Below are 55,394 nucleotides of genomic sequence, written 5' to 3'. Positions count from 1 at the left end.
GGCCGCTGTTAAGAGACTTTTTAGCCGTTAAATTCGCTGCGGACTGGTGCCCTCACTCCGCCCCTCTCCCACGGGAAGAGGGAGACATCGTTTCGCAATTCCTGCTCTTTCGCCTCTCGTTTCTTGATAGTTATCCTGATAACTATTATTGTGACACGCGTGTGACGAGAGGTTTCCCTATGAGCGAAGAAGAGCTGTTTAGCCGCAGGCCGATGGGCATGCGGATGGCGATGATCGTGCGCCAGTGGCGTGCGGTGATCGACGACGCCATTCTCGATACCGGGTTAACCCAGTCGAGCTGGACGGTGATGATGCAGCTTCATCAGCTCGGGGATAACGTCTCGATGAGTGAGCTGGCGGAGGTGCAGGGCATTGAACTGCCGCCGCTGATGCGCACCCTGACACAGCTGGAAAAGCAGGGATACCTGCTGCGCGCCGTATCGCCTTATGACAAGCGCATCCGGCTTCTGACGCTGACGCCTGAGGGAAAAGCCATATTAAAACGGCTCACTCAGGTGATTGAGACCTATCAGGCGCGCGTATCGCAAAACATCGCGCCGGAACATATCGACATTTTCAGCGCCACCCTGAATCAATTCGCCTGCAATTTGCGGACAATCCGCGAAGAAGATAACAAGACCGAAAAATAATGACCCCTGAACAAAAGTTTGCCAGCTGGGTAAGGGTGAGTATTGCCTCTTTCCTGCTGATGTTTGTCTATTTTATCGTCGCGGATATCTGGATCCCGCTGACGCCGGACTCCACCGTGATGCGCGTGGTGACGCCGGTTTCTCCGCGCGTCTCCGGCTACGTGGCGGCGGTACATGTCCACAACAACAGCCAGGTGAAGAAAGGCGATCTGCTGTTTGAGCTCGACGACACGCCGTTTCGCAATAAGGTGGAAGCGGCGCAAATCGCGCTCGAGCAGGCACGCTTGTCCAATGAACAGCTGGACGCGCAGATCGCCGCCGCGCAGGCCAGCCTGAAAACCGCCGTGCTGACCGCGCGTAACGACAAAGTGACCTTTGACCGCTACCAGAAACTGAGCACGCTGCAGAACGTCTCGCAGGCCGATCTGGATAAGGTGCGCACGACCTGGCAGAGCAGTGAACAGTCCGTCAGCTCAATTCAGGCCAACATCCAGAACCTGCACATCCAGCGCGGCGAGCGGGACGAGCACCGCAACGTGACGCTGCAAAAATACCGCAACGCGCTGGATGAGGCAGAGCTTAACCTTGGCTGGACGAAGGTTTACGCCCAGGCGGACGGCACGGTCAGCAACCTGCAGTTGAGCCCCGGCTTCTACGCTTCTTCCGGTTCCGCCGCGCTGGCGCTGGTGAACAACCAGACCGATATCGTGGCCGATTTTCGAGAAAAAAGCCTGCGCCATACCCATCAGGGCACCGATGCGGCCGTGGTGTTTGACGCCTTCCCGGGGCACGTTTTCCGCGCCCACGTGACCAGCAGCGACGCGGGGATACTGGCGGGTCAGGAGGCCGTGAACGGCCAGCTGTCCGAGCCGGAAACCTCCAACCGCTGGGTACGTGACGCCCAGCGCATGCGCATTCACGTGACGCTGGATGAGCCGCTGCCGAAGCATCTGCCGACCGGCGCGCGCGCTACCGTGCAGCTCTACAACAGCGAAGGGCCGTTTGCGCGCTTCTTCTCGGGGATGCAGATCCACCTGGTGAGCCTGCTTCACTATGTCTATTAGCACCCTGGCGCGGGTGTTTACCCCGCACGGCAACATCGTCTATACGGCAAACGACTTTCGCCAGACCCTGCGCATCGTCTTTGCCGGGATGATTGCGCTGAGCATCTCCAGCTTCTACAACACCAGCTACGGCGTGTTTTTTGTGGTCTATCCGATCATGCTGCTGTCGCTGGTACCGGTGTTTAACCGCCACGTGGCGAAGCAGTTTATCTTCAGCGCCGCGCTAAACTGCGTCGAAATGATTTTCATCATCGGCTATCTGTCGCAATGGCCGGTCATCATGACGCTGGTGGTGTTTGCCCTGTACGTGATGCGCTTTCGCTTTATGAGCAAAGGGCCGCTGTTCCTGTTTGGCTCAATGGGCGTGGTGTGCCAGAGCGTGATGCTCAATTTTATGAGCTACCCCACGACCAACTGGCACACGCTGCTGTTTTCCAACATCGAAGCGAGCGTGATGGCGGTGTGCCTGAGCGCGCTGATGAACTATCTCCTGCCGGACGTGGAGCCCCGCAGGCCGCCGCCGCTGATTGAGAAAGACGATGCGCGGGTGCGCCACGAGTCGCTGCTCTCCGGCACCGTCGCGACGCTGATATTCGTGGTGTTTCAGATTAGCGACCTAAGCGATTCGCTTTCGGCGCTGATGGCGGGGATTTTGATTCTGTTCCCCATGCACTACCGCGGTTCGGTGATGAGCTCGATCTGGCGCGTGGTCGGCGTGGTGCTGGGCTGTCTCTACATTCTGGTGGTGCAGCTGATCCTCTACGATCACAGCAGCCATATGCTGCTGATGATGCCGCTGATCGGCCTCGGGCTGGCGTTTGGCGCGCGCCTGCACGTGATGGAAAAGGTGGGCGCGGGCGTGGGGTTCTCCAGCATCACCACCATCGGCATTATGTTCGGGCAGAACATGCACCCGGACACTGACCTGGTGTTCAGCGATCTCTATCGCATCACCTCCGTCACCTTTTCGCTGGTGGCGACGCTGACGATGGTCTTTCTGGTGCACCTGATCCTCAACCGCTTCGAGGCGACGCGCTACGTCATCGCGCCGCCCAGGGCGGATTAATGCCCCAGCACGGCAGGCAGCTGCGAGAGTAAAAACAGAATCAGGCCAATCGTTCCGCCCACCAGCGTGCCGTTGACGCGGATGAACTGCAGATCTTTACCGATATTGAGCTCAATCTGGCGGGACATGTCTTTGGCATCCCAGCTTTTGACCGTGTCGCTGATGTGGCGGGTCAGGAACGCGGCGAAATCCGGCGCGAGGCGGTGCGCGGCCTGCTCCAGATGCTCGTTCAGCGAGGCCCGCAGGCTGGCGTCGTTAGACAGCGTTTCGCCAAACCACAGCCCGGCGTTGGCGATGCGCTGCTTCACGCGCGAATCTTCACTCTGCATATCCGCCTTCAGCCACTGGCGCAGGTCGGCCCACATCTCGCCCAGATAGCGGTTAAACGCCTCATCGTTTTTCAGGTAGTGCTTGATGTTGTCGGCTTTCGCCGCCATCTCCGGATCGTTTTTCAGGTTGTCGATAAGCTTCAGCGTGGCGCGGTCAAACGCCTGGCGGATCTGGTGCGTGCGGTCGTGGCTGATATCGTCCAGCAGCGTGTTCACCGCGTTCGATACCATCTCCGCGCTTTGATCGCCCAGCCACTCGGTGGGCAGCACCATCGCCTTGCGCGGATGCTCGGTCTTGAGCCAGTGGACGATCTGGTCGGCGATAAAGTCCCGCGTGCTTTCCCGCTGAATCAGGGTAATCAGGCGGTTGATGATCGCATCCAGCAGCACCTGGTGGCGGTTGTTTTTGGTCATGCTCTCCAGCATCACGGCGCTGGTTTCGGTGAAGTCGACCTTGTCGATGGCCTTATGCACTGCCCGTTTGAGCAGGCGCTGAATGCGTCCGTCGTCGGTGAGTTCGAGAAAACCGCTCATTACCTGCATCAAGTGCAGCCCGACGCGCTGGGCGTTGTCCGGTTTGCTGAACCAGGCGCCGATCATCTGCGCAGGTTCATAGCGGCGAATCAATGCAACCAGCGACTGGGTATCCAGAAACTTCTCCTGCACAAACTGGCCGAGATTGTCGCCAATTCTGTCTTTATTGCGCGGGATAATCGCCGTATGGCGCGAGATAAACGGAATGGGCACCCGGCGGAAAAGCGCAACCACGGCAAACCAGTCTGCCAGCGCGCCGACCATCGCCGCCTCGGCAATGGCCTTTACGCCGCGCACCCAGAAGGTCTGCGGCAGGAACAGGGTGGTGATAAAGGCCGCGGCGGCAACCAGCAGCAGCGACAGCGCCAGCATCTTGGCGCGTTTGAGTTCAGCTATTTTTTCCATGGGTTAAGGATAGAGGCAAGCGGGGGGAAAGTGCAAAAACCGACACAGCACCCACCCGCCAAACCCCATCAGCACCACTCCCGCAGTGCGCTCAATCAGCCACAGCGAACGGCTGAGCTTCTGTTGAACCACGGGCAGCCCCAACAGCGACACCAGCGCTAAATCCCACGCCAGCACCACCATCACCATCCAGATGCCGCAGGTCGCCTGCTCAAGCAGCGTGACGTCCGGCCCCAGTAGCGCAGTCATCAGCGCCAGATAGAACAGCGCGTTCTTCGGGTTTAGCAGCGCCGAACCGAGCCCCAGCAGGATCTGCTTGCGCAGCGAAGGGCAGCGCTGATGGGTTTCATTTAGCGCCAGCGCCTGCTGGCGGCTGCGAATCAGATGCGATCCGATCCACAGTAGGTACAGCGCCCCGCAAATCTCGATCAGCGTAAACAGCCACGTAAACTGGCGCAGCGCGCTCCAGCCGATAATCACCAGTAAGATATACAGCCCGTTGCCCGCGGCGATGCCGACGCACAATCCGGCGCTGCCGCGCAGTCGGTAGCGCGCGGCGTAGCCCACCAGCTGGAAGAAATCCGGGCCCGGGCTTAACAGGGCGACAAAATGCGCCAGCGCCAGCGCGAGAAAAGCGGAAGGGAATAACAGTTCCATAGCGACCTCGGTTAATAATCCGAGGTCAGGCTACAGCGCTGCAGAACCTATTTATTGTCAGATATTGATCGGCCGGTGGCGTACTGGCGCGGCGTGGCGGCGGTATAGCTGACGAAGGTCTTATGAAAATGGCTCTGGTCGGCAAAACCGCTCTGGTAGCCAACGTCGGCAATATCATCCCCGGCGCGCAACCGCGCTTTGGCGAACTCCACGCGGGAGATGTTGAGAAAGCTGCCCGGCGTCAGGCCGGTGTCCTGCCGGAAGGTGCGAATCAGCGTCTCCTTGCGCAGCGAGAAGCGTTGAGCAAGCTCGTCGAGGGAAGGCGGGCAGGTGAGATCGGAAAGAAACGCCTGCTGAATCTGCTGGCTGGTTGCGCGAAGCGCGTCAGCGTTATCCGCGGCGCGGGGAAGGGCAGAAAGCAGCATCTCCAGTGACGCCGGAGACAGGCTCTCAACAACGTCCAGGTAATGGGCAAACAGGGTTGGGCTACGAATAACCTGTAGCGCCAGCGGAAGCCTGGTGTCGATGTAGAGCATATGGTAGCTGCGCGGTTGCCCGGCGACGGGGTTACAGCTGTGCGGCGCGCAGGCCGGGATCACGATGAGGTCCCCGGGGCTAAGGATGTACTCTCTGTCATGACACACGCAGCAGGTCTGGCCCTCCACAATCGCGCCGATGGAAAGCTGAGGGTGACTGTGGCGTTTGTACGCCTGCGTACTCTGCCAGGTACTGCGCAGCTCAAGGCCTGAGGCGCGGTGAAATGTCTGACGGACGTGTCGGGTATCGGTCATGGGCGCTCCTTCTGAAGGTTTTTTATACCACGTCAGCGAACCGTCCGGCAGCGCTTCATTAAGAACCTTCCGGATATACCCAACTTTACGCCCACGGCCAGTCATGTTGACTACCCTTAATACCCTAAGCGGTAAAACAAGGAGATTCGACATGGCTTATCAGACAGTAAATCCTGCCACTAACCAGCTCATCAAAGAATACCCCTCACATACCGACGCGGATATCGAAGCGGCGCTCAGGGCGGCCGATGCGCTTTACCATTCGGAGTGGGCGAAAGGCGACATCAGCCAGCGCCTGCCGGTGCTCCATAAGCTTGCCGATCTGATCGACGAGCGCACCGAGGATCTGGCTAAAATCGCCAGCCGGGAGATGGGGAAACTCATCGAACAGAGCCGCGGCGAGGTGAAGCTGTGCGCACAAATAGCACGCTACTACGCCGATCATGCGAAGCAGTTTCTGGCCCCGGTGAAGTACGACTCTGAGCTCGGGGAAGCGTGGGTTGAGCATCACCCCATCGGCGTGCTGATGGCCGTCGAGCCGTGGAACTTCCCGTATTACCAGCTGATGCGCGTTCTGGCGCCAAACCTGGCGGCGGGTAACCCTGTCATCGCCAAACATGCCAGCATCGTGCCGCACTGCGCCGAAACCTTCGCGCATCTGGTGCGCGAGGCGGGCGCGCCGGAAGGGGCGTGGACCAACCTGTTTATCTCGTCCGAGCAGGTGGCGAACATCATTGCCGACGATCGCGTGCAGGGCGCCGCATTAACCGGCTCCGAAAAGGCGGGCAGCGTGGTGGCCGCGCAGGCGGCGAAGCACATCAAGAAATCTACGCTGGAGCTGGGCGGTAACGACGTCTTCGTGGTGCTGGATGACGCAGACCTTGAGAAGGCCGTGAAAATTGGCGTTAACGCGCGGCTCAACAACGCCGGGCAGGTCTGCACCGCGGCGAAGCGCTTTATCCTGCATGAAAAGATTGCGGATGCCTTCCTGAGCAAATTCACCGAGGCATTTAAGCAGGTGAAGATTGGCGATCCGCTGGAGGAAAGCACCACGCTGGGGCCTTTGTCGTCTAAAGATGCTCTGGAAACGCTAACCAAACAGGTTAACGAGGCGGTGAAAAACGGTGCCACGCTGCACTATGGCGGCAAACCGGTTCAGCGCGACGGGAGCTTCTTCGAACCAACGATCCTGACGAATATCTCGCGCGATAACCCGGCGTACTTCGAGGAGTTTTTCGGCCCTGTGGCGCAGATGTACGTGGTGAAAAGCGACGACGAGGCGGTCGCGCTGGCGAACGACTCCCACTACGGCCTGGGCGGCGCGGTATTTAGTCAGAATATCGAGCGCGCGAAGAAAATGGCGTCACGGATTGAAACCGGGATGGTGTATATCAACTGGCTTACCGATACCGCGCCAGAGCTGCCGTTCGGCGGCGTTAAGCGATCGGGCTACGGACGCGAGCTGTCGGACCTGGGGATCAAAGAGTTTGTGAACCAGAAGCTGGTGGTGGTACACAAGTAATACCCGAGACAAAAAAACCTGCCATCTGGCAGGTTTTTTTGTTTGTTCGTCGGCTTAGAAGCTCACGCCGCCGCCCACGTATGCGCCGTCGATCAGCGTGTGGTTTGGACGACCGTCTTTGCCGTCAACGCTCACGTGGCGGTAACCCACTTTCAGCGTAACCGGTTTGATTGGGGTCCAGCTTACGCCGCCATTAGCTTCCACGTAGTTTTTCACGCTGTTGTTCAGGCCGTCTGGCGCAACGTAACCTTCACCGAAGACGTTGATGCTGTCGGTCAGTGCCACGTTCACGCCGCCGCCGATTGGGAACGCCACGCCGTTATCGCCTTTTTTCGGGCCGATGTAGATCGCTTTCGCACCTGCATTCAGCATGACCGGGCCCACTTCCAGGTTGTAGCCTGCGCCCACGCCGCCGGTCTGGGTGCCGTCATCTGTGTTTTTAAGCCAGTTACCTTCGGTGTAAAGACCGGAGGTCGATTTACCCATTTCCACATTCAGGTTGGTAAAGTTTTTACCCTGCTCAATGCTGCCACCCATCGCCAGTGCGGAGCCAGAGACAGCGGTCAGAGCGGAAAGGATGAGAACGTTAAGCTTTTTCATGAGTTTTTCCTCGTCATTAAATTAATCTGAGGGCACCTTAACAAGTGATGTTTATGACTGCAAATGTGATGCATGTCGTGGTTTTATGCTGATTTTGTTAGTTATTTAGTTTTTATCTGTTACTGAATTGTTTGTTTGGCGAACCGTCAATAGCAATTAAATTCGCGTTTAGTAAAAGTTTAAAGAGTTTGCTAAACGAGGTTTGAACGAGGGGAAAAAAGCCCTTTGAGATGAATTAATTAAGTTTCTAATAATTTCCAAAAATGTTTCAGTTGTCATAGATAAAGACGTAAGTTTACATTTCTGAAGAGGGATATACGTGCCGCTGCGTTGGTCAGAGTCCCTTCCATGTCATTTTTCTGACACGTTTATTCTTTACGTTGTTGGCTTCACTAACTGGATGCTAACAATATGAAAAGAAAAATTATTCCTGTGCTAATCGGCTGTGCGCTCTCTTTCTCTGGCCTGGCGGCGCAGCCTACTGCTGAGCGCTATGTCGTCAGCTTCCCTGAAGGTTCCCACGTGAGCTATAGCGGCGCGTTTGCCAGCGCGTTTCTGAATGGACTCCCCGTGGGCATTGGCTCCGGCCTGCTGTTTACCGGCAAGCAGGGCGACGCCCTGACCTTTGCGACCGTGACCGATCGCGGTCCAAACGCCGATGCGCCAAAAATGGGTAAAAACGAAGCTAAAATATTTGTCACGCCAGATTTCGCGCCGCTGCTGATGACCATCCGCGTTCAGAACGGCAAAGCGGAGGCTGTTGATGCCCGCCCGCTGCATGATGATAAAGGCGAGATTAACGGTCTGCCGCTGCAAAGCGGCGTGATTGGTTCCACCAATGAAGTGGCGTTCAGCGACACCCTCAAGATCCTGAAGGGTGACAACCGTGGCCTGGACACAGAAGGCATCACCCCGGACGGCAAAGGCGGCTACTGGCTGTGCGACGAGTATGGCCCGTTCCTGATTAACGTCGACAGCAAAGGGAAGATCCTGGCGATCCACGGGCCGCAGGCCGCGGAAGGGGAGAAATCCATCGCGGGCGGTCTGCCAAACATTATCAAATGGCGCCAGGCGAATCGGGGCTTTGAAGGCCTGACCCGCATGCCGGACGGGCGGATTATCGCCGCCGTGCAAAGCACGCTGGATATCGACGGTAAGAGCAAAAAGCAGGCGCTGTTTACCCGTCTGGTGAGCTTCGACCCGGCGACCGGGAAAACGGCGATGTACGGTTACCCTATCGACAGCGCGGCCTACAGCAAAAACAGCGACGCCAAAATTGGCGACATCGTGGCGCTCGATGACCAGCACATCCTGCTGATTGAGCAGGGAAGCGATAAAAACGACGGCATGCGTAACCTGATTTACAAGGTGGACCTCAGCAAGGCGAGCGACCTGACCGCCTTCGACAAGCCGGGCGAGTACCCGGAGTTTGATGATGAGAAAACCCTGGCTCAGCGGGGCATAACGCTTGCTGCAAAAACGCAGGTTGTCGACCTGCGCGCGCTGGGCTGGCAGCAGGAGAAGGCCGAAGGGCTGGCGCTGATCGACAGCAAAACGCTTGCGGTGGCGAACGATAATGACTTTGGCGTGAAGGTGGCGATGCAAAACCCGGTCGAGGGCAAGAAGCTCAAGGATTATCGGGTGAACGCGGAAGGCAAGCTGACGCTGGATGATAAACCGGTTGAAACCACGCTCAGCGTGAAGCCGCTGAAGAAGCCGGAGTCGGACAGCGAGCTGTGGATTGTGACGCTGCCGGAAGCGGTGAAATAAGTATCCCCACAAAATAATGCCTGCACAGACGCCCCCTCTCCCTTGAGGGAGAGGGCTGGGGTGAGGGGGAACATACGGCTCTGGTGGTCATTTCGTTCACTTCATGTTCCTTGCTACTCTGTAACGGCATGACCGGTGAACGTGCCAGGGTGGCTCAATCGCCACCACCCTGGCGACCCGGGCTCCCGGCGGTAAATCGCCGCTTCGCGGTGCCCTCAGCTTATTCCTTCAGGCTATCGGGTCGGGCATGAGCCTGCATCCCTGCAGGCCAGGCCCTCTCGGCGCATCCCTGCGCCTCGCCCCGGCCTTACGGAAACGCTTCGGCGATTTACAGCCGGACCAGGGTGTCGCTGTAAGTCATTAATTTAACTGAATAAACGTTCATCGCTTCAGGTTAATAAATTACTGGGCAGAGGGTATGCATAGAGGTTATTTCTTCAGCCCTGCAAACGCCGCCCGTATTTCTTCTTCCGGCAGCTGGATACCAATAAACACCATCACGCTGCGCGGCGCTTCATCGCCCCAGGGTCTGTCCCAGTCGGCGCTGTACAGGCGCTGCACGCCCTGGAACAGCAGGCGGTTAGGCTCGCCGTCGATCCACAGCATTCCTTTGTAGCGCAGCAGCTTGTCGGCAAACGACAGCAGCAGGTTTTCCATCACCCGCGAAACCTCGCCGATGTCCACCGGGTAGTCCAGCTCGACCACAATCGACGCCACGTCGTTTTGCTTGTCTCCCATAAAGTGGAAGCGCGGTTTCGCGGTGACGTTCTCTTCCAGCATAAAGCCATTGGTGTTGAACAGCTGAGACAGATCGATGTCGCCATGCGTCACCGTGTAAACCGGCGCGCGGGAGTTGATGCGCGTCAGGCGCTCGCGCAGTTTTTCGCTGTCACCCGCCACGTCGGTTTTGGTCAGCAGAATGCGGTCGGCGTAGCCCACCTGAGACTGGGCGATGGTGAACTGGTTCATCTGTTCGTCGGCGTGGACCGCATCCACCAGGGCAATCACGCCGTCCAGCAGGTAGCGCTGGCAGAGGATCTCGTGAGAGAAAAAGGTCTGAATAATCGGGCCGGGGTCGGCCATGCCGGTGCACTCGATCACCAGACGGTCGAAGTCGATCTCGCCACGGTCGCGGCTGTCGAGCAGGTCCAGCAGGGCATCTTCCAGCTCGTTAGAGCGGGTGCAGCAGATGCAGCCGTTGGTCAGGGTTTTGATCTGGGTGGCGCGATCGCCGATCAGCTGATCGTCTACGGAGACTTCGCCAAATTCGTTTTCGATGACGGCGATTTTGAAGCCGTGCTGTTCGTTCAGGATGTGGCGCAGCAGGGTGGTTTTACCGGCGCCGAGGAAACCGGTCAGCAGGGTAACGGCAATCGGGGTCATGGTCTCTCCTTTAGCAGCAGCGGACGCCGCCTTCTCCACTTCCGCCGTAGCGCGCTTCCTGCCGCTCGCGGAAGAATTCGGTGTAAGTCATGTACGGCTTATCCGGATGGTTGGTCTTCATATGCTCAACGTAGTTGTCATAGTCCGGAATGCCAATCAGCATTTTCGCCGCCTGACCGAGGTATTTTTTTGCTTCGCCTAAGTTACCAAACATTGTGGGTTCCAGACAGAAAAAGCCCGGCGATGTGAGTCCGCTGGGCTTGTGTTCCCCTCACCCCAGCCCTCTCCCAAAGGGAGAGGGGGAGGATTGCGGATTAATGGTGTGAAGAGGTCTTCACGCCGCCTTCCGGCACCGGCACGTACGGAGTTTCTTTATCCGTACGGCCGTCGGCGTTGCGCACGTTCAGCCAGGTTTTGATGCCGTAGAAGATGATGCTGTACACCACCACCAGGAACAGAATGCTCAGACCCGCGTTGGTGTAGTTGTTCACCACGATATGGTTCATGTTGGCAATCTGCTGCGCGGTAAGATCCGCGCCGCCTGCGGCAATCTTCTCTTTGTACTGGTTAGCCATGAAGAAGAAGCCTTCCAGCTGCGGGTTGGCGCTGAACAGCTTCAGGCCAAGCGCCCAGGTAGTGCAGAGCAGCAGCCACAGCGCAGGAACAACGGTTACCCAGATGTATTTGGTGCGCTTCATCTTCACGAGGACCACGGTACCGAGCACCAGAGCAACGGCTGCGAGCATCTGGTTAGAGATACCGAACAGCGGCCACAGGCTCTTCACGCCGCCGAGCGGGTCGACAACGCCCTGATACAGCAGGTAGCCCCACAGGCCTACGCAGCCCGCCGTACCCAGAATGCCCGCTACCAGAGAGTCGGTTTTCTTCAGGAACGGCACGAAGTTACCGAGCAGGTCCTGCAGCATAAAGCGGCCCGCACGGGTACCGGCGTCCAGCGCGGTCAGGATGAACAGCGCTTCGAACAGAATACCGAAGTGGTACCAGAAGCCCATGTCCGCCCACGGCAGCACCTTGTGGAATACGTGTGCGATACCCACGGCCAGCGTCGGCGCGCCACCGGCGCGGTTCAGCACGGACGGTTCGCCGATGTCCTTCGCCGTCTGCATAATCTGCTCTGGCGAAATCACAAAGCCCCAGGAGCTGACGGTCGCCGCCGCGTGTGCGCTGGCGTCCTTCAGCTGCGCCATAATCAGCGCCGCGTTGTCGCCGCCCATCTCGTGCAGGTTTGGCATGGTAATGCCGAGGCCCGCAGGCGGGGTGTTCATCGCGAAGTAGAGACCCGGTTCGATAATGGAGGCTGCAACCAGCGCCATGATCGCCACGAAGGACTCCATCAGCATCGCGCCGTAGCCGATCAGACGCGCGTCTTTCTCGTTCGCCAGCAGCTTAGGCGTGGTACCGGAGGCAATCAGGGCGTGGAAGCCGGAGACCGCACCGCAGGCGATGGTGATGAACAGGAACGGGAACAGGGCGCCTTTCCACAGCGGGCCGGTACCGTCGATGTACTGGGTTACCGCAGGCATTTTCAGGTCCGGGTTAATCACCAGGATACCGATCGCCAGACCGACGATAACGCCGATTTTCAGGAAGGTCGCGAGGTAGTCACGCGGGGCCAGAATCAGCCAGACCGGCAGCAGCGCGGAGATAAACGCATAGCCAATCAGCGCGAAGGTAATGGTGGTGTCCTTGAAGGTCAGCGCCGGGCCCCAGTACGGGTCGTGCGCAATCACGCCGCCGAAGTAGATGGAGGCCACCAGCAGCACGATACCAATCACCGACACTTCACCTACGCGTCCCGGTCTCAGGAAGCGCATGTAGATACCCATGAACAGCGCAATCGGCACGGTTGAGCAGACGGTGAAGACACCCCACGGGCTTTCCGCCAGCGCTTTCACCACGATCAGCGCCAGCACCGCGAGGATGATGATCATGATCAGGAAGCAGCCGAACAGGGCGATAGTCCCCGGCACGCGGCCCATCTCTTCTTTGACCATCTCGCCCAGAGAGGCGCCGTTACGGCGAGAAGAGATAAACAGCACCATAAAGTCCTGCACCGCACCCGCCAGCACCACGCCGGCGAGCAGCCAGAGCGTACCCGGCAGGTAGCCCATCTGCGCGGCCAGTACCGGGCCGACCAGCGGGCCCGCACCGGCGATCGCGGCAAAGTGGTGACCAAACAGCACGTAGCGGTTGGTTGGCACGTAGTTCAGGCCGTCATTGTTAATGACCGCCGGAGTGGCGCGCGTCGGGTCGAGCTTCATGACCTTCTGCGCGATGTACAAGCTGTAGTAGCGATAAGCCACAAGATAGACGGAAACGGACGCAACCACGATCCACAGGGCGCTTACGTGTTCGCCCCGGCGTAATGCGACAACCGCCAGACAAAAAGCGCCGAGGATCCCGAGTAAGGCCCAGGGCACGTGCTTCAGTAGTTTTTTAGTATCCATAGTAAGACCTGGTTTTTTATGTAAAGAAAAAAGGGTCAGGGTTCGTTGTGAGGAGGTATTGATTAATGCTGGAGCGATCGTGCCAGATCCTCGCGCGTGTAAAGGATGGTAAATGAATGAGTGGTTGAAAGTGCCGGGTGAGCGGTCAAAGGGGACGACGAGCGGTTCCGGCTCGCCGCCAGGGGACGAAATTATGTGATTGAGATCACTTGATTATTCGGGTTGCGCTCCACGGCCAGATAGCTCTCCAGCGTTCCGATCAGTTTTTCCTTTAGCCATTTCGGTTCCAGAACCTGAATATGGGGAAGCCAGTAGAACAGCAGCGGCAGGATCTGGTTCTCGTGCGCCGCCTGGCAGCGCAGCGTGACGCCGCCCAACTGCTCCTCCAGCAGCTCCTGTTCCGGCAGAAGATCGCGGCGCAGGAAGTAATGTGAAATATTATCTTTAATGAATATTTTCACCGCGAAAGTATCTTCGGACACCCAGGGATCAAGGCTTTTCTCCAGCAGCTTACGAACATTTTCTTCGGGCGTGAAGGTCGTTTTCTGAATATCAAACCAGCTAATCTGGCTCAATGAGAAGGATTTCAGGCGACTATTTTCGGTGGCTTGTAAATACCATATATTTTTTTTGTTAATGAGTTTATAGGGGTTAATCAGACGGGTTTTACCCTTATAAACGATCTGACAAACATTATGGTTTTTAATCGATTTCTCGATTTTCGTTAAATGGCGGCGAATATCGCGTTCTAGCGTATGTTCGGCCTCATTGCCAAGAATAAGAATATGGTTTTCGTCAACGCGCGTTTCAAGCTTCTGCCAGAATTCCGTATTTCTTTCAGGGAAAAAGCTGTCAGCATTCAGGAAGTTAGCAAGGGTGTGATGTAAGCCTTGTCCGCCGGGCGACTGTGCGGAGTGGATCAGCCGATATAGCCCGTTACCGGTATGTTCAACAATGGGGGAGAGGGCATTTAAATCCCGGTAGACGGTACGCTCGGTAATTTTAAATTTTTCCATTAGCGCACTGCGGTTTACCACACCGTTTAAATGTAGCTCAAGGAGAATATCGACCAGACGTTCAGCCGAGCGGCTCCGCGTCGTTTTTGCCATAAGGTCATCCTGTATATTTAGGTATGCGCTGAATGATGCGGATGCACTGACAAAGGGTGCCAGTATTCAGTCACAGAAAATTTCTCTTATGGTTATATAACGGCGTGATTTAGCGGAAACCTTAGGAGTTTTTGTAGAAAGCGGCGCTGGCCGGAAAAAAGGCCAGCGCGAGGGGGATCACACGGCGGCTTCTGCCTCCAGCATGACCGGGTGGAAACGGCGCCTGAAGTAGATCAGGCCGTGGCCCGCATCACTCAGGATGATGTTCTTAACTTCAACAAGGTAGACAAGATGCGTGCCGATGGTTTGCACCTGGCTAATCTCACCTTCCAGGCTGGCGAGCGCGCCCTTGAGCACAGGCTGCGCCAGCGGGCCTTTCTGCCAGCAGGAGAGGGCAAAGCGTTCTTCCATCGTCATACCGGTCATCCCGGCGAAATGGCGAGCCATGATCTCCTGCTCGTGGTTCAGCACGTTAACGCACAGCCTGCCGTTGCTCTGAAAGACCGGGTTCATGGCGCTGTTGGCGTTGATGCACACCATGACCGACGGCGGCGTGTCCGTCACCGAACAGACGGCGGTGGCGGTGATACCGCAGCGGCCCGCCTCGCCCTCGGTGGTGACCACATTAACCGCAGCCGACAGGCTGCTCATCGCGTCGCGAAAACGCAGGCGTTGTTCATCTGAATACATTGCAACCTCCCGCTGCGCTATTTCAGCAGCTTGTCGAGCATGTTGATATCGCTGTTGTTGTGCAGGTGCGGTACGGTCCAGCCGTGCTGGTCGTATTCGGACATGCAGCGGTCGACCATCGCCATCATTTTGTCCATGTTGCCGGAGCTCTGCGCCTGGCGCAGACACTGCAGGCGGATCTCATCCTGGCTGCCGGAGTAGTTGATTTCGTATAGCTCGTGACGACCGCCAAACTCGCTGCCGATGGCATCCCACATCAGCTTCAAAATCTTGATGCGTTCGACGTGATCCATCCCGTTGGAGCCGCGCACGTATTTCGCCAGATACTGGTCGATCTGCGGGTTGTTCAGATCCCGGGCGCTGGACGGCAGGTAGATCAGACCGGACGTCACGTTACGCTCGATGATGTTCTTGATCTTGGCGTAGGCCATCGGCGCCATCACGCGGTAGGTTTGCAGCGCGGCGTGATCCGGCAGATACGCGCCGTTGACCCACGGGGTGGCTTCGGAACACATGGAGTCGCTCAGCGCCCAGAACATGTTACGCCAGGCCACCACTTCGCCGAGATCCGCCTGTACGCCGCGGAACTCCAGGGTGCCGGTGCACTCCAGGGATTTCTTCAGCAGGGCGGTGATGAAGTCGAGCTTCACCGCCAGACGCACGCAGGCCTGCAGCGGGTACATCCGCGCGAAACCGCCTTCCATCGTCCAGCGACGGCAGCGGTCGAAATCGCGGTAGATCAGCACATTTTCCCACGGGATCAGCACGTGATCCATCACCAGGATCGCGTCGTTCTCATCAAAGCGGCTGGAGAGCGGGTAGTCGTACGGGGATCCGGTTGCGCCTGCCACCATTTCGTAAGAGGCGCGGGAGATCAGCTTCACGCCTTCGGCATCCATCGGCGCGACGAACATCAGCGCGAAGTCCGGGTTTTCGCCCATCACCTGCGCGGAGCCGAAGCCGATCATGTTGTAGTGGGTCAGGGCGGAGTTGGTGGCTACCACTTTCGCGCCGCTGACGATAATCCCGGCGTCGGTCTCTTTCTCCAGCTTGATGTAGACGTCTTTCACCTCGTCCGCCGGCTTGTGACGGTCGATCGGCGGGTTAACGATGGCGTGGTTAAAGTACAGGCCGGTTTCCTGAATGCGCGTGTACCAGTTACGGGCGTTCTGTTCGAACTGGCCGTAGAAGGCCGGGTTGGCGCCGAGCGCGCAGCCGAACGCGGCTTTGTAGTCCGGCGTGCGGCCCATCCAGCCGTAGCTCAGGCGCGACCACTCGGCGATGGCGTCGCGCTGCTGGCGCAGGTCGTCGGCACTTTTCGCCACGCGGAAAAACTTGTGGGTATAGCCGCCGCTGCCGGTGTCGGTGCCCCAGCAGAGCGCGTCCTGCATGTCAGGCTTGTGCAGCGCGTCGTACATCTGCGCGATGGAGGCCGCCGCGTTGCGAAATGCCGGATGGGTGGTGACGTCTTTGACGCGCTCGCCGTAGATATAAATCTCACGACCGTCCTGCAGGCTTTTTAAATACTCTTCGCCGGTTAACGGGCGTTTGGCATCAGCGCGGAACTCTTCAGGCTTCATAGGGACCTCGTATCGGAATAGGGTTGTTAAATTTATGTTTTGTTTTTGTTGTTTAATTGAAGCCTGAGAGGGGCGTAACGTGAAGGGACGATTGGGACAACGACGGGTACTTTTCGCGAGAGATCGCAGAGTGTGATTTCCCTCACCCTAACCCTCTCCCAAAGGGAGAGGGGACGGTTACTCCCTCTCCCTTTGGGAGAGGGCCGGGGTGTGGGGAACAGGCGATACCGGTACTTTCTGCGCCCGATACGCGCTCGGCGAACACCCCACTAAGCGGTTAAAAAACCGGGCAAAGTAGGCCGGATCCTTAAACCCCAGCTGCCAGGCAATGTCGCTGACCGCGCTGTCGGAGAAGAGCAGCAAGCGTCTGGCCTCCCGCAGCTGGCGGTCGAAGATCAGGCGTTTTGGTGGGCGGTTGGCAAAGCGGCGGCAGATATCTGTCAGGCGGGATTCGGTCAGGTGCAGCTCGCTGGCATATTCCGGCACCGTCCAGTGCTGGTGGTAGTGGGCATCTATCAGCTGGGTAAAGCGCTGGAACAGCTTCAGCTCGCCGCGCATGCCGCCTGAAGCGTGGTCGTCGAGCTTCGCGTTGCGCAGCAGCAGGGTAAACACCGCCTGCGCCAGCAGGACCAGAGTGTGCTCGCGCCCGGGCAGCTGTTCCGTGGATTCCCGGGCAATCAGCTGCCAGTAGTGCTTCAGCGCCGCCAGCTCGTCCGGCCTGTCGGAAAGCGAAAGGCAGATCCCCGGCAGGCCAAACGCTTCCCGCGTGCCGGGGTAGAGCACCTCCAGCAGCGGCCAGATCAGGTCCTCGCGTACCGTCAGCACGTGACCATCGCTGTCGGATTCGGTGATAAACGCGTGCGGTACCGACGGCGGCGTGAGGACGAACAGCGGCGCCTGCACCGAGTAGCGGTGATCGTCGAGCTGGAGCTCAATCTGCCCGGTATCGAGAAAGTGCATCTGAAAATACTGGTCGTGACGGTGCGCCTGCATGTCGCGGCCAAAAAAGGCCGCCATGCGCGCGAACGACTGGTAGTGCACATCGTCGGTGCCCAGACTTTCGTCGTACTCCTTGCTGATATCAATGTTGGCGATAGGGCTCTGGCACATGATCGTTCCTCTGTTGATCCCGCTGCGTCATCGGGATGCGCGTCAGCACCAGCGCGCCGACCACCAGCAGCCCGGCCACAAACCACAGCCCGGAGCTGAAGCTACCGGTGGCGTCGCGCAGGATCCCAATCAGCAATGGGCTGACGGCGGATCCGACGTTGCCGATGGCGTTGATCACCGCCAGCGCCACCGCGCGGGACTGCAGGCTAATCACCCGATCCGGCGTGGTCCAGAATATGGCCATGGCGGTGAAGGATCCGGTTGAGGCCATAATGATGCCAAGCAGCTGGATCAGGCTGTGATCGGTGGCCGAGGCCAGCATCCATCCCGCCGCGGCGAACAGGTACGGCAGGATGGTGTGCTTTTTTCGCTCTTTCAGCCTGTCGGAGCGTCGGCTCCACCAGATCATCCCGAGAATGGTGCAAAACTGCGGGATCGCCGCCAGCAGGCCGATGACGATATTGCTGCTCCCCGTGTTGAAGCTCTGCAGGATCTGCGGCGTCCAGATGTTGATGGCGCTGAGCGTATTGGTCAGGCAGAAGTAGGCCAGCGTGTAGAGCAGCACCGCCGGGGTCAGCACCTCGCGCAGCGTCGAACGCGGCGTGACGGATTGGGCAATGGCGACCTCCTGCTCGCGGGCGATCATCGTTTTCAGCGCCTGCTTTTCGTCGTCGTCGAGCCAGGTGGCCTGATCCGGCGTGTCGTTGAGGTAAAACCAGGTCACCACGCCGAGCACCACCGACGGCAGACCTTCCAGCAGGAACAGCCACTGCCAGCCCTTCAGGTTCCACAGCCCGTCCATCGCCAGAATGTAGCCGGAGAGGATCGAGCCGAGCATCATGGTCACCGGCATGGCGATCATAAACAGCGCGTTGGCGCGGGCGCGGTGATACGCCGGGAACCACCAGGTGAGGTAGACCAGGATCCCCGGCAGGAAACCGGCTTCGGCAATGCCCACCAGCATGCGCAGAACGTAGAGGGTTTCAGGGCTGGTGGCGAACATGGTGCAGGTGGAGGCGATGCCCCACACCACCATGATCCCGGCGATCCAGCGGCGTGCGCCGATCTTCGCCAGCATGATGTTGCTCGGGATGCCGCACAGTACGTAGGTGACGTAAAACAGCGTCGCGGCCAGGCCAAACATGGTCGACGTAAGGCCCAGATCTTTGCCCATCGTCAGCCCGGCAAAGCCGATGTTGATGCGATCGAGAAACGAAAAGACAAACAGGATAAAGAGAAAGACGATCAGGCGTCGGAACAGCTTGTTAATGGCGCGATGTTCAATAGCTTTATTATCATGGGTTTGCAGGGTAGAGGTCGTCATGGTGCGCTCCAGATCTTACGTTTAGTAGACGGATTTATTGTTATTAACTGACGTAACCGGTTGTTCGATAAAGCGTGCCGCCAGCGCTTCGGCGCCGCGGGCGAGCAGGGTGGTGTCGACGCCGACGGCGACAAACAGCGCGCCAAGCTCGAGGTAGCGTTTTGCCAGCGGCTCGTTCGCCATCAGGATGCCGGGCGCTTTACCAGCGGCGCGTATCTGCGCGATCGCCTGCTCGATGGCGGCCTGTACCTCCGGATGCTGCGGATTGCCGGCAAAGCCCATGTCGGCGCTCAGATCCGCCGGGCCGATAAACACGCCGTCAACGCCTTCCACGTCGAGGATCTGCGGCAGGTTTTTCAGCGCCTCGCGGGTTTCGATCTGCACCAGCACGCACATGGCGTCGTTGGCCTGCTGCAGGTAATCCGGAATGCGGTTCCAGCGCGACGCGCGCGCCAGGGCGCTGCCGACGCCGCGAATGCCCGCAGGCGGGTAGCGGGTGGCACGCACCGCCAGCCGCGCTTCGTCGGCGTTTTGCACCATCGGCACCAGCAGGGTTTGCGCGCCCACGTCCAGCAGCTGTTTTATCTGCACCGGATCGTTCCACGACGGGCGCACCACCGGCTGGCTGGGATAAGGCGCGATGGCCTGTAATTGGGTTAACACGGTTTGCACATTATTCGGCGCGTGCTCGCCGTCGATGAGCAGCCAGTCGAAGCCTGCTCCGGCCAGCAGCTCGGCGCTGTAGCTACTGGTGAGCCCCAGCCATAAACCGATTTGCGGACGGCCCGCCTTCAGCGCCGCTTTGAATGCGTTTTGCATGGTTGCCTCCTTACACAAAGCGGCAGCTGATGGAGCCCATGTTGCCGTAGTCAACGTGGAAGGTGTCGCCTCTGCTGGCGGGCACCGGGCGGGTAAAGGAGCCGCCGAGAATAATCTGGCCGGGCTCAAGCTGCACGTCGTACGGTGCCAGCTTGTTCGCCAGCCACGCCACGCCGTTCGCCGGGTGGTTAAGCACGCCTGCGGCAACGCCGGTCTCTTCGATCACGCCGTTGCGGTAGAGCAGGGCGGAGATCCAGCGCAGATCCAGCTCGTCGGGCTTAATCGGACGACCGCCGAGGATCACGCCCGCGTTGGCGGCGTTATCGGAGATGGTATCGAACACCTTGCGCGGGCGCTGGGTCTCCGGGTCAACGTTGTGGCAGCGGGCGTCGATCAGCTCCAGCGCGGGGATCACGTAGTCCGTAGCGTTGTAGACGTCGAAGATCGTGCAGTTCGGGCCGCGGAGCGGTTTTGCCAGCACGAAGGCCAGCTCCACTTCGATGCGCGGGACGATGAAGCGATCGACGGGAATATCGCTGCCGTCGTGGAAGAACATGTCGTCCAGCAGCGCGCCGTAGTCCGGCTCGCTAATCTGCGAGCTGGCCTGCATCGCTTTGGAGGTCAGGCCGATCTTGTGGCCCTTCAGCACGCGGCCTTCGGCAATCTTCAGGCTGACCCATTCGCGCTGGACGGCGTAGGCGTCGTCGATGGTGATCGTCGGGTAGTCAAGGGAGATCTGGCGGATCTGCTCCCGGGACTGTTCCGCCTGATGCAGACGATGGGCGATCAGGGTATGGGTATGTTTGTCGAGCATGGCGATATCCTGTTTTATATTTTTCTCCCTCTCCCCCTGGGAGAAGGGACGGGATTACTTAAACAGCGCGTGCACGTTGTTTTGTTTGTAATTGAGCGTCGGATGCAGCTCGTCCAGCTCGAACGACAGCGCCAGATAGCGGCTCGCCATCAGCTCCGCAAAATGCGTTTTGATCAGCGCAAACAGCATTTCACCGACCTCTTCCCGGCTCTCCAGGCTGCGCCCGGAACCAATCTTCAGCGTCATATGCACGAAGGCGTAATCGTGCCTGCCGTCGGCCATCTGCCAGGTGTCCAGCCAGTGGGCGCGGCTGCGGATGCCGCCGATGGGGAAGATGCCCGTGGCGGCGAGCGCCTCGTTCACTTTGGCAAACAGCCCCGGCAGGTCGGCCTGCTCGCGGATGTTGTCGGTACATTCAGCAATAAAGTGCGGCATGGTGGCTCCTTACGCAGGCAGGGGAAAAACGGCGTTGACCTGGCCGGTGCCGGAGCTGGCGAACAGCTCGGTGAGGAACTCCACCTTGCCGTCGTACTGGTCCCAGCCGAGCATCCCCAGCAGCATCACCGTGTCGTGCATGTTGCCCTCGCCGTAGCAGTAGTCGGCGTACTCCGGCAGCATGCTGCAAAACTCTTTGAACTGCCCCTCGCGCCACAGCTTCACCACGCGCTCGTCCATCTGACGGTCAAACTCGCGGGTGTAGCTGTTCATCCCTTCCTCCGCGCGCTGATCGTCGATAAAGCGGTGCGACAGCGAGCCGCTGGCGAGCACCGCCACGGTGCCGTCGTATTTCTCAATGGCGCTGACGATGGCCTCGCCCAGCCTGCGGCTGTCGGCGAAGTCGTGAACCGTGCAGAACGCCGAAATAGAGACCACCTTGAAGTGCTTATCCGCGTTCATGTAGCGCATCGGCACCAGCGTGCCGTACTCCAGCTTCAGGCTCGGGATGTTGTGCGCTTTGGCGCGTACGCCAAGCTTCACCGCCTCGTCGGCGATGAGCTGGCCGAGTTCCGGATTGCCGTCGTAGTCGTAGGTCATGTCGCGGATAAAGTGCGGCAGCTCGTTGCTGGTGTAGACGCCCGAAAAATGGTCCGCACAGTTGATGTGGTAGGCGCTGTTCACCAGCCAGTGGGTGTCGAAGACGATAATGGTATCGACGTCCAGCTCCCGGCAGCGCTTGCTAATTTCTTTATGCCCGTCGATGGCGCCCTGGCGGCAGCCGTGGTTTTTGCCCGGCAGCTCGGAGAGATACATTGACGGAACGTGGGTGATTTTTGCCGCTAACGCTAATTTACCCATGGTCAGATCCCCCACTTTGGAATCGGATGGTCGCCCATGGAGATGCAGACGTTCTTCATCTCCGCGAACACCTCGAAGCTATACTCGCCGCCCTCGCGGCCGGTGCCGGAGGCCTTCACGCCGCCAAACGGCTGGCGCAGGTCGCGCACGTTCTGGGTGTTCACAAACACCATCCCCGCTTCGATGCTGCGCGCCAGGCGCAGTACCTTGCTGACGTCCTGGGTCCAGATATACGACGCCAGGCCGTACTCCACGTCGTTGGCCAGGCGCAGGCCTTCCGCTTCGTCCTTAAACGGCAGCAGGCAGGCCACCGGCCCGAAGATCTCCTCCTGCGCCACGCGCATGCGGTTGTCGACGTCCACCAGCACGGTCGGGCGCAGGAAGTTGCCGCCCTTCAGGTGCGCAGGCAGGTCGGTCGGTTTGTCCGGGCCGCCCGCCAGCAGGGTCGCGCCCTCTTCAATGCCGAGGCGGATGTAGCCGGAGACTTTTTCCCAGTGCTGTTGGCTGATGAGCGCGCCAATCTGGGTGTTCGGATCGGTCGGGTCGCCCACGCGCAGGCGGTTGGCGCGCTCGGCAAAGCGCTTCACGAATTCCGGGTAGATGCTCTGCTGGATAAAGATGCGCGAGCCGGCGGTGCAGCGCTCGCCGTTGATGGAGAAGATGGTGAACAGGGCGGCGTCCAGCGCGCGCTCGATGTCGGCATCTTCAAAAATCAGCACCGGGGATTTGCCGCCCAGCTCCATGGAGTACTTCTTCAGCCCGGCGTTTTTCATGATGTTGCGCCCGGTGGCGGTGCCGCCGGTGAAGGAGACGGCGCGCACGTCGTGATGGCGCACCAGCGCGTCGCCCACCGTTGCGCCGTAGCCCTGCACCACGTTGAGCACGCCCGCCGGAATACCCGCCTCCAGCGCCAGCTCGCCCAGACGGTCGGCGGTCAGCGGGGAGAGTTCAGACATCTTCAACACTGCGGTGTTTCCGAGTGCCAGGCACGGCGCAACCTTCCAGGTAGCGGTCATAAACGGCACGTTCCACGGCGACACCAGCGCGCAGACGCCCACCGGCTGCACCAGGGTATAGTTGAGCATCTTGTCGTCAACCGGATAGGTCTTGCCGTTCATCTGCTGGCACACCTCGGCGAAGAACTCGAAGTTGTGCGAGGCGCGCGGAATGAGCACGTTTTTGGTCTGGTGGATCGGCAGCCCGGTATCGGCGGTTTCCATCGCGGCGATCTCCGGGACGTTCTGGTCGATCAGATCCCCCAGACGGCGCATCAGGCGCGCGCGCTCCTTCATCGGCAGGTTAGCCCACTTTGGAAACGCCTCTTTGGCGGCGGCGACGGCCTGGTGAACTTCAGCTTCACCGCCGGAGGCGACTTCCGCTAATACCTCGCCGGAGGCCGGGTTGGTGGTGTGGAAGTACTCGCTTCCGGCGACGTTTTTACCGTTTATCCAGTGGTTAATCTTTTTCATTTTGCAGTCTCCTCGCTGACAATTCGGTTCACCAGGCGTCCCACACCTTCCACTTCCACCACCACCTCATCGCCCGGCACCACGTCGGACAGCCCCTTCGGCGTGCCGGTGGCGATCATGTCGCCCGGCTGCAGGGTCATAAAATCGCTCAGGTACGCAATCAGGTACGGGATGCTGAAGATCAGATCCGCCGTGGTCCCTTCCTGGCGCAGCTCGCCGTTGACGAAGGTGCGCAGGGTGAGGTTGTGCGGGTCGGGAATCGCCGCTTTCGGCACGATGTGGGGGGAAATGGGCGTCAGCCCGTCGCGGCTTTTCACCCTCAGGTTCGGGCGGTAGTAGTTTTCCAGGTAGTCGCGGATGGCGTAGTCGTTGCAGACCGTATAGCCCGCAACATAGTCCATCGCCTCGGCTTCGCTGACCTTACGGGCGGTTTTACCGATGACCACCACCAGCTCCGCTTCGTAATGCATGTATTCGATATTGTTCGGGCGCACCGACGTCTGGCCGTCGCCGTTGAAGGTGTTTGGCGCTTTGATAAATACCAGCGGCTCGGTCGGCGGCTTGAAGTCCAGCTCGCTGGCGTGATCGGCATAGTTCAGACCGAGGGCAAACAGCGTGGCGTGTGGCGGCGTGCGGTGCGTGTGAGCGACGTCGCGTTCATCTACCACTGGGTTTTCCAGCGGCGCAAAGCCTTCTGCCAGAATGCGCACGCGATCGCCCGGGCGGATCTCAACGCGGCTTTGCGGGGTGCCGAGCAGGATCGCATCGCCGGGATTGAGGGTGGCGAACTCGCTCAGGGCGCTCAGCAGTTCGGCGGCGCTGCGCTGAAGATCGGCCGTGTTCCAGTGGTCCGCTTCGCGGCCGTTGATCTCGGTGATGATCGTCAGGTTATCCACGTTATCAACGGCGACCAATTCGCCGAGCGGGCAAAATCCGTCCCGGCATTTGGCCTTGATGGCCGGGCGGTAGAAGCTCTCTTCCGGCAGGCTCACCTCGTTGGCGAGCGCGTACCCTGCAATGTACGCCGCGGCGTCCTCCGCGCGCACCCTGCTGGCTGTTTTGCCCACCACCAGCGCCACCGTCGCGCCGCTCAGCACCGTTTCCCCGTGCGGGAAGGGGATCGGCTCGCCCGCGCGAATCACCGTGTTATGCGGTTTGATAAACCACACCGCCGTTTTCGGCGGCGTGTTGTAGGGGGCTTTTTCAAACGCCTCACGCCAGGCTTCGCGCTGGCTTTGATGGTTGAGGGCGACGGCAAAAACGGTACCTTTCATTCATATACTCCTCACCCCGGCGGTCCGGGTTGTGATTTCATTAATATGTTAATGATCTGGTTTTATGCTTTTGCTGTTTATTTCGCAATCAGAAGTGAAAGATTTGTGATGGGAATAACAATAAATTTACATTTCGTGTTTTGTTTATATTTAAATCAAAGGCTTAATAAAATTGCTGAGTTTCTGTTAGACTTTTTGACGGAAAACGTGTTGTTTATAAAAGCATCTTTTAGTGATTGTTTACTTGTTAATGATGTTAAGGGGAGAGGCTATGCATGATTCATTAACCATCGCGCTGCTGCAGGCGCGGGAAGCGGCGATGTCGTACTTCCGCCCGATCGTGAAGCGGCATAACCTGACCGAGCAGCAGTGGCGCATTGTGCGCGTGCTGGCTGAACATCCGTCGATGGATTTTCACGATCTGGCGTTTCGCACCTGCATCCTGCGCCCGAGCCTGACGGGCATTCTGACGCGGATGGAGCGCGACGGCCTGGTGCTGCGCTTAAAGCCGGTGAACGACCAGCGCAAGCTGTACGTGTCGCTGACCAAAGAGGGGAATGCGCTGTATGAACACGCCCAGGCGCAGGTCGAAGAGGCGTATCAGCAGATCGAGGCGGAATACACGCCGGAGAAGATGAAACAGCTGACGGCGCTGCTGGAAGAGTTTATTGAACTCGGAAACCGGCATAACGCAGCGCGGGAAGATGAGTAAAAACCACAAATTCCAGGATGATTTTCGTAAAGTTTTCCCTTTCCAGGCCGAAAATTCTGTATCTGTCTGAGGAAAGAGAAAACATGTTAAACCGTATCAAGATTGTCACCAGCTTAATGCTGGTTTTAGCGATATTTGGCCTTTTACAACTCACGTCCGGTGGTCTTTTCTTTAATGCCCTTAAGAATGACAAAGAGAATTTCACCGTCCTGCAAACCATTCGCCAGCAACAATCCACGCTGAACGCCAGCTGGGTCGCGTTGCTGCAAACCCGTAATACCCTGAACCGTGCGGGTATCCGCTACATGATGGATCAGAGCAATATCGGCAGCGGCGCGACCGTTAACGATTTGATGCAAATCGCGTCTACGTCTCTGAAACAGGCGGAAAAAAACTGGGCTGCCTACGAAGCCCTGCCGCGCGATCCGCGTCAAAGCGATGCGGATGCCATGGAGATCAAGCGTAACTATGATATTTACCACGGCGCGCTGGCGGAGCTGATTCAGCTGCTGGGCGCGGGCAAAATCAACGCCTTCTTCGACCAGCCGACCCAGAGCTATCAGGACGGTTTTGAGAAGCAGTACGTGAGCTACCTGCAGCAGAACGACAAGCTGTATCAGACGGCGGTCGAAGACAGCAACAGCTCCTACAGCCAGGCTATCTGGGTGCTGATTAGCGTTCTGATTGCCGTGCTGGTAGTGATCGTGGCCGTCTGGCTCAACATCAAGCAGACGCTGATCTCCCCGCTGAATCGTCTGATCGACAACATTCGCCATATCGCCAGCGGCGACCTGGTGAAGCGTATTGAAGTTCAGGGCACCAACGAGATGGGTGAACTGGCCGACTCGCTGCGCCATATGCAGGGTGAACTGGTGCGTACCGTTGGCGACGTGCGTAACGGCGCCAACGCTATCTACAGCGGCGCGAGCGAAATTGCGATGGGCAACAACGACCTCTCTTCCCGTACTGAACAGCAGGCCGCTTCCCTGGAAGAGACCGCTGCCAGCATGGAGCAGCTGACGGCGACCGTTAAGCAGAACGCCGAAAACGCCCGTCAGGCGAGCCATCTTGCGCTGAGCGCCTCTGAAACCGCGCAGAAAGGCGGCAAAGTGGTTGATAACGTGGTGCAAACCATGCGCGATATCGCGGGAAGTTCGCAGAAAATTGCCGACATTATCAGCGTGATCGACGGCATTGCCTTCCAGACCAACATTCTGGCACTGAACGCGGCGGTAGAAGCGGCGCGTGCGGGCGAGCAGGGTCGTGGTTTTGCGGTGGTGGCAGGTGAAGTGCGTAACCTGGCCCAGCGCAGCGCCCAGGCGGCTCGCGAGATCAAGAGCCTGATTGAAGACTCCGTGGGCCGCGTGGAAGTGGGCTCAACGCTGGTAGAAAGCGCCGGTGAAACCATGGGTGAAATCGTGAACGCGGTGACCCGCGTAACGGACATCATGGGTGAAATCGCCTCTGCGTCTGACGAGCAGAGCCGCGGTATCGACCAGGTGGGTCTGGCGGTCGCTGAGATGGATCGCGTGACCCAGCAGAACGCCTCGCTGGTTGAGGAATCTGCCGCAGCGGCCGCCGCACTGGAAGAGCAGGCGAGCCGTCTGACTCAAGCCGTGGCGGTGTTCCGCATTCAGCAGGAGCAGATGAAAGCGCGCGAGTTCGCTGCGGCTAAAGCGGTTTCCACGCCGGTGATGGCGCGTAAAACCGCGACGGCCGATTCAGGCGATAACTGGGAAACGTTCTAATCCTGCGCGTTGTGCCGGGTGGCGGCTACGCCACTCGGCAATATTACAGAGGCAGGCGCATGGCGCAGCGCGTCTCATACGCTAAGCCGTGCGCTGCTTCTTCTTCCCGTTTTTCACGCAGTTCAGGCGTGAGTTCAGTTACGTATTCAAACCCCAGCCGCGCATAGAACGGCGCATTCCACGGTACGTCTCTGAACGTCGTCAACGTTAGCGACGCCAGCCCCAACGTGCGGGCATGGTCAGCCGCACGGGTGATGAGCTGCCGGCCAATCCCCTTTCCCTGCCAGTCCAGATCAACCGAAAGCTCCACGATAAAAAGCGACGAAGAGTGCGCTTCGGCGAGGATAAACCCGACGGGCTGGCCGTTCGCCAGCGCCAGCCAGCTTAGCCCACGTTCGGCATACTCAAGGTGCTGCTCAGCGGAAATGACCTCGCCGTCGACAAGCCAGGCGAGCTCCGCGTCTTCACGAAAGCGCTCGCCCGCCGCGCGTTCAATGGCGGGTAGGGCAGTAACGTCGTTAGGGGTAGTGGGGCGAATATGAATGTGCATGGCGGCAAGTATAGCCTGACCCGTCGACATTATTCCGAGCAGATCAGCACCGGCGAGTAAAAATTGCTGATCACCAGCGCGTCTTCCGGCGTGCGTTCTATCGTCAGAAGTCTTTTATTGCCCAGCGTCAGGCCTGCGACGTACTTTTCAAAGACTCCTGGCGGCATGGCATCGTGGCTAAAACGCTCCACTTTTTGAATGACAATTTCATACAGTTCGCCCTCCACGTGACGCCATTTAAACATCTCCTGGCGGGAAACCTCCCAGCTGCGCGGGGCATTCACCACGCTGCCGTTTAGCGTGATGTACCCCGTTTTGTCAGGATGAAAACGCATAATGATCTCGCCGTCAAAGGTGAAATCGTGGCTGTCGCGCCGGTCGGAGAAGGTCAGGTTTCCATCGCAGGCTACCGAGAGCGGGGGCGTATGGAAGTACCAGGCCAGCGCGGCGCCCAGCAGAAGCAGGTTCAGGATCAGGATTAGCCAAACTTTTTTGTGTTTCATATCACCACTCGTAATAGTAAAGCGTACGACAGGCGCTGGCTTTACCCCGCGTGAGGGAACACTGGGAGAGCACCAGCCGCCCTTCGTGGCCGTAGAAAAGCGTTCTCTGAATGTGCATGTAGAAAATCGAATTTTTCAGGCACGGAAGATGGCCGTCCTGCTGAAGAGTCTGCGCCAGCCCAATCGCCTTCTCATGGAACACGTCCGCCAGCGGCGTAAAGGTGTAGACCGGACAGGTGCCGATATGCGTGAGCAGATGGATCTCCCGCTGCGAGTTTTCTGGCTTGAGGAGCGCTATCCAGATGCATAGCGCAACGACGACCAGCGTGAGCGCGCCGCAGAACAGCCATTCCGGGCGAACGCGCCACGCAGCTTGCGCCGTTTCGGCGGTCGATGGGGCCTCCTCCAGCGGGGTGACCGTGACGTCTGCGCTGAGCATAAAGCCTGTTTTCGGTACGGTAACGATAAACAGCTCGTCGGGTAGCAGGGTCCCCAGCATCTTGCGCAGAATGCTGATGTACTGGTTTAAGGAGTTATTAGACCCCTGGAGCCCTCGCCGATCCCAGACTTCCTGAAGAAAGGTTTCCCGTTCGACCACGTTCCCGTGATGCTGAACCAGCAGCCTCAGGATGGTATTGGCCGTACAGGTGAGGAGCTGCGCATCGTCATCCGGCGCATTGATAAGAGAAACAGAACCGTCCTCGTCGTTATAGACGATGGCGTCAGCAAGCAGGTATTTCATAAGTTGTTGTAATAAAAACAGATATAACGAATATAAAGAGAAGGCTTACGCCTTCCGGGCAGCACTGCTGGCTATTTTAACGCCACTGTTACCGATAACATTGATCCAGGCAGGATTTTGGGTGGTTTAATAAGTCAGCGTGATAATCACGTCATCAATAAATTCCCCGGTACCCGTTAGCGGCTGCGCCGGGACCTCGCCGTAAACGGTGTAGTTCTGGGTGCCGCCTGCGGGATTGGTGACCTGCAGCGCATCGCCGCTGTTTTGATCCCCCCAGCGTTGCGTGGCCGCCTCATCCTGCCAGAGCCCGTAGCGCAGGCACTGACCCTCGCTGTTGCAGAGCTGCCGCTGATTACCGCTGGCATGGTTACCTTTGCCCATGGCAAGGGTGAACGCGATTCCGGCCGGACAGCGCGTGGTGACGGTGGCGGTGGATCGCGTCGGGCGCAGGGTAGCGGTGCTGGTCAGGGTGCCGAAGTTAAGCGGAGTTACGCGCTCGATGTAGCATCCCTGGCTGATTTCGGCCTGCGCGTTGGTGCCGCCCTGCACCTGCTCCCCCTCTGCTGAACCGTCCGAGCAGTTTTGCAGCGCATCCTGACGCATGGCGCTGTGCCAGGCGATGCGCAGATTCATGTTGTAGTTGTAATAGTGGTAGGCCGGAAGCTGGCTTTGCCCTGCCGGAATGGTGGCGATAAGCGGAAAGGTACCGCTGACGTTGGCATTGCTTTCCGCGGCCAGGGTCTGCTGAATCAGATTCCCGCTGCTGGCAGGCCCCAGCTCCTGAGCGCGCGCTGCGCCGTTAAGCAGGCGGAAGAGGAGGGTGTACTGTTTCCCCTCCTGGTCCCCCGGCGAGATCATCTCAAAGGGCGGGGCGTCTACGCTGCTCAGGCAGACGTTGATATATTCCGTCCTGCCCTCGTTGTCGGCCTGGCAGCTAAATTTTACCTCGGTGTTGACGGAGGTTGTATTGCCCGCCACGACCTTGCCAAAGTTAATGGCGGGCGCGGAGGTTATCCAGCAGGCTGCCGCCATCGCCTTCACGGACAGGACGAGCAGCAATAATAACGGCGCTCTTAATGACACAGTTGTTCTCCGATATTCTGTATTGATGACGCGGTACGCGGCGCCGCAAGCGTGACCCGGCACTCCCCCTCATCGGTCTTCACCACCAGTTCACCCGGCAGGGGCGGATCTTCAAGCCAGATAAAGCCGTCGCGTCCCACGATCGTGGCGCCCTGCGGCGTTGACACGACGCTGCCCAGCGGGAGCGGCCTGCGGCGGCTGTCGACCAGTCGCGCCTGAACCGTGACGGCGTGATGGACGTTAAAATCGATTTTTACCGCGCTGCTGTTGCCCGGTCTGGCATGCATGTCGGTGACGGGAGCGATCACATCGGCGGGCAGATCGAGCGGGTTAATGCTGATTTTGCTGTTGTGGTAACGCGGCAGGTCGGTCAGCAGGAGATAACCATCCTCATCCGTTTCACCGGCCGGGCGGTTTTCCAGCATCACCGGTACGTGCCCAATGCCGTGCGTTGACACCAGCGCTATGCCCTGCTGGATATAGCGCAGCGCGTGCAGGCTGCCATCCAGCAGCGTCAGGCTGCCTTCGGCTGAGGCGTACTGGTTGCCCTGGTGAGCACCTTGCTGCAGCCCAACGTGCCATTCGCCCGCTCGGCCCAGATAGCCTGCGTCCGCATATCTTTCACGTCGTTCGCCAAAGCCCTGGCCCAGCTCCCATGACCAGCCGCCGGCCTCATCGTCCGGCTGGTGGCGGTAATCCATGCGCGGTTTATCCCGGCTGGCCTGAACGGAGAGCGTGTCCTCGCGACCCAATGGGACGGAAAGCAGCAGCTGAACGTGACTCGACGAATCCGTAAACGAGCGGGTATAGCTCAGCGTGGTGGAGATGTGTGCTGGCAGCGACAGCGACCAGGAGGCGTTGAGGTAACGCTGTGTATTGCCCTGAATGTTCTGCTGTACCCAGCCCGCGCCAACGGTTCCGAAGTGGGGGACGGACTGGCTTACCCAAACGCTGTCGCTGCGTCTGACGGGCGCGGCACCGCTCATACGGGCGTTGTCGGCGAATCCCGCCCCGGTACGGACGGTGCTGGCAGAAATGCCCGTTCCTCTGCCGTTCCACTGCCAGCCGAGGCCCCGTTGAACGCCCTGTCCGTAAGGGCTGTCGCTCACGGCAACGTGCTGGCTGACCACACCTACGGCGGGAGAGACAAGCCAGTCAGCGCCCGTGCCCACGTTGCGCAGCCTGCGCTGCTGTTCCGTATGCAGCGCCAGCGTCAGGTGATTATTCACCCCATAGCGCCAGCCCGCGTCCAGCAGAGGCGAGGCGGCATAGTCGTCGGAGTGCCGGGCGTAGTTTTCCCGCATCCAGCCGATGTCCAGCGAGCCGCTGCTGAGCCCTTCCGCCAGCATGCCCGGCGCGCCGTAGAGATCGAGCTGTACGGCGCGACGCTGGCCGTTGATATCGGTAATGACCACCTCCGCCTGCCCGCTGCCGGTGAAGGAGGGCAGGGTATCCAGCAGAAAGTCTCCCGGCGTGACGCGCTGGCTGCTCTGCTTAAGGCCGTCGATATACAGATCGACCGTGGAAGGCAGCACGGCCGTGTCGCTGTAGCGGCTGCGCGGTTCGGTATTAAGCTGGGGATTGAGCTCAAAATTACGTGCCCAGTGCAGACCGCCAAAGCGTACCTGCCGGCTCCAGCGGGTGCCGGTGGTGATGCTGTCGCCCAGCGCCAGCGTGGTCAGCGAGTCGGTATTATCCCACTGCCAGCGGGTTTCGAGACGGGTGTGGGTAGGCCGACCGGCGCTGTTTTCCTCCCCGGCATGGCTTGAAAAACTGCTGCTGAACGTTCCGGGTAATCCTCCGGACGCGGTCAGCATGGTCTGGGCGTTAAGCTGGCGCTTCCCCTGCGCATCGCTCGCGTAGAGCGCGTATCCGAGCGTATACGCGCTGACGGGCTGCGCATCAGGATAGCGGTAAAGCGGTGTGGGCTTTGAGACGGTCAGATGCTGCTGGCCCTCGAACGCCTCTGCTTCTGCGGTAATCGACACCTGCTGGGACAGCACGTCGACATTGACCTTCAGGCCCGGCAGGGACGTCAGCTCAACCCACCCGGCGCGATCGTCTGGGGCGTGAAGCCCCAGCTTTTTCATGTCGCTGCGGCTTATCCATAGCGCATTATCCACCACCCGGCAGGCCCAGAGCTCGCCTCGCGGGGCGTGGTTCACGGTAATGGCCAGCCATTGTACGGTGTCGGCGGGTTCAGCCCGGGCTGACAGCATGAGCGGTAGCCAAAACAGGAGCGCGAGAAGCGAGCGGGCGCAGGGGTATCTGGCTGGCATGGTGGTCATCATTGAGATAGACGCGCAGCGTGCTGAGCGCGTGTCGTGAAGCCTGCTTAAGCGGTAAAAGGGCGGTTTGTCCCGGTAGCACATAGCCCGCCAGGCCTTTAATCGACCCTACAACCTGCCCATCGGCCGTCAGGGCCTCAAGGTGGCTCAGGCGGATGTGGCGGTTTCCGGCGTTAAAGCAGCGGAGGGTGGCCGGCATTTCTGCCTGCTCACAGCTCAGTGCATCGTGGCTGGCTGGCGCTTCCTGGTTCCCGGCAATAAACACCGGAATCGAGTAGCGCAGCAGGAAGTGCACCGTGTTGGGATTGGCGGCACGGGACGTGGCGTCCGGCAGCTCGTCGATGACCAGCCGGTAACTTTGCTCCTGTGCACGGATGCCAGGCTGCATGACGATAATGCGCACCAGCTGCTGCTGGCCCGGCGCCAGTGATGTCATCGCCGGGCTGCTGACCACCTCCCCGGTGGCCACCAGAACATCTTTATCGTTTTTTTGCGTCCATTCGTATACCCGAATCTGCGCATGGATGGCCGCTTTCCCACTGTTAGTGAGATAGACCGCCGCGGCCCGCTGATTGCTCTGCAGGTCGAGCGTTACCGGGGCCACCTGAAGCGTGGCGGCCAGCGCGTAGCGCGACAGCAGTGCCAGCATCATGAGCCACAGAATGAAGCAGGGAAGGAAGCGACGCACGATCAGTACTCCAGTTTTAACGTGATATCGTCGCTGTAGGTACCTGCCTGGGCGGTTGTCAGCGCCCCGGCTTCAATGATGCCATACAACGTTTCCTCCTGTTCCGAACCGTTGCCGGTATCGTCCAGGCCATTCGTGCCGGTGATTTGCGTCTGTTTGCCTTCGTCGGCAAAGAGCTTCCAGGCAATCTTCTGCGCGCCCTTTTCGCCGTTTTCCGGCTTCAGCCAGAAGGTACCGTTTTCGCCGTCGTTGCTGGTGGCTGTGAGGGTGAAAGGCGTGCCGTTGGTACAGACGATATCGACCTGCGTTTTGGCCTGGATTTCGCTCGACTCATCGGAGCCGTGACGCGAGAAGTTGAGGTCGTTGGCTTTAAGGGTGCACGACTTCACGACCTCAAGTGATACGTGCATCGTCGCGCTTGCAGTACTGTCTGCGGCGATCGCAGCAGCTGGAAGCAGGAGAACGGAACAACATACAAGGGTGGGAATAATTTTCATGATCTTATTTCCTGACGTGAGTAACAGTGCAATTACAAAGCGAATGACTGAGCGTCCAGCAGGCAGAGTTTTCGATGGAATTCCGCCAGGCTGTGACAACAAAATTTGTTCATCGCGTTACGCTTGTGGGTGTAGATCGTTTTAGGGGACTTATTCATGATTTTTGCGATGCGAACCGGACTGAATCCTTTATGGAGCAACATGCAAACCCGCCTCTCCTGCTGCGAGAGCGTGGCGGCGTTTTCGAAGGAAAATGTCGTGTCGCTAAAACAGTGGCTTAGCTGCGCAAACGAGAGGTTGTCCGCGACCACTCGGACCCGCTCGTTACGCAGGCAGGCGTGAACGTCGCAGACCCGCGCGGCATCCGTAAATACCAGCCAGTTCTCTCCAACGTGTGTATTGAGCAGCCGTTCCTGGAGATGTAAAAACCCTTCAGAATTAACGTTATGAATCCAATACATCTCCGGGCGAGGGGTAACGGCCATCGAAATCATCGAATGGAGGCCAAGCCATAAAAACGCATTGCCGCTCAGAACGATGACCTGATAGCCAGCATTAGGAATGAAGGGCGTCATTTTTTGCCCCACAGATAGCCCTGGCCGTAGTCGGCCACGCTGGCACGGGCCAGCGCGAAATCCCCTGCGGTTTCGATGCCTTCTATCAGCACCTTGCTGGCGACGCGCTTGAACTGGCGGGTGAGATGCAGGAACTTTGCCTGCTCGATGCGTCCGCTCCAGAAGGTATGTTTATCAATCTTGACGCCGCAGAAGCGGATCTGGCTGGTCAGAAGATCGGGAAGAAGGTCTTCGCAGACATCGTCTGCCCAGACTTCGATCCCCCACTGGTGGAGCGTCGCGATGCATTTCCGCAGTGCCTGGCTTTGCGTATCCTCGAGCTGGACCATCGTATGGAGATCGGTGACCTCGATAGCAAGTCTCTCCGGGCAGGGTGTCTCTTCTTTTAGCCTGTCGAGGAAGTCCGTTTCCAGCAGTAAATCCGATGTCGCATTGAGATAATACTTGTCGCCATCCTTGCAAAACATGGCATGACGAAGCTGCGCAAAGAAGTGCGCTTTACGCTGCGTTGCGGGCATCGAGCCAAAGTAATCTTCAAGATTGACGTGGGGCTTTGCCGTAGACAATACCTCCCAGGCAATCACATTTTCACTGCGCAATGCCCGGATGGATTCGAACTTATAGCCGGTTAGCATGATAAAAGTGCGTAACGCTCCGTTGTGATTTCAGGAGTCGCACATTTTATGGATTTGTATTTTGGTGGGATATTTATAGATAAAAACGGCTTATATAAAGTATTTTTATCTAATTTATAAGCCTGATATAGGATTATTTATTTTTATAAGCGCCCGGCAGTACGCCGGGCGCGACGCGTATTAACCCGCTCTGCTGACGATTTTGATTTCAACCATGCCGATCCCGAGCTCGCGCGGTGAGTGCCCAAGGATATTCCCCTCGTTCGTGGACTGCGGGTCCGGCGGCACGATCACCAGGGTATTGCTGCGCGAAGGATTCTCAAAATGCAGCGTCTGCGTGCTCACGTCGTTCCCGAGCATCAGCGTCTGCTCCCGATCGCCCACGCGCACGGGGACGGGCTTGTTAGCGTTGGGGCCATACGCTCTGGCGGTGATCACCAGGTCGAACTGTTCCGGCAGGGGATGGGCGTACTCAATTTTTACCTCGTTGCCCAGCTGCGCGTTGGACCAGCGCCCCCACGACTCCGGACGCGAGATGCCGCTAAACTGCTTCACTTCCTCGGGCGCGCCGGCCACGTTAAAGATAAAGCTATCCGCTTTGTAGCGAATATCGTTATCGCTGACTTTAAGCATGTCGATGTTGTGCTGATAGCGCGCGGTATCAATCACCGTATCGTTGAACGCGGTTTTGCCTTTCCACTGGGCTTTATCCACGTGCTGCACGGTTTGCTCCCCGCCGAGCTGACCCTGAGAGACGCACCAGTCGGTAGAAAGCGCCAGCGGCTGCGACCAGATCTGGCCCATTTTGTAGCACCGGTCGACCCAGACGAAATTATCGCGTGGGGCAAAATCGGCCAGCTGATAGCGCAGCGGCGCGGAATATTCGCTTTCCGGCAGCGGCTCGACCCGCCCCTCCGACACGCGCACCAGCAGCGGCAGACGGAAGCTGCTGCCCGAGAAGGCAATCGTGTTTTTATCCCGATCGACGGTGAAGTCCTTCATCTCTTTCGGGAAGTTCCACAGGCGGATAATGTCTGGCTTCCAGGCGAGAATTTTATCCTTCATGTTGAGAAACACTTCCGACAGGGATTGCCCCGACAGCGTGCTGCGGCCAAGGCCAATAAAGTTGTCGCCGCCCAGAATGTCCAGCACGGTTGCGCCGTTATCCATGGAGTTGCGTTTGGTGGCAATTAGCTCCTGCTGCGGCTGGTCGCCGCGCAGGACGAAGAACAGGTTGCTGCGATCCTGCTTGTTGAGCCGATCCCAGGCGCTGTTTTTCATCGCCAGATGGTCAGACGAAACGACGATGACGGTGTTTTTAAACCAGGGCGAGGTTTTGATTTTCTCGACCAGCGCGGCAATGTGCTCCTGGCTGCAGGTGACGGCGCTGAAAGACTTGTTGCTTTTGCCGTCCACGTCATAGCTTTTGCGTTTGCAGCTGCGCGAGACGAACCCGTCCGGATGGTGGGTGTCCACCGTCAGCGCAAAAAGGGAGAAACGCTTGCCCGTGCGGGAAAGCTCCTCGAATTTCTTCCAGGTTTCGTCGAGTACCGTATCGTCATAGAAGCCCCAGTCGTTACGGTAGCTCGGATCGGCAACCGTCGCTTTTAACTCTTCTGAGCCATACAGGTGGTCAAAACCGTGGGATTTCAGGAACACGTCTTTTCCGGCAAAGCGCAGGTTTGCCCCCTGCACGAAATAGTTTTCGTAGCCGGAGTTTTTCAGGATATCGCCGAGGCAAATATTCTGTGGGAAGAACGTCGACATCGAGGCTGAGGCGTTACCTTCAAAAGGCGCGAACAGCGGGATACCGCACTGGGAGGCAACCATCCCGGCAATCGTATAATCCGTACCGGGCAGCTGCATGGTGTGGCTGAAATCGAGACCTTCATTTTTCAGCGCGCCCAGGTCTGGCGTCAGGTTCGGGAAGGCATCGTTATCAAAGTACGTGCGCTCCAGGCTTTCACCGTAGATGTAGACCAGATTGAGCTTCGGGTTGGCGATTGTTTTCGACGGTTCTTTGTAGTAAGCCGCGAAATCCGGATCGCCATCGCGCGACTGGGATTTCACCAGCTCGGCGATCTGATGGAACGCCGGGCTGGCGTCGACGGAGGCCAGCGCCAGGAATAACGCCAGCAGGCTGTAGCCATGATGGTGGGGAAGATGGCGACGTCGACGCAGCACCCAGGCCAGCGCGCCAAAAATCGTCACCAGCGCGGCGATAAGGCCGAGCCCCGGAAGAATGTATTTGCCCACGCCCGCGCCCGTCAGGCTGTTCGTCAGCGTGTAGAGCACCGCATCGTTAATACCGTCACCGGTAAAGTAGTCGCTGGCGTATAAGGTAATGTTTAAAATAATAAAAATGCCGAGCACCACCAGCGTGGCGATAAACCACCAGGTGTGACGGCCGGCTTTCCAGGCGTAAACGCCGACAGAAGCCAGAAAAAGGATAAGAGACATGAATTCTGACAACAGCATATCCTCATGACGCCAGGTGCTTCGCTGGCTAACTGTTTATTTTTTGGGTCATACAATGTAATTGCGATGTCGTTAAGCTGCAATTTTAGTGTCACGAAAGTGTGCTGTTGTTAGGATTTGGTTTATAAAATCGTTTTTATGAAGATGGACACATCCTGACAAACGGACGCTGAGACGGTGGCAGGTGGGAAAAAGGCTCGTTTAGCGCCGCGCTGCAAGACTATCGCATTAAACGCGGCGTGTTGTGGCAGAAAATGGGGTGGCTCAGGAGAGGAAATTAACGCCTTGTTTCAGCACCAGATCGCAGGCTTTGGTTTTCACCTGTTTTGCCAGAGAAGAGTTGCCGAGGGTGCTCAGATTCAGCTGCTGGCCGTTTTGCGCGTTAAGCAGGCCCTGAATGCCGTCCATATAGTTGGTGTCCGCTTTCTGCTCCTGGGTATCCAGACCCAGTTTACCCAGCACCTGATTTTTCACGTTTTGCGCGTCGGTCACTGAGGCCAGCTTTTGCTTCGCGCAATATTCCAGAATCCCCGCCGCGTTGTTCATCGTGCCCGCGCTAAGGCTCTGAGAGCTGTTGCCCAGCAGGCTGGTGAGGGAAGAGGCGGAGAGTCCACCCTGAGAGCTGCTGCTCTCCTTGGTCAGCTCATTTGCTGCGCTTGACAGGGACTCCTGCCAGGACGCCGCTTGCGCTATGCCGGTCACCAGCAGCGCGCCTAAAAAGGTGCTGATTAGAATCTTTTTTTTCATCATGGCTCTCTCAAAAAGGTCCGTTTTGGGCCGAAGGGGTTCCAGTATATACCTATGCCCTGACGGCGATTCCTGGAACTGTCTTAATACTCTTTGCCGGTAACGCGGCTGCGGTAACTTTCCCAGTCGAAGATGACATAGAGACTGTTACCGAGCTTCATGCGGTCCATGACGCGTTCACCCAATAAGCGGGTCATCTCGTCGATATTGTGGTTCGTCAGCATGCCGGTGGGGCGTTTGGACGAGGAGCGGCGATCGACAATCTGGTTGATGATCACTTTTTCATAGCGGGATTCAGTCTGAACGCCAATCTCGTCGATGACCAGTAAATCGACATTGCTCAGATCGTTAAGCAGCTGTTCTTCGCTGGTTTCGCGGTTGCTGAAGGTGTCTTTCATCGCGGACATGATGTCGGCCACGGTGATGATAAGAACCGATTTACCCCGCAAAAGCAGCTCGTTGCAGATAGCGGCTGCAAGGTGGTTTTTTCCGGTGCCCGGCTTGCCGCTAAAGATGAAGCTGGCGATATTGCCGTCGAATTCATCCACGTACTGACGGGCGGCGGCGAGGGCGTTCATCTGCCCGTTGGTCTCGATTTTATAGTTATCGAACGAGCAGTTCTGGTGCAGGGGACGGATACCGGAACGGTTAAAGGTGCGCTGCATTTTCATCGCCCGGTTTTCCCGGGCGAGCGCGGCTGCGCGAATCTCACCTTGCTCTTTTTGCCACGCCAGCAGCTCTTCACCCGTGGTAAAGGCGGGCTTCACGTTGGCAGGCATCATTTTTTGCAGACGTTTCATCAGGTCGCCGACGTTCTTCATTTCGCACCTCGGAATCCGCTGGGGATCTGTTTATCCGGTTCTGAAAACGCGTTGATATCGCGTTTGGGCTGGCCGTTGTTGCCGGCGCGGGTAATTTGAAGATGGCGCGCGAGCTTTTGCTGCCACTGAATATGGGTGAAGACTTTACCTTCCGCCTGCCACCAGGCGGTAAACGCGGCGAGCTCTTCCGCGGTGGCCGGTTGGGTTAACGCAATGCCCCACAGCGCGGCCTGCCGCTGAAAATCCGCATCCGGCTGCCAGCCCGCGTACAGGGCAAATTTTCCCATCGGAACGGTCACGGGGACGTTGACCGGTTCTTCAAAGAACTGGTTGTCCAGCGTGATATCGCTCGCCGGGCGCGACAGTTGCGCTTCAATCTCCAGAAGCTGTGCCAGGCGTTCCGGCGTGATAGCGTAGAACGCCGGCGCGTTGTCGGCAAAAACCGCAACCGTGCCGCCTTCGGCATGGGTCAACACACCGCGTGGGTCGCGCATAAAGGCATCAATGCCAGCAATGCTGGTGGTCAGAATTCTGGAGGACATAACGCTTACTCTACTGATTACTACGGGCGTGATATGGGCTTATGGTAGCACAGAGAGAGGAAAGGGAAGGAGGGGATTTCCCCGGTGGCGCTGCGCTTACCGGGGCTACAGTCGTAGGCCTGATAAGCGCAGCGCCATCAGATATTTATCACGCGATGATATTCAGGGTCACGTCGATGTTGCCGCGGGTCGCGTTAGAGTACGGGCAAACAATGTGCGCCGCATCGACCAGCTTTTTGGCTTCCGCGGGATCCATACCCTCAACGTGGATGTTCAGTTTTGCCTCGATACCAAAACCGGTTGGCAGCGGACCAATACCCACTTCGCCTTCAATAAAGGCATCTTTTGGCAGGGTGAATTTGTCGCGTGCGGCCACGAACTTCATCGCGCCCAGGAAGCAGGCAGAGTAACCCGCAGCAAACAGCTGCTCAGGGTTCGTTACTTCTCCGCCCATGCCGCCCATCTCTTTTGGCACGCCCAGTTTTACGTCCAGTACACCATCGGAAGAGGTCGCGCGGCCATCACGGCCACCGGTTGCTTTTGCTTTGGCGGTATAAACTACTTTTTCTAAAGACATGGCAGTTTCCTCATCTTGCTTTAATGTGTGCTATTAAATAGCGTACGATATATATGAATAATAATAACGCGTAAAGTATAGCTTTACGCGCGGTGTAGCTGTTGTCGCAAAAGTTCGAGCTGCTGTTTAAGCGCCAGCAAAGTGTCGGTATCACACTGCGCTGCGCAACCCACCGCATGGGGAATCCCCAATGCCTGCTGCTGCAGTTCACGTCCCGCTTCACTCAGGGTGACGGCGACCTGACGTTCGTCTTTGCGCGAGCGGTGACGGTTGATTAACCCGCCGCTTTCCAGCCGTTTTAACAGCGGCGTCAGGGTCGCAGAATCCAGAAACAGGCGTTCGCCGATGTCCGACACCGTAACGTCATCCTGCTCCCACAGCACCAGCATCACCAGGTATTGCGGGTAAGTCAGGTTCAGCGGTGCCAGCAGTTGCCGGTACAGCTTATTAAGCGCCAGATTTGCCGAATAGAGGGCAAAGCAGAGCTGGTTATCCAGCTTGAGCGCAGCGGTTGCGTCGTTCGTTTTCGCGTTCATGAGATGAATATAGATAGTGTGCGATTTAATTGCAAGCAATTTTATGGGCAGGTGTAGCGGAGCGCCACCTGAACGGCCATTTTGCGGTAGTGCTGGCGCTGAGCCTGTTCATCCGCCCCGTCTTCAAACAGCAGCGTAAAGGTGTAACTGTTGGCTACGTAGTGAAAGCTGAAGCTGCTTATCAGGCGGTGGAGGTCGCGGGCGTCAACCGTCTGGCTGAAGAGCTGCTTTTCTTTGCCCCGGTGCAGGATGCCCTCCAGCAGGTCGAGCGCGCTACGGTTGACCTGGCGAAGATAGCTCGATTGCTGCATAAAGCGGCCGCGCTGCATGTTTTCCATGCAGATAATCCGGATGTAGTCCGGGTGGTCGGCATGATAGTCAAAGGTGGCTTCAACCAGGTTCACCAGCGCTTCGACGGGGGGCATTCCCGCCAGGCTTAGCGCTTTTTCACTGGCGCGAATCTGGGTGTAAACATGTTCCAGAACCAGGAGATAGAGATTCTCTTTATTCTTGAAATGGTAAACCACCATGCGTTTGGTGGTACCCGCTTTTTCCGCGATCTGCTCCATGCGGGCACCGTTCAATCCATACTCGGCAAAAAGCGCGATGGCGCTCTGAAAAATTTTCTCTTTCAGGCTGGATTCTTCGCTGTGCTCGGGGTGTTCGCTGCCAGGGTTAGCCACATCCTTTCCTTATTTTCACCAAACGGACCAGAAGGATTATCTCCATGGCAGCGAAATAACACAAATATCAAACGCGTGGGCGTTTGCGATACAGCCACAGTCCAGGGATCGACAGCCCAATAGAAAGCGCTCCGACGATGGACGACGCCTTAAGAAAGTTGCTCAGAAGGAGGATCATCTGCGGCTCGGTGTAGCCAAAATGACTGATTTTCACCGCAGAAATCATCGCTGTATACGCAGATATGCCCGGGAACATCGGGATCACTGCGGCGACGGTGAACACCTTGGGATGCGCCAGATACCAGCGCGACCACTGGATGCCTATACTGCCGACCAGCATGGAGGCCATAAATGTTGACCATTCGATGTTAAAACCCGCGGTCATCATCACCATTCGCGAACCATGACCAATCGCGCCCAGCAGCGCACACCACCGCAGAGCACGTTGCGGAACGTTAAATACCATCGCAAAGCCGACGGCAGGAATGGCGGCCAGAAGCATGTCCTGTGCCAGCGCCAGCAGAAAATCTATCACGCCCATCCGCGTAACCCCCAGAGCGTCATGGCCATCACTACGCCGATGCAGGTCGCCAGCGTCAGCAGGCTGGCAATAGCCCAGCGTGCCAGACCGGTATTGATGTGCCCTTTAAACATGTCAGCAACGGCGTTGATCAACGGAAAGCCCGGAACCAGCAGAAGCACGCTCGCGGCCATGGCAATCGTCGGGGTAGTGGCAAACTGCGGCAGGCGCAGCAGCAGGCCGGAAACCGTGGTGGCGACAAACGCGGTAATGCAGAAGTTAATTTGCGGATGCAGCTGTCTGTGCGTCAGCAGCTGGCGAACATACATAGCAATACTGCTGGCGAAAAAGGTGACGATCGCGCCGTCCCAGCCGCCTTTATTAAGCTTACAAAAGCAGGCGCACGACAGCCCTACCATCACCACGACAAGCCAGCGCGGATAACGTAATGGCTTAATTTGGCTGAACCGTTTTTCAATCTCCCGAAGATCGAGAAGCTTATGTTCAGCAAGGATGACGATGTGCTGCACTTCGGTCACTACGTGCATGTTAATGCCGCGGTCGTGGTTTTTGCGGGTGGAAGTCAGGCACTGACCGTCTTTGATCGTGGTCAGCACGATGGCGTTGGATGAAATAGCGCTTTCAACGCTATCCATACCCAGCGCCAGTCCCAGCCGGGTGGAAAGCTCCTCAACCAGCGCGCTTTCCGCGCCGTGCTGGAGCAGAAAAAGACCGCACTGAATACATAGCCGCGTGATAGCACGCTGCGTTGACCGATCTGCCTGCATGTATTGTCCTGAAGAAGGTGGAAAGTTGCCGGTTGGCCCATAGCGATTACTTTTAGCACAAAGTGCAGTGCCTCTTGCTGTGGGCCAGATCAAGGTTTATGCAAACAGTTGCTGCCCTTAAGTGCAGAAGGGGTTGGGATTAATTCATCATTTTAGTGAATTATTAATATTAAAGGATAAGTAATATATATTTAGTTATTCTAATTTTATATTGTAGTTATTTTAATGACACTGCAATTAAATTTAATTTCGCTTTGTGAGATATTACTGCTGTTTAGGCATTTCTTAAACTACGAATACATCTCATCTTCTGCTTGTATTAACCTGCTTTACACTCAGGGACGAAAATACTCATACGTTGATGCGTTTTAACGTTACTCATCAAATGAAGAATGGACATGGAGGGTCTATGTTGTCTTTGCACGGTAAGCATAGCGTTATCATTAGCCGGATACCGGTCATGCAAAACGGGTTAGGGGGCGTGATGACTCGCCATTTCCCCGACTTTGAATTGACCTATTGCAGCTCATTGCAGGAGTTAACACTGCTCCAGCTACGCCGCGCTGACGTCATCATTGCCGATATTACAGGCGAATACTGGAATCCTCGGGGCGCACTCGAAGAGTATTTCAGTTTATTGAATCAATACCGGAACATTCACTGGATCTTTTTAGTTTCGCGGCCACTTAACCCCGTTGCCGTTGAGTTACTTGTGCGCCCGGAAAGTACGTTGCTTTCTGATATGGAACCCATTGAAGGGCTGGTTAACGCGATTCGGGCAGGTAGCGAACGCGCAGAGCGGGTAAGCCAGACGTTGTTAACCATGGAACCTCAACGTCCGGAGGACGAAGACGAACAGGTTATCGCGCTCACGTACTCCGAACGTAAAGTATTGCGGCTGTTAGGTAAAGGATGGGGGATTAACCAAATCGCCACATTGCTTAAGAAGAGCAATAAAACTATCAGTGCGCAGAAAAACAGTGCGATGCGACGGCTGTCATTACGCAGTAATGCCGATATGTACGCCTGGATAAACAGTACACAGGGAATGCGAGAGCTGAGTTTGATGTCAGCCTATGGAGAGTTCGAGGAATGGAAAAAACCGATTCAACAAGACATATCGCCATCGTCGAAAATTGCACGATGAGTGCTGTTGGGCTACAGCATCTTTTTGCGATGCCCGGCCTGAATCATTATCAGCTGCATCTGTTTAGTGAATTTGACAGCTTTAAGAAAGCACTTCAGCACATCAATTTTTTCTCGCTGATCTATTCATATTCCGATGCGCGAGAAGAGCGTCGTAGCTGCCTGGCGCACCTGCGGGATTTTGCGTTTACGCATGGCCATATCCAGCGCATTATCCTGGTCGCTGATGAGATGGAAGCAAGATTAATTAGTCATCTTTCCCCGTCACGCCTTCACGGTGTGGTCAGCAAATCGCTGACGCTTGAGCGCCTGCAGAATGAACTCATGGTATTGCTGAGTGAAACCCTGCGCATCAATGACAATATGATGAATCACTGGTACCGGAGTCAAAGCAGAATGTTAAGCCCAACGGAACGGGCAATATTGCGTTATATGTCTTGCGGCTATTCCATTCCTCAAATCGCGGCACAGCTTGAACGCAATATTAAGACCATCCGGGCGCATAAGTTTAATGCGATGGTGAAGTTGGGGGTAAACTCTGACGTAGGGCTACTCGATGCGGCGGATATTATAACCCACCTTTCGGCAAGAGAACCGCGAAGTTCGGCACTCAGCAAGCCGACCTTTTTATAACCTGCCTGTTGCGCGCCAGAAAGGATCTGGCGCATCAATCAGATGCAAACATCAACCCATTTTGCGGACGTCAGCTCTGCCATTCTGTCAGGTGAGATACGAACGGCACTATGAATTGCGCCTGCGGCGGGCAGGACTTCGGCGTACTGCTTTAATGAAATATCGCAGTAAACCGCGAGTGGGTTTTCCAGGCCGAATGGGCACACGCCGCCAACGGGATGACCAGTGATGGTCACCACTTCATCACTGCTGAGCATGCGCGCTTTTGCACCAAATGTGTCTTTCAGCTTTTTGTTATCCAGGCGCGCATCGCCTTTCGCCACCACCAGTATCACCTCATTTTTCACCTTTAATGACAAGGTTTTGGCGATTTGTCCCGGTTCAACACGATGGGCGGCAGCAGCCAACGCAACGGTAGCGGTACTCTGGCTAAGTTCAATGACGTCTATATCCGGCGCGTTGTCGGCAAAAAACTGCTGTACAGACTGCAAACTCATTGTTTCCTCCTGACAAATATCCTGCGTAATCTGTCATAAGAATTTATGCTCTGTAAATATCTCTTCAGTAACAAATATCCCGAACGGCTGATTTCTGGATCCTCTTCACAATCACGGAAACCGGTTACAGTAACCGGTTGCAGAGCGTGATGCGTCGATTAATACTGAGTACGTAACGTCCCCTGTATCCAATAATAAGAGCAAATTATGAAACCATTCCGTCTGAGCAGTACCACTGGTCCACAAGCCAGCAAGGTTGTGAAGGTGATTTATGGAACAACGTGCGGCGCAAATGTGCCCGTAACAAACGTCTGACAGGAGATCTGCCATGTCTGCCAACCATGCTGCGTTTAACCTGATATTCCGTTTTGTTGAAAATTACGTCAGCCCGATTGCCGGGCGGATCTCTTCCCAGCGTCATGTGATGGCCATTCGTGATGGGTTTATCTCCGCGATGCCATTTATGATTGTGGGTTCATTTTTGCTGGTGTTCGCATACCCGCCGTTTTCGCCGGAAACCACCTGGGGTTTCGCCCGGGCCTGGCTGGATATGGCGAAGCAGTTTGAAGGCCAGATCCTGACGCCGTTTGATATGACGATGGGCATTATGTCCATTTATATTTGTGCGGCCATTGCCTATAACCTTGGCAAACACTACGTCAAATCGCACCAGTTAGACCCGTTTATGTGCGCCATGCTGTCGCTGATGGCGTTTCTGCTGGTCGCGGCGCCGAAAACCAAAGGCACGCTGCCAGTCGACAGCCTGGGTGGGACGGGCATTTTTACCGCGATTCTGGTGGCGATCTACTGCGTTGAGATGATGCGTTTCCTCAAGGCGCATAACATCGGTATTCGCCTGCCGGACCAGGTTCCTCCGATGATCAAAAACTCTTTTGATCTGCTGATTCCTGTGCTGGTGGTGGTGTTGACGCTCTATCCTCTGAGCCTGCTCATTCAGTCTCAGTTTGGCATGCTGATCCCGCAGGCCATTATGTCGGTCTTTAAACCTTTGGTTTCCGCAGCGGATTCCCTGCCTGCGATCCTGCTGGCCGTGTTGATTGGCCATCTGCTGTGGTTCGCCGGGATCCACGGAGCCGCCATCGTCTCCGGGATGCTGCAGATGTTCTGGCTGACTAACCTGGGCGCGAACCAGACCGCGCTGGCCGCCAGCCAGCCTCTGCCGCATATTTTTATGGAGGCGTTCTGGACGTTCTTTATCGTGATTGGCGGGTCGGGAGCCACGATGGGGCTGGTGATTTGCTATCTGCGTAGCCGTTCAGCGCATTTACGCTCTATCGGGCGTTTGAGCGTGGTACCCAGCTTCTTTAACATCAATGAGCCTGTCATTTTCGGTACGCCAATCGTGATGAACCCGGTGTTCTTTATTCCGTTCCTGCTGGCACCGATGGTAAATGCAGTGCTCGCCTGGGCGGCGATGACGTTTGACCTGATTGGCCGCGTCATCTCAGTGGTCCCGTGGACGGCACCGGCGCCGATAGGCGCAGCCTGGGCCCTGGGATGGGATTTCCGTGCGGCTATTCTGGTTGTGGTTCTGGCCTGCGTATCGGCAATCATCTACTTCCCGTTCTTCAAAGTGTACGAGAAACAGCTGCTGGAGCAGGAAGCGGAAGAAGCGCAGCGTAACGCGGAAGAGGACAATCAGCAGGTGGCATAGTTAAAAACAAAACGGCAACTCAGGTTGCCGTTTTTAGGGTTTGTTCCTTCTCCCTATGAGAGGGGGGAGGGCATCGGGCCGGGCCCGACTACTTCAGCGTGCAATCTCCGCACTGCTTAACGTCCGGCAGGCGGTAGCGCTGGCAGCAGGTGCGGCGAACCAGAAGCCCATCACGGAGCACGACGGTACGGAATAACGGGTTGTCACGGCCATCGGAAAGCTGTTTTGCAAAGAAACAGGATTGACGCAGGGCATCAACGTTCTCATCACCAAGCAGAGGCTTCATTTCCGTTAAATACCAGTGGATTAAATAGCCCGTATTGCTCCAGATAAGCTTCGCGTTAATCTCTCCCGTCGCTTCCAGCGCTTCCACCACCGGGATCAGGGCCTGAGTGATAAGCCGCTCCATACGTTTCTGAGCCGTCAGGTGTTCAGCGTTCTGGTCTTCGTGCAAATCAATCCAGAAACAGGATGCGCGCCCGGTTTCGTGAAACTCGACGTGGAAATTATCCGGCGAGAGTTCCAGCATGCTCTTCTGGGTTAACAGCGCCAGCATGAGGGGAGGTACCATCAACCCGATATACCACTGCGCCCAGAGAGAGAGCAGTGGTTTATTTTCCCGCGTAAGAGTGGGCTGATTGCGATAGATATGGTCGGAATAGGTGGCCAGCAGCGACTGCAGTTTTGTCGGTTGACGCCACTCTGAGAGCGTCATGGCGTGATTCGGGTGCGCTTCATCAAGGCGGATAAAGTCCAGCAGGTGGGCGCGCGTCTCCGCAATCTTATCCCGTATGGCATCCGCAAGCGAAGTATTCCCGCTGGTGAGGGGCGCTCGCCAGAGGAGGGGTTCGACGATGTGTGCGGTATGCGTAGCCATAGTATAGATAGAAATCTAAATGATAATGATTGCCAATCCTAACTATTGCTCATACCAATGGCAAGACTTTTGTCCGGGCGACACCGCCGTGATGTTTATGCCGTCTGCAGCTCTTCACTCAACAGAATGTTATTGCGCCCCATATGCTTTGCTTCGTAGAGGGCTTTGTCCGCTTTTTCCAGCGCGCCTTCCACGTCTTCATCCTCGAAAATAGCAATACCAATGCTGATGGTAACGTTTGTCGCGACACTCTCGTTAAACAGGTGCGGGATTTTCAAATCATAGACTTTCTGACGGATCCGCTCGGCCGTCTGGCGGGCATGTTCGAGAGAAATATTGGTCAGCAGCACCATAAACTCTTCCCCGCCAAAACGCGCCACAATATCGCGAGAACGCACGGCGTCGCGGATTGCCGCAGAGACGCGCTTCAGCGCCTGGTCGCCCATCATATGGCCATAATGATCGTTGTAGGCTTTAAAGTGGTCGATATCCATCAGCAGAACAAAATGCTCGCCATTTTCTACCGTCGGCAGGTTCTCCAGACGGCTTTGCAGACCGCGACGATTATAGAGCCCGGTAAGCGGGTCCATCATGCTGAGATCGGTAAGAGTTTCTCGCTCTTCCAACAGGCGAGAGAGCAATTCCTGAGCGAAACGATCGTTACGCGTTTGCAAAATGTTATGAATAGCAATTGCCACCACAGGAAGTGCGAAAGAATAGGTCATTCTCAGCCATATATCGTGATCGCCTAGCCACAGGCAGACAATAAAAGTGGGCAATGAGTGCAGCGTAAATGCTTTGATATTACTGGCGAATGCCAGCGTTCCGATAAAAAGTACCGTTAATAGAGCGATTAACAAATACGTCGCGTGGTCGTGGGTAATTAAGGCGAATTTAGACTCAATTTGCCAGGCCCACAAAATACCGAAGATCCCTGAAACAACGGGAATATTGATCTTCCGCGCGCGCTTTCTCCAGTGCCAGACGAACAGGCCGGTGCTGATGGAGAAAATAGCAATAAGTGGGGCAGATAACAGGCGTACAGAATTGAGCGGATTTGTTACCGAGAACACTGCCGAAGTTGCGTTCAAAAATAAAAATAAACGTAACGACAATTGATATTTTCTGTGAACCAAAGACCGCCAGGATTGTGATGTCATAGTCGTGCGTTTTTATTAAAATTTAATTAAAACAAATAAGTAGGTGCTGTTTCGCAATAAAACATGCAAAAAACTCAAAGAGTAATTATCAGAAAATCTTTAGATGTTGTTAACAGGTGTGCAATTTATCACCTTAGGCAATTCCTGTCATTACGGGAAAGGTAAAGGCCGATGGATTTTGATTCATTCAGCTGACAAATGATAATCTGTGTCATATGATATTGGTTATCATTATCGTTGTGAGGGGGCAGATCATGTTGAACAGGGCGCTTGGCAGTGGTTGGGGGGTATTGCTACCGGGAGCCATTCTCGGCGGGTTGATGTTTGCCGATCTCTCCCTTGATACCTGGAAAGCGCTCATTGTGTCAGGCCTGTTAGTCACGTCAGGCATGATCTGGCATAAGCAGCTGCGCCACTTTGTTTTACTGCCATCATGCGTAGCACTGGTCAGCGGAATTCTGGTGATACTGATGAGTTTGAAATAACAGGGAAAACAAGAGGTACTTCAGAAGGGATGTAAGATAATTGGTGCGAGGGGGGGGACTCGAACCCCCACATCCTAAGGACACTAACACCTGAAGCTAGCGCGTCTACCAATTCCGCCACCTTCGCACAGTCATCTTACTATTGTTGATATCGCCTCGTTGGTGCGAGGGGGGGGACTCGAACCCCCACATCCGTAAGGACACTAACACCTGAAGCTAGCGCGTCTACCAATTCCGCCACCTTCGCCCAGTGCGAGCAATATCATTGTGATTTATGGTGCGAGGGGGGGGACTCGAACCCCCACATCCGTAAGGACACTAACACCTGAAGCTAGCGCGTCTACCAATTCCGCCACCTTCGCATACCATCGATACTGTAAAAGTATCGTAACCACGGAGGCGCATTCTAGATGTTTTCAGCTTTACGTCAACAGAAAAGTGCGCGCGACGCCTTGATTGCTGCAAAAATGGCCGATGGGTATGTCATGTGTAGCCGGATGGCGCTTGCGCTTATCCGGCCTGCAGGAATGGCGATTACTTTTTGGCCTGACGCGTCATCACGGTGCGGTAGACTTTGAAGCGGCCGGTCTGGGCGATGACTTCATGGAAGCCGAAGGTTTCGTCCAGCACTTTCGGATACGCCAGGAAGGCGTTCGCGACAATACGCAGCTCACCGCCGCTGTTCAGGTGACGGACTGCGCCACGGATCAGCGTTTGTGCCGCTTCCAGGCTGGTTTCCATACCGTCGTGGAACGGCGGGTTGGAGATGATCATATCGAAGCGACCGGTGATGTCGGAGAAGACGTTGCTGGCAATCACCTCGCCTTCAATGCCGTTTGCGGCAAGCGTTGCGCGGCTGGCTTCTACCGCCGGGGCGCTCACGTCACACAGGGTTAAGCGCACTTTTGGTGAATGGCTTGCAAGCACGGTAGAGAGCACGCCCGCGCCGCAGCCCACGTCCAGCACTTTGCCTTTGGTGTGCGGCGTTAGGGTGGAGAGCAGCAGCTTGCTGCCCGTATCCAGCGCGTCGCGGCTGAATACGCCCGGCAGGGTTTTGATGGCCAGGCCGTCAAGCTGGTACTCGTCCCAGTATGCCTGTGCATCAAACGTTGTCTGTTTTTCCAGACGGCCATGATACAGACCACAGCGGCGTGCACTGTCGACTTTATTCAGCGGCGCGTAGCCTTCCAGCATCTGTTCAGCGCTACGCACGCCGCTGCGGTTCTCACCCACCACGAAAATATCGCAGCCGATCGGCAGCAGGGAGAGCAGGTTCATCAGCTGGAACTGGGCTTCCGGTTTATTCTTCGGCCAGTAGTAAATCAGCGTGTCGCAGTCGGCGATATCGCTCTGCTCCGCCACCAGGCTAAAGCGCGCGCGCTCGCCCATCTGGCGGCTCAGCACCTGCCAGTGGTGGTAGTATTGGGTGTGGGCACGGCTTTCAGCACAGTCGAAACGCGCGGGCAGGTCATCCTGCATATCTCCGGCAAACAGAATACGGCTTTCTTCGAAATCATCACTGTGACGCAGCAAGACTTCACTTGCCGGGGTAAATGCAGACATGAATTGTTCCTCAATAAACTCAGGCGGGGATTATAGTAGGTAGATGGCGCACTTTCGACACATTTGCTATATTTGCGCGCCTGAGAGACAGGAGTTTTCCCTATGACATCCCGACGAGACTGGCAGTTGCAGCAGCTGGGCATTACCCAGTGGGCTTTGCGTCGCCCGACGGCGTTGCAGGGCGAAATCGCCATTTCCATCCCTGCGCACGTACGCCTGGTGATGGTGGCGGAAGAACTGCCTGCCCTGAATGAACCCCTGATCGATGATGTCCTTCGCAGCCTGAAGATGACGGCCGACCAGGTTTTACAGCTGACGCCAGAGCGTGTCGCGATGCTGCCTCCTGATAGCCGCTGTAACAGCTGGCGTATCGGAGAGACAAACGAGATCCCCCTCCAGGGGAGCCAGATCTGCACGCCAGCGCTGGACGAACTGAAAGCCAACCCAAAAGCGCGCAGCGCGCTATGGCAACAAATCTGCGAATATGAACACGATTTCTTCCCTCACGACGCCTGACCTGACCACAGCGTTTGCGATTGAAACACGCGCCCACGCCTTTCCGTGGAGCGAAAAAACCTTCGCCAGCAATCAGGGCGAACGGTATCTGAACTTCCGTCTGGACGTTGACGGCACCATGGCCGCCTTCGCGATCACGCAGGTTGTTCTTGATGAAGCGACGCTGTTTAATATTGCGGTTGATCCCGCGTTCCAGCGCCGTGGGCTGGGAAGAGAACTGCTCGAGCACCTCATTCGTGAGCTCGAAACCCGTGACGTTTTCACCCTGTGGCTGGAGGTGCGCGCGTCTAATGTCGCCGCCATCGCGCTCTATGAAAGCTTAGGCTTTAACGAGGCGACAATCCGCCGTAACTACTACCCCACCGCAGAGGGACGTGAAGACGCCATCATAATGGCTCTGCCGATTACCAGAACGGTGCCATTACCGCGTTACAACTTCAGCACCAGCGCTTTGACGTCTGGGCGGAACGCTTAAAGGTCAGTCCAGGGACGCTGAACGATGCGTTCCTGAACGCGATGGCCGATATCTGCGCGCCGCTGCCGGGCGCGGTTTCCCTGCTGAATGCGTTGAAAGGCAAGGTGAAACTGGGGATCATCACCAACGGTTTTACCGCCTTGCAGCAGATCCGCCTCGAACGCACCGGCCTGCGCGATCATTTCGACGCGCTGGTGATCTCGGAAGAGGTGGGTGTACCTAAACCGGATCCGCGTATTTTCGACTACGCGCTGGCGCAGGCCGGTCATCCTGACCGCGATCGCGTCCTGATGGTGGGTGATACGGCAGAGTCAGATATCCTGGGCGGCATGAAGTCTGGTCTGTCGACCGTCTGGCTCAACGCGCATGGCCGCGTGAAGCCTGAAGGCATCGAGCCGACCTGGACCGTGACGTCGTTGAACGAACTGGAGCAACTCCTGTGTAAACAATGATTGCCTGCCCCCCATTGATGGGTAAAATAGCCGCAATTTTGTATTCCATGATGCGTGGCGTGCTGCCGCGCTTATAAAAGAAGATTTAATTATGACGTTGTCTCCTTATCTGCAAGAGGTGGCCAAGCGCCGCACTTTTGCCATTATCTCTCACCCGGATGCCGGTAAAACGACCATCACCGAGAAGGTGTTGCTGTTCGGACAGGCGATCCAGACTGCGGGTACCGTGAAGGGCCGTGGCTCCAGCCAGCACGCAAAATCTGACTGGATGGAGATGGAAAAGCAGCGTGGTATTTCGATTACCACCTCCGTGATGCAGTTCCCGTATCACGACTGCCTGGTGAACCTGCTGGACACCCCGGGCCACGAAGACTTCTCCGAAGATACCTACCGTACCCTGACGGCGGTGGACTGCTGTCTGATGGTGATCGACGCCGCGAAAGGTGTAGAAGACCGTACCCGTAAGCTGATGGAAGTCACCCGTCTGCGGGATACGCCGATCCTCACCTTTATGAACAAACTCGACCGTGACATCCGCGATCCGATGGAGCTGATGGATGAAGTGGAAAACGAGCTGAAGATCGCCTGTGCGCCCATCACCTGGCCCATTGGCTGCGGCAAGCTGTTCAAAGGGGTGTATCACCTCTATAAAGACGAAACCTACCTGTATCAGACGGGTAAAGGCCACACCATTCAGGAAGTGCGCATTGTTAAAGGTCTGGACAACCCGGATCTGGACGCGGCGGTCGGGGAAGAGCTGGCCGCGCAGCTGCGCGACGAGTTGGAACTGGTCAAGGGCGCATCTCACGAATTCGACAAAGAGCTGTTCCTGAGCGGCGAAATCACACCGGTCTTCTTCGGTACCGCACTGGGTAACTTCGGCGTTGACCACATGCTCGACGGTCTGGTGGAGTGGGCGCCGCAGCCGATGCCGCGCAAAACCGACACCCGTGAAGTGGAAGCTAAAGAAGAGAAGTTCACCGGCTTCGTGTTTAAGATTCAGGCCAACATGGACCCGAAACACCGCGACCGCGTGGCCTTTATGCGCGTGGTGTCCGGTAAGTATGAAAAGGGCATGAAGCTGCGCCAGGTGCGTATCGGGAAAGACGTTGTCATCTCCGACGCGCTGACCTTTATGGCGGGTGACCGTTCGCACGTTGAAGAAGCCTATCCGGGCGACATCATCGGTCTGCACAACCACGGCACCATCCAGATCGGCGACACCTTCACACAGGGTGAAATGATGAAGTTCACCGGTATTCCGAACTTCGCGCCGGAACTGTTCCGCCGCATTCGCCTGCGCGATCCGCTTAAGCAGAAACAGTTGCTGAAAGGCCTGGTTCAGCTCTCCGAAGAGGGCGCCGTGCAGGTCTTCCGCCCGATTGCTAACAACGATCTGATCGTTGGTGCGGTCGGTGTGCTGCAGTTTGACGTGGTTGTCGCGCGTCTGAAGAGCGAGTACAACGTGGAAGCGATTTACGAGTCCGTGAACGTCGCGACCGCGCGCTGGGTTGAGTGTTCTGACGTGAAGAAATTCGAAGAATTTAAGCGTAAGAACGAAATTCAGCTGGCGCTGGATGGCGGCGATAACCTGACCTATATCGCGCCAACGATGGTGAACCTGAACCTGACGCAGGAACGTTACCCTGACGTTCAGTTCCGTAAAACCCGCGAGCACTAATCCCCTCTCAGAGCACGGCTCCCGCCGTGCTCTTCTTTAATTCCTGTCTTATTAATCCCTTGCGGAATGTTCTTAATTCAACGCAATTTCACGCTATTCGCGCGTTTTTTACCCAATTCTGAAAGCGGCTCTGTGAGAGTGATCTATATTTAACTCAGTGTTTAACACCGGGCGTGGATAAATTAACTGTTCAATGCATGACTTTAGGTTATCCATTTTGCCCGTGTGTTTATTCGCAATATATATAACTACTAAGGAAGTATGTAGCCCGAATAACGGGTCAACACAGGAATAGATCGATGAATATGACAAGACTGAAGATTTCGAAAACTCTGCTGGCTGTAACTCTGGGTAGCGTTCTGGTGAGCGGTTCCGCTCTGGCGGAAAGCAGCACCATGGATAAAGCACAGTCCACGGCCGATACCGCAGGGCAAAAAATCGATAGCTCTATGAATAAAGTCGGCAACTTCATGGACGACAGTTCAATCACAGCAAAAGTGAAAGCCGCACTGGTGGATGATGAAGCCATCAAAAGTACCGATATTTCCGTTAAGACCGACAAGAAAGTGGTCACGCTGAGCGGCTTCGTGGAAAGCCAGTCTCAGGCCGAACAGGCGGTGAAAGTCGCGAAAGGCGTTGAAGGCGTTGCGTCCGTCAGCGATAAGCTGCACGTTCGTGACGGTAAAAACGCGTCGGTGAAAGGTTATGCCGGTGATGCAGCCACAACCAGCGAAATCAAAGCTAAACTTTTAGCAGATGACATCGTGCCGTCCCGTAAGGTGAAAGTGGAAACCACCGATGGTGTGGTTCAGCTTTCCGGTACGGTAGATTCGCAGGCGCAAAGTGAACGCGCCGAGTCCATCGCGAAAGCGATTGACGGTGTGAAAAGCGTTAAAAACGATCTGAAAACGAAGTAAATCTTGACCATTCGCCCGTCTGGCTAACACCTGCGGGCGATATAAGAACGACTCTGGAAAAACGCCGGTGAGTGACCTGAGCGCTCACGTTTAGCGGCCGACATTAACTATGGTAAAGGAGAAGCTTATGTTTCGTTGGGGCATTATATTTCTGGTTATCGCGTTAATTGCCGCCGCATTGGGCTTTGGTGGACTGGCAGGTACAGCGGCATGGGCAGCTAAAATTGTCTTCGTTGTGGGTATTATTCTGTTCCTGGTCAGCCTGTTTACGGGGCGTCGACGTCCATAGCAAACGCAATATTTCTTAAACAAAATAAAGCCAGTCACAGTGACTGGCTTTTTCTTATTTGCGTAACAGGTCGGGTGCGTTACTGTGGTGTTATAAAATAATCAAAAACAGGAAAGCAGAGGTGGGGCAACGAATTCCCGTTACGCTCGGCACTATTGCGCCGCTGACGTTAAAACCGTTCCGCGCAGGTCAGCTCGCGCTGGTCTGCGAAGGTGGAGGACAGCGCGGCATTTTCACCGCCGGCGTGCTGGACGAATTTATGCGCGCGCAGTTCAACCCGTTTGACCTTTACTTCGGCACCTCTGCCGGGGCGCAGAACCTCTCTGCTTATGTTTGTAATCAACCTGGCTATGCGCGAAGGGTAATCATGCGCTACACCACGGCAAAAGAATTTTTTAATCCGGTGCGCTTTGTGCGCGGCGGCAACCTGATCGATCTTGACTGGCTGCTGGAGTCGACCTCCAGCCAGATGCCGCTGGCCATGGATACCGCTGCCCGTCTGTTTGATAGCGGCAAAGAGTTCTGGATGTGCGCCAGCCGGGGCGATGACTATTCGCCGGGCTATTTTTCTCCTCAGAAGGAGAACTGGCT

Annotated in this window: 57 protein-coding genes, 3 tRNA genes and 2 pseudogenes (2 of these 62 running past the window's edge); 19 read left to right on the top strand and 43 right to left on the bottom strand. The window is 56.8% G+C overall.

What is annotated here, in order from left to right; all coding sequences use genetic code 11:
* The 4 genes from LA04_RS11585 to LA04_RS11570 form a co-directional block, all read left to right on the top strand.
* Positions 1-31, top strand: the final stretch of a protein-coding gene (locus LA04_RS11585) for an ArsR/SmtB family transcription factor (RefSeq protein ID WP_047651651.1). 665 nt of this gene lie to the left of the window's left edge; only the last 31 of its 696 coding nucleotides appear in the window; its start codon lies off the left edge, out of view; the stop codon is at positions 29-31.
* A gap of 148 nt (positions 32-179) precedes the next feature.
* Positions 180-650 carry a MarR family winged helix-turn-helix transcriptional regulator gene (locus LA04_RS11580; protein WP_047651649.1) on the top strand — a complete coding sequence of 157 codons (471 nt, stop codon included), beginning with the start codon at positions 180-182 and terminating at the stop codon, positions 648-650.
* Positions 647-1,714 (top strand): HlyD family secretion protein, encoded by a 1,068-nt coding sequence (locus LA04_RS11575; protein ID WP_152594367.1) that lies wholly within the window; start codon positions 647-649, stop codon positions 1,712-1,714. Before LA04_RS11580 ends, LA04_RS11575 begins: the two co-directional genes overlap by 4 nt.
* Complete coding sequence (locus LA04_RS11570; protein ID WP_047651646.1) at positions 1,704-2,780, top strand: DUF2955 domain-containing protein; 1,077 nt, start codon at positions 1,704-1,706, stop codon at positions 2,778-2,780. Before LA04_RS11575 ends, LA04_RS11570 begins: the two co-directional genes overlap by 11 nt.
* On the opposite strand, the gene LA04_RS11565 is transcribed toward LA04_RS11570, so the two are convergent.
* Genes LA04_RS11565 through LA04_RS11555 form a run of 3 tightly spaced genes read right to left on the bottom strand, consistent with a single transcriptional unit; the run spans position 2,777 to position 5,496 of the window.
* Positions 2,777-4,048, bottom strand: coding sequence for a DUF445 domain-containing protein (locus LA04_RS11565; RefSeq protein WP_023310257.1), 1,272 nt, complete (start codon positions 4,046-4,048; stop codon positions 2,777-2,779). The genes LA04_RS11570 and LA04_RS11565 overlap by 4 nt on opposite strands.
* 3 nt (positions 4,049-4,051) lie before the next feature.
* A complete protein-coding gene (locus LA04_RS11560; RefSeq protein WP_047651645.1) occupies positions 4,052-4,705 on the bottom strand; it encodes a LysE family translocator in 654 nt (217 codons plus the stop codon).
* A gap of 47 nt (positions 4,706-4,752) precedes the next feature.
* Complete coding sequence (locus tag LA04_RS11555; RefSeq protein ID WP_047651682.1) at positions 4,753-5,496, bottom strand: helix-turn-helix transcriptional regulator; 744 nt, start codon at positions 5,494-5,496, stop codon at positions 4,753-4,755.
* A 151-nt stretch (positions 5,497-5,647) separates the two neighbouring features.
* On the opposite strand from LA04_RS11555, the gene LA04_RS11550 reads away from it, so the two are divergent.
* Positions 5,648-7,018 (top strand): NAD-dependent succinate-semialdehyde dehydrogenase, encoded by a 1,371-nt coding sequence (locus LA04_RS11550; RefSeq protein WP_047651644.1) that lies wholly within the window; start codon positions 5,648-5,650, stop codon positions 7,016-7,018.
* Between the two features lie 54 nt (positions 7,019-7,072).
* On the opposite strand, the gene LA04_RS11545 is transcribed toward LA04_RS11550, so the two are convergent.
* Positions 7,073-7,618 (bottom strand): YfaZ family outer membrane protein, encoded by a 546-nt coding sequence (locus tag LA04_RS11545; RefSeq protein ID WP_047651642.1) that lies wholly within the window; start codon positions 7,616-7,618, stop codon positions 7,073-7,075.
* A 411-nt stretch (positions 7,619-8,029) separates the two neighbouring features.
* Between LA04_RS11545 and LA04_RS11540 the strand changes: the two genes are divergently transcribed.
* On the top strand, positions 8,030-9,388 hold the full coding sequence (locus tag LA04_RS11540; protein ID WP_047651641.1) for an esterase-like activity of phytase family protein: 1,359 nt from the start codon (positions 8,030-8,032) through the stop codon (positions 9,386-9,388).
* A 429-nt stretch (positions 9,389-9,817) separates the two neighbouring features.
* Here LA04_RS11540 and yjiA read toward each other — a convergent pair whose 3' ends face one another.
* The 14 genes from yjiA to hpaG all read right to left on the bottom strand — a co-directional run bounded on the left by yjiA (position 9,818) and on the right by hpaG (position 24,724).
* Entirely contained in the window at positions 9,818-10,771 is a 954-nt protein-coding gene (gene yjiA / locus LA04_RS11535; protein WP_047651640.1) for a GTPase, read from the bottom strand.
* A 10-nt stretch (positions 10,772-10,781) separates the two neighbouring features.
* Positions 10,782-10,985 carry a YbdD/YjiX family protein gene (locus tag LA04_RS11530; RefSeq protein WP_003856610.1) on the bottom strand — a complete coding sequence of 68 codons (204 nt, stop codon included), beginning with the start codon at positions 10,983-10,985 and terminating at the stop codon, positions 10,782-10,784.
* A gap of 100 nt (positions 10,986-11,085) precedes the next feature.
* The gene (locus LA04_RS11525; RefSeq protein ID WP_023334384.1) at positions 11,086-13,239 is read right to left on the bottom strand and encodes a carbon starvation CstA family protein; all 2,154 of its coding nucleotides are present in this window, start codon (positions 13,237-13,239) and stop codon (positions 11,086-11,088) included.
* 191 nt (positions 13,240-13,430) lie between these two features.
* A complete protein-coding gene (locus LA04_RS11520) occupies positions 13,431-14,348 on the bottom strand; it encodes a helix-turn-helix transcriptional regulator (protein WP_047651639.1) in 918 nt (305 codons plus the stop codon).
* Positions 14,349-14,525: 177 nt separating this feature from the next.
* Positions 14,526-15,038 carry a 4-hydroxyphenylacetate 3-monooxygenase reductase subunit gene (locus LA04_RS11515; protein ID WP_047651638.1) on the bottom strand — a complete coding sequence of 171 codons (513 nt, stop codon included), beginning with the start codon at positions 15,036-15,038 and terminating at the stop codon, positions 14,526-14,528.
* A gap of 17 nt (positions 15,039-15,055) precedes the next feature.
* Positions 15,056-16,618 carry a 4-hydroxyphenylacetate 3-monooxygenase, oxygenase component gene (hpaB, locus tag LA04_RS11510; RefSeq protein ID WP_047651637.1) on the bottom strand — a complete coding sequence of 521 codons (1,563 nt, stop codon included), beginning with the start codon at positions 16,616-16,618 and terminating at the stop codon, positions 15,056-15,058.
* Between the two features lie 177 nt (positions 16,619-16,795).
* Entirely contained in the window at positions 16,796-17,728 is a 933-nt protein-coding gene (gene hpaA / locus LA04_RS11505; RefSeq protein ID WP_047651636.1) for a 4-hydroxyphenylacetate catabolism regulatory protein HpaA, read from the bottom strand.
* The gene (hpaX, locus tag LA04_RS11500) at positions 17,700-19,052 is read right to left on the bottom strand and encodes a 4-hydroxyphenylacetate permease (protein ID WP_047651635.1); all 1,353 of its coding nucleotides are present in this window, start codon (positions 19,050-19,052) and stop codon (positions 17,700-17,702) included. Before hpaX ends, hpaA begins: the two co-directional genes overlap by 29 nt.
* A gap of 21 nt (positions 19,053-19,073) precedes the next feature.
* Positions 19,074-19,871 (bottom strand): 4-hydroxy-2-oxoheptanedioate aldolase, encoded by a 798-nt coding sequence (gene hpaI / locus LA04_RS11495; protein WP_047651634.1) that lies wholly within the window; start codon positions 19,869-19,871, stop codon positions 19,074-19,076.
* A 10-nt stretch (positions 19,872-19,881) separates the two neighbouring features.
* Positions 19,882-20,685, bottom strand: a complete 804-nt coding sequence (gene hpaH / locus LA04_RS11490) for a 2-oxo-hept-4-ene-1,7-dioate hydratase (protein WP_039262280.1) — start codon at positions 20,683-20,685, stop codon at positions 19,882-19,884.
* A 54-nt stretch (positions 20,686-20,739) separates the two neighbouring features.
* Positions 20,740-21,120, bottom strand: coding sequence for a 5-carboxymethyl-2-hydroxymuconate Delta-isomerase (locus LA04_RS11485; RefSeq protein WP_047651633.1), 381 nt, complete (start codon positions 21,118-21,120; stop codon positions 20,740-20,742).
* Positions 21,121-21,129: 9 nt separating this feature from the next.
* Positions 21,130-21,981, bottom strand: coding sequence for a 3,4-dihydroxyphenylacetate 2,3-dioxygenase (hpaD, locus tag LA04_RS11480; RefSeq protein ID WP_047651632.1), 852 nt, complete (start codon positions 21,979-21,981; stop codon positions 21,130-21,132).
* Between the two features lie 2 nt (positions 21,982-21,983).
* The gene (hpaE, locus tag LA04_RS11475) at positions 21,984-23,450 is read right to left on the bottom strand and encodes a 5-carboxymethyl-2-hydroxymuconate semialdehyde dehydrogenase (protein ID WP_047651631.1); all 1,467 of its coding nucleotides are present in this window, start codon (positions 23,448-23,450) and stop codon (positions 21,984-21,986) included.
* Positions 23,447-24,724, bottom strand: coding sequence for a 4-hydroxyphenylacetate degradation bifunctional isomerase/decarboxylase (hpaG, locus tag LA04_RS11470; protein WP_047651630.1), 1,278 nt, complete (start codon positions 24,722-24,724; stop codon positions 23,447-23,449). Before hpaG ends, hpaE begins: the two co-directional genes overlap by 4 nt.
* Positions 24,725-24,995: 271 nt before the next feature.
* Here hpaG and hpaR point away from each other — a divergent pair, with 271 nt between their 5' ends.
* Complete coding sequence (gene hpaR, locus LA04_RS11465) at positions 24,996-25,436, top strand: homoprotocatechuate degradation operon regulator HpaR (protein ID WP_047651629.1); 441 nt, start codon at positions 24,996-24,998, stop codon at positions 25,434-25,436.
* Between the two features lie 83 nt (positions 25,437-25,519).
* On the top strand, positions 25,520-27,184 hold the full coding sequence (gene tsr / locus LA04_RS11460) for a methyl-accepting chemotaxis protein (RefSeq protein WP_047651681.1): 1,665 nt from the start codon (positions 25,520-25,522) through the stop codon (positions 27,182-27,184).
* Between the two features lie 43 nt (positions 27,185-27,227).
* On the opposite strand, the gene LA04_RS11455 is transcribed toward tsr, so the two are convergent.
* From LA04_RS11455 to LA04_RS11370, 18 genes are all read right to left on the bottom strand, one after another.
* On the bottom strand, positions 27,228-27,734 hold the full coding sequence (locus tag LA04_RS11455) for a GNAT family N-acetyltransferase (RefSeq protein ID WP_047651628.1): 507 nt from the start codon (positions 27,732-27,734) through the stop codon (positions 27,228-27,230).
* A 29-nt stretch (positions 27,735-27,763) separates the two neighbouring features.
* Positions 27,764-28,237, bottom strand: a complete 474-nt coding sequence (locus LA04_RS11450) for a hypothetical protein (RefSeq protein WP_047646579.1) — start codon at positions 28,235-28,237, stop codon at positions 27,764-27,766.
* A 1-nt stretch (position 28,238) separates the two neighbouring features.
* Positions 28,239-28,979: a winged helix-turn-helix domain-containing protein gene (locus tag LA04_RS11445; protein WP_047651627.1), complete on the bottom strand. Its 741-nt coding sequence runs from the start codon at positions 28,977-28,979 to the stop codon at positions 28,239-28,241.
* Between the two features lie 126 nt (positions 28,980-29,105).
* The gene (locus LA04_RS11440) at positions 29,106-30,062 is read right to left on the bottom strand and encodes a Csu type fimbrial protein (protein ID WP_047651626.1); all 957 of its coding nucleotides are present in this window, start codon (positions 30,060-30,062) and stop codon (positions 29,106-29,108) included.
* Complete coding sequence (locus LA04_RS11435) at positions 30,053-32,341, bottom strand: fimbria/pilus outer membrane usher protein (RefSeq protein WP_235211331.1); 2,289 nt, start codon at positions 32,339-32,341, stop codon at positions 30,053-30,055. Before LA04_RS11435 ends, LA04_RS11440 begins: the two co-directional genes overlap by 10 nt.
* Entirely contained in the window at positions 32,262-33,038 is a 777-nt protein-coding gene (locus tag LA04_RS11430) for a fimbrial biogenesis chaperone (RefSeq protein ID WP_047651624.1), read from the bottom strand. Before LA04_RS11430 ends, LA04_RS11435 begins: the two co-directional genes overlap by 80 nt.
* A 2-nt stretch (positions 33,039-33,040) precedes the next feature.
* Positions 33,041-33,535 carry a Csu type fimbrial protein gene (locus tag LA04_RS11425; RefSeq protein WP_047651623.1) on the bottom strand — a complete coding sequence of 165 codons (495 nt, stop codon included), beginning with the start codon at positions 33,533-33,535 and terminating at the stop codon, positions 33,041-33,043.
* A gap of 32 nt (positions 33,536-33,567) precedes the next feature.
* Positions 33,568-34,110: a helix-turn-helix transcriptional regulator gene (locus tag LA04_RS11420; RefSeq protein WP_047651622.1), complete on the bottom strand. Its 543-nt coding sequence runs from the start codon at positions 34,108-34,110 to the stop codon at positions 33,568-33,570.
* Positions 34,107-34,745: an EAL domain-containing protein gene (locus tag LA04_RS11415; RefSeq protein ID WP_047651621.1), complete on the bottom strand. Its 639-nt coding sequence runs from the start codon at positions 34,743-34,745 to the stop codon at positions 34,107-34,109. Before LA04_RS11415 ends, LA04_RS11420 begins: the two co-directional genes overlap by 4 nt.
* 180 nt (positions 34,746-34,925) lie before the next feature.
* A complete protein-coding gene (opgB, locus tag LA04_RS11410; protein ID WP_047651679.1) occupies positions 34,926-37,217 on the bottom strand; it encodes a phosphatidylglycerol--membrane-oligosaccharide glycerophosphotransferase in 2,292 nt (763 codons plus the stop codon).
* Between the two features lie 270 nt (positions 37,218-37,487).
* Positions 37,488-37,970, bottom strand: a complete 483-nt coding sequence (locus tag LA04_RS11405) for a DUF2501 domain-containing protein (protein ID WP_081957693.1) — start codon at positions 37,968-37,970, stop codon at positions 37,488-37,490.
* Between the two features lie 83 nt (positions 37,971-38,053).
* Positions 38,054-38,791, bottom strand: a complete 738-nt coding sequence (gene dnaC / locus LA04_RS11400) for a DNA replication protein DnaC (RefSeq protein WP_013095461.1) — start codon at positions 38,789-38,791, stop codon at positions 38,054-38,056.
* On the bottom strand, positions 38,788-39,333 hold the full coding sequence (gene dnaT, locus LA04_RS11395; RefSeq protein WP_047651619.1) for a primosomal protein DnaT: 546 nt from the start codon (positions 39,331-39,333) through the stop codon (positions 38,788-38,790). The genes dnaC and dnaT overlap by 4 nt, the downstream gene beginning before the upstream one ends.
* 148 nt (positions 39,334-39,481) lie before the next feature.
* A complete protein-coding gene (locus LA04_RS11390; RefSeq protein WP_023310299.1) occupies positions 39,482-39,910 on the bottom strand; it encodes an organic hydroperoxide resistance protein in 429 nt (142 codons plus the stop codon).
* 83 nt (positions 39,911-39,993) lie between these two features.
* The gene (locus LA04_RS11385) at positions 39,994-40,446 is read right to left on the bottom strand and encodes a MarR family winged helix-turn-helix transcriptional regulator (RefSeq protein ID WP_033146484.1); all 453 of its coding nucleotides are present in this window, start codon (positions 40,444-40,446) and stop codon (positions 39,994-39,996) included.
* A 41-nt stretch (positions 40,447-40,487) separates the two neighbouring features.
* A complete protein-coding gene (locus LA04_RS11380; protein WP_023310301.1) occupies positions 40,488-41,129 on the bottom strand; it encodes a TetR family transcriptional regulator in 642 nt (213 codons plus the stop codon).
* 67 nt (positions 41,130-41,196) lie between these two features.
* Positions 41,197-41,670 (bottom strand): threonine/serine exporter, encoded by a 474-nt coding sequence (locus LA04_RS11375; protein WP_023310302.1) that lies wholly within the window; start codon positions 41,668-41,670, stop codon positions 41,197-41,199.
* Positions 41,661-42,437 carry a threonine/serine ThrE exporter family protein gene (locus tag LA04_RS11370; protein WP_023310303.1) on the bottom strand — a complete coding sequence of 259 codons (777 nt, stop codon included), beginning with the start codon at positions 42,435-42,437 and terminating at the stop codon, positions 41,661-41,663. Before LA04_RS11370 ends, LA04_RS11375 begins: the two co-directional genes overlap by 10 nt.
* A 409-nt stretch (positions 42,438-42,846) precedes the next feature.
* Between LA04_RS11370 and LA04_RS11365 the strand changes: the two genes are divergently transcribed.
* Positions 42,847-43,584, top strand: a complete 738-nt coding sequence (locus tag LA04_RS11365; protein ID WP_047651618.1) for a helix-turn-helix transcriptional regulator — start codon at positions 42,847-42,849, stop codon at positions 43,582-43,584.
* On the top strand, positions 43,581-44,216 hold the full coding sequence (gene bglJ, locus LA04_RS11360) for a DNA-binding transcriptional activator BglJ (protein WP_047651617.1): 636 nt from the start codon (positions 43,581-43,583) through the stop codon (positions 44,214-44,216). Before LA04_RS11365 ends, bglJ begins: the two co-directional genes overlap by 4 nt.
* Before the next feature lie 38 nt (positions 44,217-44,254).
* Here the strand turns inward: bglJ and LA04_RS11355 are convergent, their stop codons facing one another.
* Positions 44,255-44,713, bottom strand: coding sequence for a YbaK/EbsC family protein (locus LA04_RS11355; protein WP_008502085.1), 459 nt, complete (start codon positions 44,711-44,713; stop codon positions 44,255-44,257).
* A gap of 328 nt (positions 44,714-45,041) precedes the next feature.
* On the opposite strand from LA04_RS11355, the gene LA04_RS11350 reads away from it, so the two are divergent.
* Positions 45,042-46,388, top strand: a complete 1,347-nt coding sequence (locus LA04_RS11350) for a PTS sugar transporter subunit IIC (protein WP_047651615.1) — start codon at positions 45,042-45,044, stop codon at positions 46,386-46,388.
* Positions 46,389-46,476: 88 nt separating this feature from the next.
* Here LA04_RS11350 and fhuF read toward each other — a convergent pair whose 3' ends face one another.
* Positions 46,477-47,265, bottom strand: a complete 789-nt coding sequence (gene fhuF, locus LA04_RS11345) for a siderophore-iron reductase FhuF (RefSeq protein WP_047651613.1) — start codon at positions 47,263-47,265, stop codon at positions 46,477-46,479.
* A 95-nt stretch (positions 47,266-47,360) separates the two neighbouring features.
* Positions 47,361-48,425, bottom strand: a complete 1,065-nt coding sequence (locus LA04_RS11340; RefSeq protein WP_047651612.1) for a GGDEF domain-containing protein — start codon at positions 48,423-48,425, stop codon at positions 47,361-47,363.
* 215 nt (positions 48,426-48,640) lie between these two features.
* Here LA04_RS11340 and LA04_RS11335 point away from each other — a divergent pair, with 215 nt between their 5' ends.
* Positions 48,641-48,910, top strand: a complete 270-nt coding sequence (locus LA04_RS11335) for a DUF1435 domain-containing protein (RefSeq protein WP_047651610.1) — start codon at positions 48,641-48,643, stop codon at positions 48,908-48,910.
* A gap of 41 nt (positions 48,911-48,951) precedes the next feature.
* On the opposite strand, the gene LA04_RS11330 is transcribed toward LA04_RS11335, so the two are convergent.
* The 4 genes from LA04_RS11330 to rsmC form a co-directional block, all read right to left on the bottom strand.
* Positions 48,952-49,037 (bottom strand) — tRNA-Leu (locus LA04_RS11330).
* Positions 49,038-49,070: 33 nt separating this feature from the next.
* A tRNA-Leu gene (locus LA04_RS11325) sits at positions 49,071-49,157 on the bottom strand.
* A gap of 28 nt (positions 49,158-49,185) precedes the next feature.
* Positions 49,186-49,272, bottom strand: a tRNA-Leu gene (locus LA04_RS11320).
* A gap of 172 nt (positions 49,273-49,444) precedes the next feature.
* The gene (gene rsmC, locus LA04_RS11315) at positions 49,445-50,473 is read right to left on the bottom strand and encodes a 16S rRNA (guanine(1207)-N(2))-methyltransferase RsmC (protein ID WP_047651609.1); all 1,029 of its coding nucleotides are present in this window, start codon (positions 50,471-50,473) and stop codon (positions 49,445-49,447) included.
* A 102-nt stretch (positions 50,474-50,575) separates the two neighbouring features.
* On the opposite strand from rsmC, the gene LA04_RS11310 reads away from it, so the two are divergent.
* The 7 genes and pseudogenes from LA04_RS11310 to LA04_RS11280 all read left to right on the top strand — a co-directional run.
* Positions 50,576-50,989, top strand: a complete 414-nt coding sequence (locus LA04_RS11310) for a DNA polymerase III subunit psi (RefSeq protein WP_029740017.1) — start codon at positions 50,576-50,578, stop codon at positions 50,987-50,989.
* A pseudogene (gene rimI / locus LA04_RS24125) lies at positions 50,958-51,398 on the top strand (ribosomal protein S18-alanine N-acetyltransferase); the annotation flags it as partial. The gene LA04_RS11310 and the pseudogene rimI, both read left to right, overlap by 32 nt.
* Positions 51,392-51,916 (top strand): annotated as a pseudogene (yjjG, locus tag LA04_RS24120) (pyrimidine 5'-nucleotidase); the annotation flags it as partial. The pseudogenes rimI and yjjG, both read left to right, overlap by 7 nt.
* 91 nt (positions 51,917-52,007) lie before the next feature.
* Complete coding sequence (prfC, locus tag LA04_RS11295) at positions 52,008-53,597, top strand: peptide chain release factor 3 (protein WP_028015433.1); 1,590 nt, start codon at positions 52,008-52,010, stop codon at positions 53,595-53,597.
* Positions 53,598-53,896: 299 nt separating this feature from the next.
* Positions 53,897-54,514, top strand: a complete 618-nt coding sequence (gene osmY, locus LA04_RS11290) for a molecular chaperone OsmY (RefSeq protein WP_047651608.1) — start codon at positions 53,897-53,899, stop codon at positions 54,512-54,514.
* A gap of 127 nt (positions 54,515-54,641) precedes the next feature.
* Positions 54,642-54,803, top strand: coding sequence for a DUF1328 domain-containing protein (locus LA04_RS11285; RefSeq protein ID WP_003856556.1), 162 nt, complete (start codon positions 54,642-54,644; stop codon positions 54,801-54,803).
* Positions 54,804-54,924: 121 nt separating this feature from the next.
* Positions 54,925-55,394, top strand: the beginning of a protein-coding gene (locus LA04_RS11280) for a patatin-like phospholipase family protein (protein ID WP_047651606.1). Its footprint extends 583 nt past the window's final position; only the first 470 of its 1,053 coding nucleotides appear in the window; its start codon is at positions 54,925-54,927; its stop codon lies beyond the right edge, outside the window.

Source organism: Enterobacter sp. UCD-UG_FMILLET, assembly GCF_000762975.1.
Taxonomy (GTDB): Bacteria; Pseudomonadota; Gammaproteobacteria; order Enterobacterales; family Enterobacteriaceae; genus Enterobacter; species Enterobacter dykesii.
This window is presented reverse-complemented; position numbering and strand designations above follow the sequence as displayed.

What these genes read in the sequence shown, in the direction of transcription:
- LA04_RS11580 (WP_047651649.1), top strand. Translation starts at nt 180, where the DNA reads ATGAGCGAAGAAGAGCTGTTTAGCCGCAGGCCGATGGGCATGCGGATG.
- LA04_RS11570 (WP_047651646.1), top strand. Translation starts at nt 1,704, where the DNA reads ATGTCTATTAGCACCCTGGCGCGGGTGTTTACCCCGCACGGCAACATC.
- LA04_RS11565 (WP_023310257.1), bottom strand. Translation starts at nt 4,048, where the DNA reads ATGGAAAAAATAGCTGAACTCAAACGCGCCAAGATGCTGGCGCTGTCG.
- LA04_RS11560 (WP_047651645.1), bottom strand. Translation starts at nt 4,705, where the DNA reads ATGGAACTGTTATTCCCTTCCGCTTTTCTCGCGCTGGCGCTGGCGCAT.
- LA04_RS11555 (WP_047651682.1), bottom strand. Translation starts at nt 5,496, where the DNA reads ATGACCGATACCCGACACGTCCGTCAGACATTTCACCGCGCCTCAGGC.
- LA04_RS11550 (WP_047651644.1), top strand. Translation starts at nt 5,648, where the DNA reads ATGGCTTATCAGACAGTAAATCCTGCCACTAACCAGCTCATCAAAGAA.
- LA04_RS11545 (WP_047651642.1), bottom strand. Translation starts at nt 7,618, where the DNA reads ATGAAAAAGCTTAACGTTCTCATCCTTTCCGCTCTGACCGCTGTCTCT.
- LA04_RS11540 (WP_047651641.1), top strand. Translation starts at nt 8,030, where the DNA reads ATGAAAAGAAAAATTATTCCTGTGCTAATCGGCTGTGCGCTCTCTTTC.
- yjiA (WP_047651640.1), bottom strand. Translation starts at nt 10,771, where the DNA reads ATGACCCCGATTGCCGTTACCCTGCTGACCGGTTTCCTCGGCGCCGGT.
- LA04_RS11530 (WP_003856610.1), bottom strand. Translation starts at nt 10,985, where the DNA reads ATGTTTGGTAACTTAGGCGAAGCAAAAAAATACCTCGGTCAGGCGGCG.
- LA04_RS11525 (WP_023334384.1), bottom strand. Translation starts at nt 13,239, where the DNA reads ATGGATACTAAAAAACTACTGAAGCACGTGCCCTGGGCCTTACTCGGG.
- LA04_RS11520 (WP_047651639.1), bottom strand. Translation starts at nt 14,348, where the DNA reads ATGGCAAAAACGACGCGGAGCCGCTCGGCTGAACGTCTGGTCGATATT.
- LA04_RS11515 (WP_047651638.1), bottom strand. Translation starts at nt 15,038, where the DNA reads ATGTATTCAGATGAACAACGCCTGCGTTTTCGCGACGCGATGAGCAGC.
- hpaB (WP_047651637.1), bottom strand. Translation starts at nt 16,618, where the DNA reads ATGAAGCCTGAAGAGTTCCGCGCTGATGCCAAACGCCCGTTAACCGGC.
- hpaA (WP_047651636.1), bottom strand. Translation starts at nt 17,728, where the DNA reads ATGTGCCAGAGCCCTATCGCCAACATTGATATCAGCAAGGAGTACGAC.
- hpaX (WP_047651635.1), bottom strand. Translation starts at nt 19,052, where the DNA reads ATGACGACCTCTACCCTGCAAACCCATGATAATAAAGCTATTGAACAT.
- hpaI (WP_047651634.1), bottom strand. Translation starts at nt 19,871, where the DNA reads ATGCAAAACGCATTCAAAGCGGCGCTGAAGGCGGGCCGTCCGCAAATC.
- hpaH (WP_039262280.1), bottom strand. Translation starts at nt 20,685, where the DNA reads ATGCTCGACAAACATACCCATACCCTGATCGCCCATCGTCTGCATCAG.
- LA04_RS11485 (WP_047651633.1), bottom strand. Translation starts at nt 21,120, where the DNA reads ATGCCGCACTTTATTGCTGAATGTACCGACAACATCCGCGAGCAGGCC.
- hpaD (WP_047651632.1), bottom strand. Translation starts at nt 21,981, where the DNA reads ATGGGTAAATTAGCGTTAGCGGCAAAAATCACCCACGTTCCGTCAATG.
- hpaE (WP_047651631.1), bottom strand. Translation starts at nt 23,450, where the DNA reads ATGAAAAAGATTAACCACTGGATAAACGGTAAAAACGTCGCCGGAAGC.
- hpaG (WP_047651630.1), bottom strand. Translation starts at nt 24,724, where the DNA reads ATGAAAGGTACCGTTTTTGCCGTCGCCCTCAACCATCAAAGCCAGCGC.
- hpaR (WP_047651629.1), top strand. Translation starts at nt 24,996, where the DNA reads ATGCATGATTCATTAACCATCGCGCTGCTGCAGGCGCGGGAAGCGGCG.
- tsr (WP_047651681.1), top strand. Translation starts at nt 25,520, where the DNA reads ATGTTAAACCGTATCAAGATTGTCACCAGCTTAATGCTGGTTTTAGCG.
- LA04_RS11455 (WP_047651628.1), bottom strand. Translation starts at nt 27,734, where the DNA reads ATGCACATTCATATTCGCCCCACTACCCCTAACGACGTTACTGCCCTA.
- LA04_RS11450 (WP_047646579.1), bottom strand. Translation starts at nt 28,237, where the DNA reads ATGAAACACAAAAAAGTTTGGCTAATCCTGATCCTGAACCTGCTTCTG.
- LA04_RS11445 (WP_047651627.1), bottom strand. Translation starts at nt 28,979, where the DNA reads ATGAAATACCTGCTTGCTGACGCCATCGTCTATAACGACGAGGACGGT.
- LA04_RS11435 (WP_235211331.1), bottom strand. Translation starts at nt 32,341, where the DNA reads ATGCCAGCCAGATACCCCTGCGCCCGCTCGCTTCTCGCGCTCCTGTTT.
- LA04_RS11425 (WP_047651623.1), bottom strand. Translation starts at nt 33,535, where the DNA reads ATGAAAATTATTCCCACCCTTGTATGTTGTTCCGTTCTCCTGCTTCCA.
- LA04_RS11420 (WP_047651622.1), bottom strand. Translation starts at nt 34,110, where the DNA reads ATGACGCCCTTCATTCCTAATGCTGGCTATCAGGTCATCGTTCTGAGC.
- LA04_RS11415 (WP_047651621.1), bottom strand. Translation starts at nt 34,745, where the DNA reads ATGCTAACCGGCTATAAGTTCGAATCCATCCGGGCATTGCGCAGTGAA.
- LA04_RS11405 (WP_081957693.1), bottom strand. Translation starts at nt 37,970, where the DNA reads ATGAAAAAAAAGATTCTAATCAGCACCTTTTTAGGCGCGCTGCTGGTG.
- dnaC (WP_013095461.1), bottom strand. Translation starts at nt 38,791, where the DNA reads ATGAAGAACGTCGGCGACCTGATGAAACGTCTGCAAAAAATGATGCCT.
- dnaT (WP_047651619.1), bottom strand. Translation starts at nt 39,333, where the DNA reads ATGTCCTCCAGAATTCTGACCACCAGCATTGCTGGCATTGATGCCTTT.
- LA04_RS11390 (WP_023310299.1), bottom strand. Translation starts at nt 39,910, where the DNA reads ATGTCTTTAGAAAAAGTAGTTTATACCGCCAAAGCAAAAGCAACCGGT.
- LA04_RS11385 (WP_033146484.1), bottom strand. Translation starts at nt 40,446, where the DNA reads ATGAACGCGAAAACGAACGACGCAACCGCTGCGCTCAAGCTGGATAAC.
- LA04_RS11375 (WP_023310302.1), bottom strand. Translation starts at nt 41,670, where the DNA reads ATGGGCGTGATAGATTTTCTGCTGGCGCTGGCACAGGACATGCTTCTG.
- LA04_RS11370 (WP_023310303.1), bottom strand. Translation starts at nt 42,437, where the DNA reads ATGCAGGCAGATCGGTCAACGCAGCGTGCTATCACGCGGCTATGTATT.
- LA04_RS11365 (WP_047651618.1), top strand. Translation starts at nt 42,847, where the DNA reads ATGTTGTCTTTGCACGGTAAGCATAGCGTTATCATTAGCCGGATACCG.
- bglJ (WP_047651617.1), top strand. Translation starts at nt 43,581, where the DNA reads ATGAGTGCTGTTGGGCTACAGCATCTTTTTGCGATGCCCGGCCTGAAT.
- LA04_RS11355 (WP_008502085.1), bottom strand. Translation starts at nt 44,713, where the DNA reads ATGAGTTTGCAGTCTGTACAGCAGTTTTTTGCCGACAACGCGCCGGAT.
- LA04_RS11350 (WP_047651615.1), top strand. Translation starts at nt 45,042, where the DNA reads ATGTCTGCCAACCATGCTGCGTTTAACCTGATATTCCGTTTTGTTGAA.
- fhuF (WP_047651613.1), bottom strand. Translation starts at nt 47,265, where the DNA reads ATGGCTACGCATACCGCACACATCGTCGAACCCCTCCTCTGGCGAGCG.
- LA04_RS11340 (WP_047651612.1), bottom strand. Translation starts at nt 48,425, where the DNA reads ATGACATCACAATCCTGGCGGTCTTTGGTTCACAGAAAATATCAATTG.
- LA04_RS11335 (WP_047651610.1), top strand. Translation starts at nt 48,641, where the DNA reads ATGATATTGGTTATCATTATCGTTGTGAGGGGGCAGATCATGTTGAAC.
- rsmC (WP_047651609.1), bottom strand. Translation starts at nt 50,473, where the DNA reads ATGTCTGCATTTACCCCGGCAAGTGAAGTCTTGCTGCGTCACAGTGAT.
- LA04_RS11310 (WP_029740017.1), top strand. Translation starts at nt 50,576, where the DNA reads ATGACATCCCGACGAGACTGGCAGTTGCAGCAGCTGGGCATTACCCAG.
- prfC (WP_028015433.1), top strand. Translation starts at nt 52,008, where the DNA reads ATGACGTTGTCTCCTTATCTGCAAGAGGTGGCCAAGCGCCGCACTTTT.
- osmY (WP_047651608.1), top strand. Translation starts at nt 53,897, where the DNA reads ATGAATATGACAAGACTGAAGATTTCGAAAACTCTGCTGGCTGTAACT.
- LA04_RS11285 (WP_003856556.1), top strand. Translation starts at nt 54,642, where the DNA reads ATGTTTCGTTGGGGCATTATATTTCTGGTTATCGCGTTAATTGCCGCC.